Raw genomic sequence first — 46,929 nt, forward strand, 5'->3', positions numbered from 1 at the left:
CCTTCACGACGGTCGCCGAGCACACCATCGAACCCTCGGGGCTGTCGAAGAACAACTTGCCGAGCTCCGGCAGGTTCTGGTGGTACGGAGCCTTCACCTGGGCCGCCTTGACGGGCGCCGGCGTCGGGTCCGTGACGCCCTTGTCGCCGGAGATGTCGTTGGGGACGGCCTTCTCCGGCGGCTTCTCCGCCTTGCGCATGCGGTCCGGGTCCCACAGGCCCTGGATGATCGGGTTGATGTAGTCCTTGGCCTCACGCAGCCAGGTGGCACGGTCCCAGTTCCGCCACTCGCCGTTCTTCCACTTGTCCAGGTCGATCCCGTGCTTCTTGAGCTGCTCCTGGACATCGACGGGGATCTGGAACGTGTCGGTGCCACTCGGGGCCACGGACGCCGTCGGCTTGCTGTCGGCGCTGGAGTCGCCGGGTCCGCACGCGGTGGCGGTCAGCGCGAGCGCGGCCGTGAGGCCGAGCGCGGCGAGCACGGGAGAGGCCCCGCGGCGTGCGCTCCTCCCCGTGCGCTCGGCGCTGGACGGGCGTGTCGGTCGCATCTCGAATTCCCCCTGGAACTTCGTCGTCAAAGCGTCTTCGTCTTCCGAACTCATCGACCACGGCCCCGCGAACCGGCGCCGAAGTGCGGCCCCCACTATGCCGTTGACCGCCGGGACGGTACGCGGCAGGGCCACGCTCAGGCCCTCCCGCGGCCGCCCCCACCCGCCGGGTAAGGCGAACCTTCCTCATCGGCAAGGAACTTCACGTCAGGCCGTGATCCCGCGGTCGCGGCGTCGTTGGTACGTACGGGGGACATCAGGACAGCGTTCAGCGTCGGCGTACGCACCGCGCAACGGACGCGATACGGAACCGTCACAGCGGGAGGACCAGCAGTCGTGGCCGTGACCGAACCAGCCCCGACGGCGCTGCCGGGCGCTCATGAGGCAATCCTGCGCAGGCAGTCCCTGAGGGAGTCCGCCGCCCGCACCTATGCCCGCTCGCTGCCCATCGTGCCGGTGCGGGCGCGCGGCCTGACGATCGAGGGCGCCGACGGGCGGCGCTACCTCGACTGCCTCTCGGGCGCGGGAACTTTGGCGCTCGGGCACAACCATCCCGTCGTGCTCGAAGCGATCCGCAAGGTCCTCGACTCGGGAGCGCCGCTGCACATCCTCGACCTCGCCACACCGGTCAAGGACGCCTTCACCACGGAACTCTTCACGACCCTGCCGCGCCAACTCGCCGAGAACGCACGGATCCAGTTCTGTGGACCGGCCGGCACCGACGCCGTGGAAGCCGCCCTGAACCTGGTCCGCACCGCGACCGGACGCACCGGCATGCTCGCCTTCACCGGCGCCTACCACGGCATGACCGCGGGCGCCCTCGCCGTCTCCGGCGGCGCCCGCGAGGGCGGAGTGACCCGGCTGCCCTACCCGCACGACTACCGCTGCCCCTACGGCGTCGGCGGCGAACGCGGCGCCGAACTCGCCGCCCGCTGGACCGAAAACGTCCTCGACGACCCCAAAGCCGGCGTGCCCGCGCCCGCCGGCATGATCGTCGAACCCGTGCAGGGCGAAGGCGGCGTCATCCCGGCCCCCGACGCGTGGCTGCGCCGGATGCGCGAGATCACCGCGAGCCGCTCCATCCCGCTGATCGCCGACGAGGTGCAGACCGGCGTCGGCCGCACCGGCACCTTCTGGGCCGTCGAACACAGCCAGGTCGTGCCCGACGTGATGGTGCTCTCCAAGGCCATCGGCGGCTCCCTCCCCCTCGCCGTGATCGTCTACCGCGACAGCCTCGACGTCTGGAAACCGGGCGCGCACGCCGGTACCTTCCGGGGCAACCAGCTCGCCATGGCGGCCGGCGCCGCCACCCTCGCGTACGTCCGCGAGAACCGGCTCGCCGACCGCGCCGCCGTCCTCGGAGCCCGCATGCTCGGCCAGCTGCAGGGCCTCGCCGCCGACCACCCCTGCATCGGCGACGTACGCGGCCGCGGCCTGATGATCGGCATCGAACTCGTCGACCCCGAACGCGAGGACCTCACCTCCGGCAACCCGCCGCCGCCCGCGCCCGAACTCGCCGCCGCCGTACGGCAGGAGTGCCTGCGCCGCGGACTCATCGTCGAACTCGGCGGCCGCCACTCCAGCGTCGTACGGCTGCTTCCTCCGCTCACCCTCACCGACGAACAGGCCGTGGCCGTCCTCGACCGGCTCGCCGACGCCCTGACGGCCGTCGCGCGCCTCACCCGCCCCCGCCCCGGCACACGCGCCGACGCGGGGGCCGGCGCGGGCCCCGGTGCGCGCCACGGAGCCCAGACCGGACCGTCCCACTGACCCAGGACCACCCCACGACTCCCAAGGAAGACCTCCGTGAATCCCACCCCCGCCCCCGACGCGCACCAGCCAGACGGCCCCGCCACCGCCCACTGCGGCCCGCTGGTGGCCGAGTCGACGACGGTGCCGCGCCAGAAGGCCGGGATCCACGGCGAACGACTGACCGCCCACGCCGAAGCGGGCCCGTTCGACGCCCAGGACGCCGAAGCCAACCCGCTCGACGCCCCCGACGCCGATGCCGCGGCCGAAGCCGCCGCCGTCGAGAACCTGTTGCGCTGCTGGGTGCGGGAGAACGATCTGCCCGCGCCGGACGGCAGGGTCCTGCGCATCCCGCTCCCCGCGAGCGGCACCGCCCTGCTCGTGCCCGTGCCGTACTGGTCGGCCACCGGCTGGCACCGCTTCGGCCGGCCAGGCCTGCACGGCGCCTGCCCCGACGCGCCGCCCGCCGACGCCGTCACCGTCGCCGCCCTCCTCGGCCGCGAGGCAGGCCAGAGCCAAAGCGCCGACCTGGTGGGCCGCGTCGCCGACTCCGTACGCCGCACCGCGTGCTTCATCGCCGACCGGCGCACCCGCCCCGGCCCCCGCGAAACGGCCGACCTGTTCCTCACCGCCGAACAGTCCCTCCTCCTCGGCCACCCGCTGCACCCCACCCCCAAGAGCCGCGAAGGGCTCTCCGAGACCGAAGTGCGCCGCTATTCACCCGAGTTGTACGGCTCCTTCCCGCTGCACTGGATGGCCGTCGACCCCTCCGTGCTGGCCTGCGACTCGGCCTGGACGGAGAGCGGCCGCACCGTGACCGCCGCCGACCTGACGCACCGGCTCGCCGGGTCCGGCCTCCAACTCCCGCCCGGCACCGTGCCGTTGCCCCTGCACCCCTGGCAGGCCCGCGACGTCACCCAGCGCCCCGCCGTCGCCGCCCTCCTCGACGCCGGGCTCCTGCACGACCTGGGCCCGTACGGCGACGACTGGTACCCCACGTCGTCCGTCCGCACCGTGCACCGCCCCGGCGCCGACGCCATGCTGAAACTGTCGCTCGGCGTACGCATCACCAACTCCCGTCGTGAAAACCTCCGCAAGGAACTCCACCGGGGCGTGGAGGTCCACCGCCTGCTGCGGGCCGGCCTCGGCGAGGCCTGGCAGGCCGCCCACCCCTGCTTCGACATCGTCCGCGACCCCGCCTGGCTCGCCGTCGACACCCCCGACAGCGAACCGCTGCCGGGGCTCGACGTCGTGGTCCGCCACAACCCCTTCCTGCACAGCGACGACGCGGTCTGCATCGCCGCGCTCACCGCGCCACGCCCCATGCCGGGCCGCACGGGCATGCACTCGCGCCTCGCCGACATCGTGGGCCGGCTCGCCGCCCGCACCGGCCGGCCCGTCCCGGCCGTCAGCGCTGAGTGGTTCCTGCGCTACCTCGACCAGGTGGTACGCCCGCTGCTCTGGCTGGACGGCACGGCGGGCATCGCCCTCGAAGCCCACCAGCAGAACACGCTGGTCCTCCTCGACCCGGGCGGCTGGCCCGTCGGCGGCCGCTACCGCGACAACCAGGGCTACTACTTCCGCGAGTCGCACCGCGCCGACCTGGAGCGACGGCTGCCGGGCATCGGCGCCGCCAGCGACACCTTCGTGCCGGACGCCGTCACCGACGAGCGCTTCGCCTACTACCTCGGCATCAACAACGTCCTCGGACTCATCGGCGCCTTCGGGGCCCAGCACCTCGCCGACGAACGCGTCCTGCTGGCCGCGCTACGCCAGTTCCTCGCCAAGGCCACCACTCTCGGCTCGCCCCTGCCCCAGCAGTTGCTCGACAACGCGACGCTGCGCTGCAAGGCCAACCTCCTGACCCGGCTGCACGGCCTCGACGAACTCGTCGGCCCGGTCGACACCCAGTCCGTCTACGTCACCATCACCAACCCCCTTCACACCAACGGCACTTGATCCGTACGAACTGCTGAGAGGAGCGTCGCCGTGCCTCCCACCGATGCGAGCACCAACGCCGACGCCGCCCCGGCCCCGCGACCGGAGAGCGCCGACGCCGCCCCGGCCCCGCGACCGGAGAGCGCCGATGCCGGCCCGGTCCTGCGGCCGGAGGGTGCCGATGCCGGGCCGGTCCTGCGGCCGGAGGGTGCCGATGCCGGGCCGGTCCTGCGGCCGGAGGGTGCCGATGCCGGCCCGGTCCTGCGGCCGGAGGGTGCCGATGCCGGGCCGGCTCCCCGGCCAGGGGAGGGGGCCGACGCCGGCCTGGCCTCGCGGCAGGGCGGTGCCGACGCCGGTCCGGTCCCGCAGCCGGAGAGCGCCGATGCCGGGCCGGCCCCCCGGCCAGGAGAGGGGGCCGAGGACACCCTGGACCTGCAACTGCCCGACGAACTGGTCGCCCTGTTCGACCAGAGCCCGGCGGGGCCGGGCTTGCCGGGCGGCCTCGGTGGTGCGGGTGAGGCAGGCGGCCTCGGTGCTTCCGGCTGGTCCGGTGGTTCCGCTGGGCCCGGCGGGCTCGCCGGTGCGGGCGGGACCGGTGCGCCCGGCAGTGCGGGCCCACACCGGGCCGCCGGAACCGTTCGGTCCGCCGGTGCCGCCGGTGCCGCCGGTGCCGCCGGTGCCGCCCGGGAGATGCCGGGGAGCGCGCCCGGCAGGCCCGCGCCCGGCAAGCCCGTGCCGGGCGGTGCGCCCCCCGGGTCCGAGCCCGAGCCCGCCGGGAGCTCCGACCGTTCCGGTCCGGCCGCGCTCACCCAACAGGTGACAGTGCCCTCCATGCCCACCTCGGCCACCTACGCACCGGCCGGCCCGGGCGACGGCGCCCACCGGATCCCCGCCACCGGCCGGCTGCCGGGACGGGTGCCGCTACCAGGACTCGCGCCAGAGCCGGAGTCAGGGCCGAGGCCAGGGCCGGGGCCGGGCAGTGCTACCCGGTGGGCTCACGCTGTCGCCGAGGACCTGCTCGATTCCCCAGGCGACTGGGCGCCGGCCACGACCCCCCTCGGGTCGTTCCACCTCCTCCCCGTACGTATCGAACGCGACCTCCCTGTCCTCACCCAGTGGATGAACGACCCCGCTGTGGCCGCCTTCTGGGAGCTGGCGGGACCGGACTCCGTCACCGCCGCCCACCTGCGCCGCCAGCTCGACGGCGACGGCCGCAGCGTGCCCTGCCTGGGCGTCCTCGGCGCAACTCCCATGAGCTACTGGGAGATCTACCGAGCCGATCTCGACCCCCTGGCCCGCCACTATCCGGCCCGTCCCCACGACACCGGCATCCATCTGCTCGTCGGCGGCGTCGCCGACCGTGGCCGACGCGTCGGGACCACCCTGCTCAGGGCCGTCGCCGACCTCGTTCTCGACAACCGTCCGCTCTGCACCCGTGTGATCGCCGAACCCGATCTGCGCAACACCCCCTCCATCGCCGCGTTCCTCAGCGCCGGCTTCCGTTTCCACGCGGAGGTCGACCTGCCCGACAAGCGCGCCGCCCTCATGGTCCGCGACCGCGCGCTCAGGAACCTGCTGTGAACGCCCCGCCGCTCCGCATACACACCCAGCCCCGCATCGGTCCCACCCCGAGGAGTCTCCGTGCCGAACCCTCCTTCCCCCCATGACTCCCGTGGCCTCCTCGACCCCGAAACCCCGCCCGGACTGCTGGCCCCGCCCGAGCTGAACCCCGAGGCCTGGGACCGCGCGGGACGCCTCCTCCTCGCCAAGATGATCGGCGCCTTCGCGTACGAGGAAATCGTGCAGCCAACGGTAGAGCCCCCCACTGACAATGCCGGTCCGGCTGGGAAAACCGCAGGTCAGTACGGGTTCACGCTGGACGACGGCAGCACGCTGATCTTCGCCGCACGACGCGGCGCGTACGGCGGCTGGCAGGTGGACCCCGACTCCGTACGACGGATCGAGTGGCCGGCGGAGACCCCGCACGAGGATCCCGCCGAACCATCGGCGGACAGCCCCGGGAACCCCGCGGACAGTGCCAGGAAGCCGGCGGTCAGCCCTGGAAACCGGGAGGACACCGCCGGGAACCCGGCGGGCAGCCCCGGCGACCCGGCCGAGCAGCGCGCGGTCAGCCCCCGGGACTATTCGGCCGAGCTGTCGATAGGGAGCGCCGAGGAGCCCGACGGCCGGCACGCAGGGCACCCCGGGCGCCCCGCCGCCCCGCACCCCACATCCGCGGGGCAGCCCCGGCAGCCCAGCGGCCGGAGCGCCGCGGACCTCCCAGCCGCGCCCCCCGCCGCAGGCCACACCCTCGCGGACCCCCTGCGCTTCCTGGCGCTGGCCCGCCGGACCCTCGGCGTCGACGGCGCCACCTTCGGCCACCTCGTGCGGGAACTCTCCGCCACCCTCGCGGCCGACACCCGCCTGCACACCACCGCGCTGCCCGCCGCACAGCTCGCCGACCTCGGCTACGCGGAGCTGGAGGGCCACCAGAGCGGGCACCCCTGGCTCGTACTCAACAAGGGACGGCTCGGCTTCTCCGCCGACGACGCCGCCCGCTGGAGCCCGGAAGCCCGCATTCCGGCCAGGCTGCCCTGGATCGCGGTCCGCACGGATCTGGCCGGCTACCGCGGCACCGAAGCGCTGGCCACCCCGGACCGGCTCTACGCCCGTGAACTCGACGCCCCCGTCCGTGCCTCGTTCGCCGCCGCGCTCCGCGCCCGCGGCCTCGACCCTGACAACTACCTCTATCTGCCCGTCCACCCCTGGCAGTGGACGGAGATGATCCTTCCGCTCTTCGCCCCCGCGGTCGCCGACCACGCCATCGTGCCGCTCCCCAGCGACGGTGACGTACGGCTTCCCCAGCAGTCCATCCGCACCTTCCTCAACCTGTCGCGGCCCGAGCGCCACACCGTGAAGCTCCCGCTGTCCATCCTCAACACCCTGGTGTGGCGGGGCCTGCCGACCGAGCGCACCGTCGCCGCGCCCGCGGTCACCGCCTGGGTGCAGGGCCTGTGCGACCGGGACACCTTCCTGCGGGACGACTGCCGGGTGATCCTGCTCGGCGAGGTCGCCTCCGTCGCCGTCGAGCACCCGATCTACGACCGTACCGGCGAAGTGCCTTACCAGTACAAGGAGTTGCTCGGGGCGATCTGGCGTGAGCCGTTGCCGCCGCGGCTCGCGGCGGGGGAACGGGCCCGCACCCTGGCCGCGTTGCTCCACACGGATCCCCAGGGCCGCGCCTTCACGGCCGAGCTCGTCGCCCGCTCGGGCCTCGCGCCCCGGGTGTGGCTGCGCCGCCTGTTCGGCGCCCTGCTGCCGCCCCTTCTTCGCTTCCTCTACCGCTACGGAACCGTCTTCTCGCCGCACGGAGAGAACGCCATCGTCGTCTTCGACGAGCGGGACATCCCCGTACGCCTTGCGATCAAGGACTTCGTCGACGACATCAATGTGAGCGCCGAGCACCTCCCGGAACACGACTCGATGCCCGACGACGTACGGAACATCCTGCTCACCGAGGCGCCCGACTTCCTCACCCAGTTCATTCATTCGGGGCTCTTCGTGGGCGTCTTCCGGTTCCTCGCCCCCCTTTGCGAGGACCAACTGGGCGTCGCCGAGGCCGACTTCTGGGCGCTGGTACGCGACGAGATCCTGCGGTACCAGTCCCGCTTCCCCGACGACAAGGAACGCTACGAGACGTTCGACCTGCTCACGCCCCGGATCGACCGGCTCTGTCTGAACCGGAACCGGCTGCACACCGACGGCTACCGGGACCGCTCCGAGCGGCCGCACGCCACCGTGTACGGGACCGTGGCGAACCCTCTGGCTCCGGCGGAGTGACCCGACTGGCGGTGGTTGTCAGTGGCGAGCCTTAGGCTGGTCCGGCTATGACAAAGCCTTCACTTCCCGAGCTCCTGCACGCCGCCGTCACCGCCGTCGGCGGTGTGGAGCGGCCTGGCCAGGTCGCCATGGCCACGGCCGTCGCCGACGCCGTCGACGACGGCTCCCACCTGCTGGTCCAGGCCGGGACGGGCACCGGAAAGTCCCTCGGCTACCTGGTGCCGGCACTGGCGCACGGGGAGCGCGTCGTGATCGCCACCGCGACGCTGGCCCTCCAGCGCCAGCTCGTGGAGCGCGACCTGCCGCGCACCGTGGACGCGCTGCATCCGCTGCTCCGGCGCCGTCCGCAGTTCGCCATGTTGAAGGGCCGCTCGAACTATCTGTGCCTGCACCGCCTCCACGAGGGCGCGCCGCAGGACGAGGACGAGGGGCTCTTCGACCAGTTCGAGTCGGCCGCGCCCACCAGCAAGCTCGGCCAGGACCTCCTGCGGATGCGGGACTGGGCGGACGAGACGGAGACCGGCGACCGTGACGCGCTGACCCCGGGCGTCTCGGACAAGGCCTGGGGGCAGGTCTCGGTCTCCTCCCGGGAGTGCCTGGGCGCCACGAAGTGTGCGTACGGTGCGGAGTGCTTCGCCGAGATGGCGCGTGAGCGCGCCAAGCTCTCCGACGTGGTCGTCACCAATCACGCGCTGCTCGCCATCGACGCCATCGAGGGCGCGCCGGTGCTGCCGCAGCACGAGGTGCTGATCGTCGACGAGGCACACGAGCTGGTCTCCCGGGTGACCGGTGTCGCCACCGGCGAGCTCACCCCCGGGCAGGTCAACAGGGCGGTGCGGCGCAGCGCCAAGCTCGTCAATGAGAAGGTGGCCGACCAGCTCCAGACGGCGGCCGAAGGATTCGAGCGGGTCATGGAGCTGGCGCTGCCGGGCCGCCTGGAGGAGGTCCCCGAGGACCTCGGCTATGCGCTGATGGCGTTGCGCGACGCGGCCCGCGAGGTGATCTCGGCGCTCGGCTCCACCCGCGACAAGTCCGTCCAGGACGAGGACGCGGTGCGCAAGCAGGCCCTCGCCATGCTGGAGACGGTGCACGGCGTGGCCGAGCGCATCACCAACGGCTCCGAGTGGGACGTCGTCTGGTACGAGCGCCACGACCGCTTCGGAGCCTCGGTGCGGGTCGCTCCGCTTTCGGTGTCGGGGCTGCTCAGGGAGAAGCTCTTCGCCGACCGTTCGGTCGTCCTGACCTCGGCCACTTTGAAGCTGGGCGGCGACTTCAACGGGGTGGGCGCCTCGCTGGGGCTCTCCGCCGAAGGCACCGGCGGTGAGGACGTCCCGCAGTGGAAGGGCCTCGACGTCGGCTCCCCGTTCGACTACCCCAAGCAGGGCATCCTGTACGTCGCGAAGCACCTGACGACGCCTGGCCGTGAGGGGTCGCGCGGCGACATGATGGATGAGCTGGCCGAGCTGGTGGAGGCGGCCGGCGGCCGCACCCTCGGCCTGTTCTCCTCGATGCGGGGCGCCCAGGCGGCCGCCGAGGAGCTGCGGAGCCGCCTCGACAACCCGATCCTGCTGCAGGGTGAGGAGACGCTGGGCGAGTTGATCAAGGCGTTCGCGGCCGACCCCAAGACCTGTCTGTTCGGCACGCTGTCGTTGTGGCAGGGCGTCGATGTGCCGGGTGCCAGCTGTCAGTTGGTGGTCATGGACCGCATCCCGTTCCCGCGCCCCGACGACCCGCTGATGAGCGCCCGCCAGAAGGCGGTGGAGGAGGCCGGCGGCAACGGCTTCATGGCCGTCGCGGCCACGCATGCGGCGCTCCTGATGGCGCAGGGCGCGGGCCGTCTCGTACGGGCGACCGGCGACCGGGGTGTCGTCGCCGTGCTCGATCCGCGCCTGGCCAACGCCCGCTACGGCAGCTATCTGCGGGCCTCGCTGCCCGACTTCTGGTACACCACGGACCGTAACCAGGCACGGCGCTCCCTCGCGGCCATCGACGCGGCGGCCAAGGCGGACGGAAGGTAGAGCCTCAGGGGTCCGGCAGGATCCGGGGCCCTGCGGGACCGAGGAGAGCCCCAGCGGGGACATGGCGGGGCCCCGGGACCGGCGCAGGAGGTCCCGGGGCCCGGTTCAGAGCCGGCGGAGGGGTCAGACCCGCCGGAGCACCGCCACGACCTTGCCCAGGATGGTCGCGTCGTCGCCGGGAATCGGCTGGTAGGCGGCGTTGTGCGGGAGCAGCCAGATGTGGTTGTCCTCGCGCTTGAAGCGCTTGACCGTGGCCTCGCCGTCCAGCATCGCGGCGACGATGTCGCCGTTCTCGGCGACGGGCTGGCGGCGGACCGTGACCCAGTCGCCGTCACAGATGGCGGCTTCGATCATCGAGTCGCCGACGACCTTCAGGACGAACAGCTCGCCGTCGCCGACCAGCTGGCGGGGGAGGGGGAAGACGTCCTCCACCGACTCCTCGGCGAGGATCGGGCCACCGGCGGCGATCCGGCCGACCAGCGGCACATAGGAGGCGGCCGGCTTGCCCGCGGTGTCGGTGGGCTGGCTGCTCGGCTGGTCGGAGCCACGGACCTCGTAGGCGCGCGGACGGTGCGGGTCGCGGCGCAGGAAGCCCTTGCGCTCCAGCGCCATCAGCTGGTGGGCGACGGACGAGGTGCTGGAGAGACCGACGGCCTGACCGATCTCCCGCATCGACGGCGGGTAGCCACGCCGCTGCACGGAGTCCCGGATGACTTCGATGACGCGCCGCTGCCGGTCCGTGAGCCCGGAGCTGTCCGCCCTGATGCCTGGAGGCCGGCCGGGCAGGGAGCGTGCCGGCCGTTGGCCGTCCGCCCCCTGGTTCGTGACTGCGTCATTCATGGCATGCACCGGCTCAAGTCGGGTCTGGGAGCGGTCCTGGGCAGTGATGGTGGCACTGTCTGCGGTCGTGGTCACGTCGGCGGCCCCTCTCGAATGTGGTCTCCCTAGGCTGGACAACGGTAGTGGCTTTCGAAAGGTTGCGCCAAACACACGTTCGAGTGAAAAAACGCAGAACCCGCTACGTGGCCCTGAGGGTGGGTGTATGTGCGAGTCTCCGACCGGCGGCCCGTCGAACAGTCATTCGGTTCATTACGGTACCCTTCAGCGCCGTGGCGGGCGCTGGGCGCCATCCCTTCGGGGACCGTTCGGTGCCCGTGCCGCGCGTCGACCCCGCCTGGTGGAGCACCGGTGCACAGTCTGTCATCCGGCACCCCGCGATACCCCGCTGCGACGCGCTTCCCGTACCCTCGTGGGCGGCCGGAAATCGTCGGCCGGGCCACCGGGGTTCCACGACACGCGGGAACGCTGGATAAGCGGCAAAACCTGGGATCTACTAGATCTAGTGGTTGGATTGGTGCAGCCGCCCAGAAGTTGTGGTCCGTGGTCCTTCAAGACCCTGGCCATCGCCTATGCTTGGGGTCGCTTCGCGGGGCCGTTTCGTGGCCTGCCGAGGCTATTCAGTCGTGCTGTGAAGGAGGCTTGGGAACCATGCACTGCCCCTTCTGCAGGCACCCCGACAGCCGTGTCGTCGACAGTCGGACGACCGACGACGGCACGTCGATCCGCCGGCGCCGCCAGTGCCCCGACTGCTCCCGTCGCTTCACGACGGTGGAGACGGCCTCGCTGATGGTCATCAAGCGGTCGGGCGTGACCGAGCCCTTCAGCCGCACCAAGGTCATCTCCGGCGTCCGCAAGGCATGCCAGGGGCGGCCCGTCACGGAGGACGCCCTCGCCAAGCTCGGCCAGCGGGTCGAAGAGGCGGTGCGCGCCACCGGCAGCGCCGAGCTGACCACCCACGACGTGGGCCTGGCCATACTCGGCCCGTTGCAGGAGCTCGACCTCGTCGCGTACCTGCGCTTCGCGTCCGTATACCGGGCTTTCGACACGCTCGAAGACTTCGAGGCCGCCATCGTGGAACTCCGCGAGCAGCGGCCTCCAGGGGATCAACCAGACGAGTGCGTGGCCGGCGTGACCCCCGAGGTCCCCGTGCCCGCCACCGCCGCCGACTGACCGAGGGGCCCGGCCGGGCCCGCGGTCGCCGATCGGCGGCATCCAGGACCTGCCAGGGGTGCGCTTCTGCTGCGCCCGTGGCATCAGACAAACACCGTGCCCTGGGAACATTCAGGCACTTTTGGGCGTTTTTGCCCGCGTATGGGAGGCGGCAATGACAGAGACGGCGAGCGGCCCGGCACGAGGCTCCCGAGCCAAGGGATCCAAGGCCACCAAGGGGCTGCGTATCGAGCGCATCCACACCACCCCCGGCGTGCATCCGTACGACGAGGTGTCCTGGGAGCGCCGTGACGTCGTCATGACCAACTGGCGCGACGGCTCGGTCAACTTCGAGCAGCGTGGCGTCGAGTTCCCCGACTTCTGGTCGGTGAACGCGGTCAACATCGTCACCAGCAAGTACTTCCGCGGGGCCGTCGGCACCCCGCAGCGCGAGACCGGTCTGAAGCAGCTCATCGACCGGATCGTGAAGACCTACCGCAAGGCCGGCGAGGACTACGACTACTTCGCCTCGCCCGCCGACGCCGAGATCTTCGAGCACGAGCTGGCGTACGCCCTCCTGCACCAGATCTTCAGCTTCAACTCGCCGGTGTGGTTCAACGTCGGCACGCCCCAGCCGCAGCAGGTCTCGGCCTGCTTCATCCTGGCCGTCGACGACTCCATGGAGTCGATCCTCGACTGGTACAAGGAAGAGGGCATGATCTTCAAGGGCGGCTCCGGGGCCGGCCTGAACCTCTCCCGCATCCGCTCCTCCAAGGAGCTCCTCTCCTCCGGCGGCAACGCCTCGGGCCCCGTCTCCTTCATGCGCGGCGCCGACGCCTCGGCCGGAACCATCAAGTCGGGCGGCGCCACCCGCCGCGCGGCCAAGATGGTCATCCTCGACGTCGACCACCCCGACATCGAGAACTTCATCGAGACCAAGGTGAAGGAAGAGGAGAAGATCCGCGCGCTGCGTGACGCGGGCTTCGACATGGACCTGGGCGGCGACGACATCACGTCCGTCCAGTACCAGAACGCCAACAACTCGGTCCGTGTCAACGACGAGTTCATGAAGGCCGTCGAGGCCGACGGCAAGTTCGGGCTGCGCGCCCGCATGACCGGCGACGTCATCGAGGAGGTCGACGCCAAGTCCCTCTTCCGCAAGATGGCCGAGGCCGCCTGGGCCTGCGCCGACCCGGGCATCCAGTACGACGACACCATCAACCACTGGCACACCTGCCCCGAGTCCGGCCGCATCAACGGCTCGAACCCGTGCAGCGAGTACATGCACCTGGACAACACGTCCTGCAACCTCGCGTCCCTGAACCTGATGAAGTTCCTCAAGGACGACGGCCTGGGCCACCAGTCCTTCGAGGTCGAGCGCTTCGCCAAGGTCGTCGAGCTGGTCATCACCGCGATGGACATCTCGATCTGCTTCGCGGACTTCCCGACGCAGAAGATCGGCGAGAACACCCGCGCCTACCGCCAACTCGGCATCGGCTACGCCAACCTCGGCGCCCTCCTCATGGCGACGGGCCACGCGTACGACTCCGACGGCGGCCGCGCGCTCGCCGGGGCGATCACCTCCCTGATGACCGGCACCTCCTACAAGCGCTCCGCCGAGCTCGCCGCGGTCGTCGGCGCGTACGACGGTTACGCCCGCAACGCCGAGCCGCACCAGCGCGTCATGAAGCAGCACGCCGACGCCAACGCCGTCGCCGTCCACGTGGACGACCTCGACAACCCGATCTGGGCCGCCGCCACGGAGGCCTGGCAGGACGTGATCCGGCTCGGCGCGAAGAACGGTTTCCGCAACGCGCAGGCCTCGGTCATCGCGCCGACCGGCACCATCGGTCTCGCCATGTCGTGCGACACCACCGGCCTGGAGCCCGACCTCGCCCTGGTCAAGTTCAAGAAGCTGGTCGGCGGCGGCTCGATGCAGATCGTCAACGGCACGGTGCCGCAGGCGCTGCGCCGGCTCGGCTACCAGGAGGAGGCGATCGAGGCGATCGTCGCCCACATCGCCGAGAACGGGAACGTCATCGACGCCCCGGGTCTGAAGACCGAGCACTACGAGGTCTTCGACTGCGCCATGGGTGAGCGCTCCATCTCCGCGATGGGCCACGTCCGCATGATGGCGGCCATCCAGCCGTGGATCTCGGGCGCACTGTCCAAGACGGTCAACCTGCCCGAGACCGCCACGGTCGAGGACGTCGAAGAGGTCTACTTCGAGGCGTGGAAGATGGGCGTCAAGGCGCTCGCCATCTACCGCGACAACTGCAAGGTCGGCCAGCCCCTCTCCGCCAAGACCAAGACGGTCAAGGACGGGGAGAAGGAGGCGGTCACCGCCAAGGCCGAGGACACCATCCGTACCGCGGTCGAGAAGGTCGTCGAGTACCGCCCGGTCCGCAAGCGCCTGCCCAAGGGCCGTCCGGGGATCACCACCTCCTTCACGGTCGGTGGCGCCGAGGGTTACATGACGGCCAACTCCTACCCGGACGACGGCCTGGGCGAGGTCTTCCTGAAGATGTCCAAGCAGGGCTCCACCCTCGCGGGCATGATGGACGCCTTCTCCATCGCCGTCTCGGTGGGCCTGCAGTACGGCGTGCCGCTGGAGACGTACGTCTCGAAGTTCACCAACATGCGCTTCGAGCCGGCCGGCATGACGGACGACCCGGACGTGCGGATGGCGCAGTCGATCGTCGACTACATCTTCCGCCGCCTGGCGCTCGACTTCCTGCCGTTCGAGACGCGCTCCGCGCTCGGCATCCACTCCGCCGAGGAGCGCCAGCGCCACCTCGACACCGGTTCGTACGAGCCGACCATGGAGGAGGACGAACTGGACGTGGAGAGCCTGGCCCAGTCCGCCCCGCGCCAGAGCGAACCCCTGAAGGCCGTCGCCGCGCCGAAGCCGACCGCAGTGGAGGCCCCCAAGGTCGCCCACAACTCGGCCGAGCTCGTCGAGATGCAACTCGGCGTCAGTGCCGACGCACCGCTCTGCTTCTCCTGCGGTACGAAGATGCAGCGCGCCGGCTCCTGCTACATCTGCGAGGGCTGCGGCTCGACCAGCGGCTGCAGCTGAAACTAGGCGGAATTGCATCGAGTGCATCACTCGGCAACCGCAACCCTGACAAGTAATCCCTGATGAGAGGGGCGTCAGCCTCGTGCTGACGCCCCTCCCGCGTAGCGGCCGGCCTGGGGATACACCCGCCGCTCAAGCGCACGCAACAATGTTGCATCCAGCGCAACCGCCTACAGGTCCCCGGTGAAGGTGATACAGAGGAAGACCCATGGACTACGCAGTCCACGATCTCGGCCGTCAGCCCAAGGGCGCGACCGCAGTCATCAACCTGTCCGGAAGTGCAGCCAATGTGCGCCTGATGGACTCCAGTAATTACCAGAAGTACAAAAACGGGCGAAACCACCGGTGTAGCGGTGGGCTGGCAAGGCGCTCACCGGTACGCCTTGCGATTCCGAGTAGCGGCCACTGGTACGTGACCGTCGACCTCATGGGCCTCAAGGGGAAAGTCAGGTCCTCGGTCTCTGTCGAACCGCCGCCGCTGCCCGTGCTGCGCCCGAGTAGCGCTGGTTCTCTGACCGCGATCAGGCATGAGCCGCCGCCTTACTCGGCTGGCCGGGGTGAGCCAGTACGCGATGTTTTCATCTCCCATGCCAGCGAGGACAAAGAGGCTGTTGCCCGCCCGCTCGCGCAGTATCTGCAAGAGGCCGGCATCTCTGTGTGGCTCGACGTCCTCGAATTGAGGATCGGCGACAGCCTCCGCCGCAAGATCGACCAGGGCTTGGCTAACAGTCGATTCGGCATCGTGATTCTCTCCCGCCCCTTCTTCGAGAAGGGATGGCCGCAGTATGAGCTCGACGGCTTGGTGACAAGGTATGTGACAGGGCAACAGAACCTGCTGCCTATCTGGCACAACATCACCAAAGACGAGGTCATGGCGCAAAGCCCGTCCCTGGCCGACAAGTTGGCCAGGAGCACCGCCCAGTACACGGTGGAAGAGATCGCCAGCGAGATTGCGGATGTGGTTCGGGACGGTGATGCCCAGCGTAACGCTGGGTGACCTGAATTTCGCACTCAAAACTTCCAGCGGAAAGGCCGCTGGAATGGCGATCGTCTGACCCTTCGCACGAGTCAGACGATCGCCGCAGCCAGAACGTGACGTCCTGCACCGCATGCAGGCATGCATGACATCACGTTCCGAGCTGCAACGCAAAGTGGCACGAAAGGAAATGTGATCATGCCCAAGAATCCACGACAGACAGGTAAGAAGGCCGCTTCGGCCGCAGCCAAGGTCCTGGCCAACCCGAAGTCAACCAAGGCGGAGAAGTCTGCGGCGGCAAGCGCGCTGTCACAGACGCCGTCCAAGAAGAAGTAACGCCTGGTGGCGCCCAGGGCCCGCGCCTTGGGCGCCACGGCAGGAGTGATCCAGCCCTCGTAGCCGTCGACGCTGAGACCGTAACCAACTCAACGATGTTGCGTTAGACGCAACATGAGTGGTGGGGCGAACCTGCCAGGTGCTGCGCATCTGGTGCTTGCAGGCGAGGTGGTGCATCTTGATCCGCAGTCGGCGGCCTTTCAAGCAATGCTGGACGGCTGGGAGTTGCAGCAGCGGGCTCGGTTCCTGAATCACGAAGCCACCATTGCGCCGCGGCTTCGATTGGTCAGGAGATTCGCAGAGTTCACGAACGAGTACCCGTGGCAGTGGCAGCCAGCTGAAGCTGAAGCCTTCCTTGACCACCTCAGATCGCGAAAGCCTGACTTCGCCTTCTCGACGGCGCGTGGGTACCAGAATGCTCTGCGAATGTTCTGCGATTACATCACGGACGCACGGTATGGCTGGCCCGTTAAGTGCCTGGATTCATTCGGTCAAGTGCCGGCTCAGATTTTCCACGAGTGGAACGCCATTGTCCACACTAGCGATTACGAAGGTCGGCCTGGCCGGCGCCCTTTGACGTATGACGAAGTCCAGGCACTGTTCGATGCAGCTGACGGTCGGGCCGAGGAGATCCGCGCGCGCCGCAAGAAGGGTGCGCTTGCTGCGATGCGCGATTCCACTGCCTTGAAGGTTGTCTACGCATATGGTCTCAGGAGGCAGGAAGCGTGTCGTCTCGACCTATCTGACCTGCGTCGAAATCCGAAGGTCCTGGACTATGGACGCTGTGGAGCATTGTTCGTCCGGTACGGAAAGGCATCGAAAGGATCGCCGCCAAAGCGTCGAACTGTCCTAACGGTGCCGGAGTTCGACTGGGTGGTTGATGTGCTCAGTCATTACCTGGACGAAGTGCGGCCAGCTTTTCTGCCGGGCAAGCACCCGGCACTTTGGATCACGGAAAGACGTGGGCGATTATCGTTGCGCCGCCTTGACGAAGCGTTCGAGGCAGCCCGTGCGGCAGCAGGGATTTCAGAGGACCTCGATTTGCATAGCCTGCGACATTCTTATGTCACACATCTGCTTGAGTTCGACTATCCGGAACGCTTTGTTCAGGATCAAGTTGGGCACGAGTACGCTTCAACGACGGCTATTTACTCGGGAGTCTCTGATGACTATCGAAATCGCCTAGTCCGTAAGTCTTTGGAAGCGCGACATGCAGTCCTGTGGGAGTCAAGCAGTGATTAAGAAGATGGGATATCGCTGGCATTTGCGTCAGCTCATGGCGGCACGGGGGATGTTCCAGACCACAGACCTGGTCCCCCTCCTCGCGGAGAGGGGAGTGCACCTTTCACGTGAGCAAGTATTCCGTTTGGTGACGCAGCCACCCCAGAGGCTCTCTATGGACACGCTGGCAGCACTTTGCGACATTCTTGAGTGCGGGGTGGAGCAACTGATCGAAGTCACCGTGGTTGATCAACAGGTGCGGAAGGTTGCGAGCGGTGAGAGTGCTGCCGGGCCGGCGCCTGCTGTTAGGCGGACTACGATTCGGCGTCCGGATGGATCATGAAAAGAGCCGATGCTGCAAAGGCAGTCGCTGGCGTTGTCACGTCCTTACTTCCGGACGTCCGCTATGAGAATATCCTGCAGATTGTTGAAGAGGTAGCGCCAGGGAATACCGTGCTGAAGCTTCAGCGCTACATCAACTGCCATCCCAATTTCTTGTCGGCCGGTGATGGTACAGCTCCAATTCAGGTGTTCCGCATGCTGGGCAGATTGGAGGAGTTGAGGCCTGGGAATGTTGTTGTGCCTCGATGCGCCGACTGCGGTAAGCGACGGAACCTGACGCGAGTCCGCCGGGATGGCTACAGGATCTGCCAAGGGTGCTGCCTGCGCCCCGCTGCCGACCTGTGTAGCTCTTGCGGAAGAACACGGCCGATCATAACGAGACGCAATGGAAGAGTCCTTTGTGGAACCTGCTATGCCAAGGATCCGTCGCGTTTTGAGAACTGTGGTAAGTGCGGCCAGCTAAGCAGGGTTGCAGCACGGATGCATGATGGTTCGTCGACATGCGAACGTTGCTACCGTCGCCCCAAGCGCTTATGTATCCGCTGCGGCGAGCTCGAAGAGACTAAGGCTCAGACTGTGGACGGCCCAGTTTGTGATCGATGCTATAGCCGCCCGGAGCGCTTGTGTAGTCGGTGTGGGCGCATCATGCAGATTGCTGCCCGAAGCCAGGGTGATCAAGGCGACCTATGCGTCAGCTGCTATAGGGGTCAGGTGGCTCTTTGTTCCGTATGCGGGCTCGAAAAGCCATGCAAGGGCGTGAAAAAAGGCCGTCCGATTTGTGTCACCTGTTCGCCGAAGTCTCCCGTTCCTGAGGTGCCCTGCGTAGAGTGCAGCCGCGTTCGACCGGTCACGATTCGATGGCCCATTGGCCCCGTATGTATCACATGCTATAAACGCGTTCGTGGCAGGCCGGCGCCATGTCCGGTGTGTCAGAAGATTCGCCCTCTGATCGGCATTACCAGCGCGAGCCAGCGGTGCTGCGGTCCCTGCGCTGGGGTCGATCTGACGTACTCCTGCACCAGCTGCGGCGGATGCGGCGATCTTTATCGACGTGGAGAGTGTGCCAGGTGTGTACTTCGGCGTGAGCTTAATGGCTACTTCGACCCTAGTCGCAACACCCAACTCTCATCGTTGGTCTCCGAGCTTGAGACGGTGGAAAATCCGCGCACCGTCTTATTCTGGCTCCGCTACAAGCAGGGTGGTGCGCATCTATTGCGGGAACTACTTCGCTCTGGTCATCAGCTCAGCCATGAGCTCCTTGATGGCTTTCCGCGTCGGCAGGCGGCTACCCACGTAAGGCACATCCTGGTGCATGTTGGTGCTCTTCCCGCACGCGATGAGAATGTTACCCGGACGGAGCAATGGGTTGATGACTTCCTGAGAGAGGCTGAACACCATCGGGCCGTTATCCAGCCTTATGCTCTGTGGGTCGTTCTACGTCGAGCGCGCCGCCGGGCCGAGACCCGCGGGCTCACGCGGGCTGGGGCCAACTATGCGAGAGCCCTGATCTCGAATTCCTTAACCTTTTTGCGGTGGCTCGATGAAGAGGGGATAGACCTTGAGTCGGTTACTCAAGGTCAGGTTGAGCGTTGGATTTCTGAAGGTGCCACGTCACGATATCGCATTGCAGACTTCTTGAACTGGGCTAAGAGGTGCCACCTCTGTGGTGACCTAAGCGTTCCAGCCCGGGCTTCCGGCGCCCCAGTGAATTTCCATTCGGAAGATGACCAGGTCAGACTTCTGATGCGCTGTGTTAAGGACGACGATCTCCCGATCGATGTTCGGGCGGCAGGCGCATTAGTCCTGCTGTATGGAGTTCCTGTCAGTCGCATTTCTCAGTTGACTCTGAATCATCTAGAAGAGCGGGGCGATGGAATATATCTGACTTTTGGGGACCACCCCGTACTGATGCCACCCGCCATCGCGAGGCTTGTTATGGACCAGGCATCTCGCAGTCCGAGAGCGGTGGTAGGGCGATCGGACGGCACTCGTTGGCTCTTTCCGGGAAACCTGGCTGGCAAGGCGATTGGTGCCACTCCTCTGGCACGGAGGCTCACAACTCATGAAATTGGTGTTCGGGCGGCCAAGAATACGGCGGTTCTGTCGCTTGCATCTGATTTGCCAGCACCGGTACTCAGCCAGATCCTCGGGGTGCACATCAACACGGCAGTGCACTGGGTTAAGTACGTGAAGCGAGACTGGGCCAGCTACGTCGAGAGCCGCAGGCATACGGCACCTCGGGAATAAGTGGTCTCCACCAGTACCGTGAGCCCTCATTGGGCATGAATTAGCTGCTCCGGTGGGGTGTCGACGGTTATGTCGACACCCCACCGCGCGGTTTGTTGACCGATGCGCACAGCCATGTCCACGAGCCCGTGCCTGGCTGACGTGTTTGACGCAGCGCGCCGCGGCGTCGAGGGCTTGTCGCTGCGATCGCTGTCGTGGCATGCTCCGAGCCATGATCAAGAGAATCGAGTCCTCCGTCCGCCGATGAGCGAGACGATCGGGACAGGACTGCCCGGATCACCGACAACACTGTTCGCCCATGCCCTCCAGCTGCATCAGCTGGCCCCCGGAGAGCCGCTTCATCGAGGGGGAGAGCCGTACCCCGACGATGGCTTGCACCGTCGTCGGAAAGGCCCGGGCGCACCTGTTGACCGGCACTTGGCCGGCAAGGACGCGGCGCTCATCCTGGACGCTCACTTCGCGGGGGCCTCCGCCCACCCCCGCGAATTGGCCGACGCTTTCCATGACGTCTACGTCCCGACTTACCCCAACGAGCACATCGCTGCCGCTGCTGAGCGCGCGGACAGGGAACGCGTTCGCCGGGCGGGCCGCTGGCTGGTCCGGTACGGCACCGACCGATGCTCGGTAACTATTGGGCTGGCCCTGGTCGTTGCTGTGGGGACGGCTGAGGACACCGCGTTGATTCAAACGATCGGGCTGCTGTCCAACGACTTCGGGCCACTGGCGGCGCACGCTTTGGGGAATCGGCCCGGAGGGGTCGAAGCCCTGCTCTGGCTGGCCGAGCGAGTCACCGGATGGGGACGCGTCCATGTCGTCGAAACGATCTGCAGACGTGACGACCCAGCGGCCCGGCCATGGCTGCTCCGCCGGGCCTGCGACGGCGATTTCCTCAACGGGTACTTCGCCGGCAAGGTCGCCACAGTCGCCAGGCTCCATGAGGCGCTTGCAAACCTCGACACCGACAGCGACATGGTCGACCACGTCGGTCGACTGCTCCATATGATGAGCGACTGCGGAGGAATGGGGCTCACACTCGCTCACTACCCCCATTCCAGAGCGGTCCTGGGAGCCCATGCGCACCAGGTGGGTTCGCTGAGCCCGACCATCGAGCGCTACTTCACGATCGCGGCGCTCACTCAGCACCTGACCACAAAGCCTCCCGAGGCTGCGGGGTGCACGGCGACTGAGCAGGAGGCGCTCCGAGAGACGTACCGCGAAGTCCTCGACCAAGAGGAGTGGACCCGGACGGCACGCGCCGGCCTCGCGGCGGATGACCACCGGATGCGGTGGCTCGCCGACCACCGGGCGCCGGAGTTGCGGCTGCGTGCCTTCCCCGATCGAGAGCCGGATGTCGAGGAATAGCGCAGGCTGTCGTCGTCACCGGTTCACCCGGGGGGTGGGCCGTCCAGGCGCTGCCGTCCGCACCCGGAGCAGGCCGTCACGTCACTGTCCGCCGCCCCTACGGGAGGCGGACGGCCGGTCAGGAGGGTGCCGCGCCCATAGCGGCGATGAAGGCATCCGGGCCAAGGGTGAATCCGCGGATGTCCTCATGGAACTCCCAGGCGCCGGATTCGCCCCGGACGAACTCCGCGACGGTGGCCGCCGTGGCGTCCGCCACCGTGGACAGAGCGTGGTGGGAGAGCTCGGTGTATCCCTGGCGGATGCGCACGCCGGGGTTGGCCACATCGCCGAAGACCCTGCGTCCCGCCCCCTGCTGGATGACGACGCCGACCACCACGCGTGCGTGGTCCGCCGGCATGCGGGCGAACTCCAGGGTCATGACCTCGTCGTACCCGAGCCCTTGGCCGGTGCGGCTGTCGCGATCCAGGTGGATGGTGCCGTCCGGCGAGCGGCTGTCGAAGTACACGCGGTAGGCGGGCGGTCCGTACGGAGCGCCCGCCGGGTAGACACCCGCGACCACGTCCAGGTCGTGCGGGGGCGAGCCGATGGGGCTCGGATCCCAGCGCAGTGCCACCTCGACCGTGCCGAGTCCCTTACTGATGCCACTCATGGGTCAGACTCCTCCCCGTAACCGCCACCCCGCCTGGTCCCATGCTGTCACGTCCCATGTGGCGTGCGGGCAGAGCCAGTTGGCCCGGCCATGCCCGATCGGTGATCATTGAGCAGGGAGGGGCCGAAGGGGCTCTGGTGCTTGAGCAGGGGGATCACGATGTGGAACGGACAAGACGTCGACCTGGACGCGTACTTCGCCCGAATCGGCTACGGGGGTGACGCGTCGCCCACACTGGACACCTTGCGGGCGCTGCACCGGGCGCACGTCACCGCCATCCCCTTCGAGAATCTGAACGCCGCCCTTGGGCGAGCCGTGCCCTTGGATGTCAAGAGCCTGATGGACAAGCTCGTCGGGCAGGCCCGCGGAGGCTACTGCTACGAACAGAACTCGCTGTTCGCCGCCGTCCTGGAACGGCTCGGCTTCACGTTCGCCGCACGCGGAGCGCGAGTCCGCAGGCGGGACGTATCGTGGATCACGCCCGTGACCCACGCAGTTCTCGTCGCGAACGTAGAGGGTGAACCCTGGTTGTGCGACACGGGGTTCGGGCACCAGGGGCCGCTTGAGCCGGTGCCGCTGCGGGACGGCGCGGTCGTGGAACAAGGCGGATGGGCCTACGGGATCAAGACGGAGGACGACGGGATCCAGGTGCTGCGCACCCGGCGGCCCGGGGGGTGGGCCGATCTCTACGCCTTCACGCCGCAGCCCCTCTACCCCGCCGACTTCACCGTCATGAACCACTACAGCTCCTCGCACCCCCAATCCCGTTTCGTGGGCCAGGTGGTGGTGCAGCGGGCCGCGCCCGGCGTGCGCCTGGCGCTGGTTCGGGACGAGTTCACCACCTCTCGTACCGACGGCACCATGGACTGGCGCAGTGTGTCCCCCGACGAGCTGGGACGGCTGCTGTCAGAGGCCTTCGATATCGTGATGGAACCGGAGGATCTCGTACGACTGGGAGCCCTGGCGGGTGCGGCGAAGGGGGCGGCGCCTCGGGCTCGTGTTCGGCAGTGAACTGGCCTTCGGGTCGGGCGGCATATTGCTGCGGACGTACTCCGTCGGAGCATGACCGGGGCATGGTGGCGCGCCGTACGATGGCGCGGTGCTGGTCAAGTGGACTCGCTGCACCGTGGTGGACCGCCGCGGTTTCGAGCGGGGGCAGCGGAAGTGGGCGGGGTTACCGGGCGAGCCCGGTTTCCGTGGTCAGGGCGGCGGTTGGAGCCGGAGGCGGCCGGAGGTGGCCCATGTCTTCGGTTTCTGGGAGAGCCGCGCGTTCTACGACTCGTTCATGGCGCGGGCGCACGACCGGCTCGCCGCCGCGCAGGCGGGCACCTTCAAGGACGTCGAGACGAAGCTCTTCGTCCATCGTTTCGATGTGAAGACCGGCTTCGAACCGGGCTTCACGGACGCCGATGTGGTGCGCGTCGCGCACTGCTCGGTGCATGAGGGGCGGGTCGAGCACTTCGCGCTGATGCAGCAGAGGGTATGGAATCCCGCCATGGCGGGGTCCCCTGGCATGGTGCGCGGTGTGTTCGCCGAGGCGCCCGGCCACGAGTTCCTGGTGCTGTCGATGTGGCAGTCGGCCGCCGAGCGCGGAAAGTACCGCGCCGACCGGCTGGAACGGCTCTCGCTGCGCGCCGAGACCGAGACCGATATCGCCGCTCTGAGCGGGGACGTCGTCCAGCTCGACCAGGCCTGGACGGTCTGATCGAGCATTCTCCTGCAAGGCAACCGGCTTGCGGTGTCGGCTAGTTGGTATAGGCCCCCGCGCGGGCCGCGGCGAAAGCGGCCGAGGCTGACTGGTCCGCCAGGCGGTTGTCGACGGGTTCGCGTGTGATGAAAAGCCGCAGGAAGAGAGGGGCTGTGACGGCCCGCACCAGGGCGCCCGCGTCGGTGTCGGCCGGAACTTCGCCCCGCTCCACACCGCGTCGCACGACCGCTTCGCCGCGCTCGAACCGCTCCGTGTAGAAAGCGCGCAGTGCGTCCGCCGCGCGCGCCGACGTGAACGCCGCCGCGATGAGCGCCGTGGGGCCGGCGCTCTCGGCGCCGCCGCCGGTGAGCGCTTGGGCCGTCTCGCGGGCCAGCGCACGCAGATCGCCCTCCAGAGTCCCGGTGTCCGGGGGGCTCCACCCTTCCTCGCCTGCGAGATCGAGTGCGTCGGCGACGAGCCCTTCGAGTCCGCCCCAGCGTCGGTACAAGGTCGTCTTGTGCACGCCGGAGTGCTCGGCCACGTACTCGACGGTGAGGCCCTGATAGCCCTGCTCGGACAGCCCGGTGAGCACGGCCTCGCGCACCGCGGCGCGGGTGCGCGCGGTGCGACCGCCGGGACGTTTGCTGCCGGGGGCGGCCAAGGGTGGGGGAGTGTCCCCGGGGGCGAGGTTCGCATTCAATTGCTACTCCTGTTGCATTAGTTGGGGCGAGTGTGTCACACTGGACGTAACGCTACAGAAGTCGCGTTACGAATGTCGGTGTGTACTGCCGTGCCGCCGCTGGGAACGGGGGATCGCTCATGCCACTCACGCCCATCCAGGCTGTCCCGCAACATCGGAAGCAGATCTGCCGAGACGGGCCCTGGGTCGAGGTCGGCCGCGCGGACACAGGGGGCCTACGCCTGATGGAGGCCGTACAGTCGCTCGATCGGGGCGCAAACGATCTAGGGTTTGTACATGGCAAGACCACGGCGCATCGTCCTCGTCCGGCATGGCGAGTCGGAGGGCAATGCCGACGACACCGTGTACGAGCGCGAGCCCGACCATGCGCTGAGGCTCACCGAGAACGGACTGCGGCAGGCCGAGGCGACGGGGGAGCGGCTGCGTGCCCTGTTCGGGGAGGAGAAGGTCAGCGTCTACGTGTCGCCGTACCGGCGCACCCACGAGACGTTCCGGGCGTTCGGCCTCGCCCCCGAGCAGGTGCGCATCCGGGAGGAGCCACGGCTGCGCGAGCAGGACTGGGGGAACTGGCAGGACAGGGACGACGTCAAGCTGCAGAAGGCCTATCGGGACGCGTATGGCCACTTCTTCTACCGGTTCGCCCAGGGCGAGTCGGGAGCCGACGTCTACGACCGCGTCGGCGCCTTCCTGGAGAGCCTCTACCGGAGCTTCGAAGCACCGGACCACCCGCCCAACGTGCTGCTCGTGACGCACGGACTCACCATGCGGCTGTTCTGCATGCGCTGGTTCCACTGGAGCGTGGCGGACTTCGAGTCCCTGTCCAACCCGGGAAACGCGGAGACCAGAACACTGCTCCTGGGCGCCGACGGGCGCTACTCGCTGGACCGGCCGTTCCAGCGCTGGCGCGCCCCCGAGCCGTACGGCATCACCGGATAGAGTGGCTGTGCGATGACCGCTGACTCCTCCACCGAAGCACTCGACCCGCGCCTCGTCCGCGCGCTGGGCAGCCTGCGCGGGCTGTCCGTCGGCGACGCATTGGGCTCCCAGTTCTTCGTCCCCGTCAACTACCCGCACCTCAAGCGCCGGGAACTGCCCGAAGGCCTCTGGCAGTGGACCGACGACACCGAGATGGCCTGCTCGGTCCTGGCCGTACTCGTCTCGCACGGCCGCATAGACCAGGACGCGCTCGCGCAGTCCTTCGCGCGGCACCATGACTTCGACCGCGGCTACGGTCCTGCCGTCAACCGGATGCTGCGCCTCGTCCGAGAGGGCGGGGACTGGCGGGAGCTGGCCGCCGCGCTCTTCAAGGGCCAGGGCTCGTGGGGCAACGGGTCCGCCATGCGCATCGCGCCGCTCGGCGCCTGGTACGCGGGCGACCCAGAGCAGGCCACCCACCAGGCGGAGATCTCCTCCTACACGACACACCAGCACCGCGAGGCGGTCGTGGGGGCCATGGCCGTGGCAGCGGCCGCGGCGCTGGCCGCCGCGCCCGAGGGGCCGCCCGGTCCGGGCGACCTGCTGGACGCGGTGATCGCGCTCGTGCCACGCAGCGCCGTGGGGGCCGGGCTTCGGCGGGCACGGGACATGCTCGACTACGACGACGCGGCGACGGTGGCCGCGGTGCTCGGCTCCGGCCGGCGCACCAGCGCCCACGACACCGTGCCGTTCGCCCTCTGGTCGGCGGCGCGCGGGCTCGGCGACTACGAGCGGGCCTTCTGGACGACGGCCCAGGTGGGCGGCGACGTCGACACGACGTGCGCGATCGTGGGCGGCGTGATCGCTTCCGGCACGGCTGGTGCGCCTCCCGCCACATGGCTGGACCGCACCGAACCGCTGCCGGACTGGATCCCGGCCGGGCCGACCGGCTGAGGTCCTTGGGTACTGGGCACCGGGTACCGGGTACCCGGTGTGGGGTGTGGGGTGTGTGGGGTGCCGGGCGTCTGGTGCGGGGTGCGGGTGCTGGGCCTCGGGTGCTGTGTGGCGGGTGTCTGGTGGTGAGCGCCGGCTGGCAGGGTGCCGGGAGGCACGGTGCCGAAACGCGCATGCCATTCTCGCATCCGGTTACGCGCTGCGACCGGCCCTTTACAAAAGCAACAAGGCGCCGTCCCGACCAGTTTCTTGGGAAGTGGCTCAGGCTTCTGCGCCAGATCATCGAGCTTGCGAGTCGGCTCGCGTGTGCGACGCGTCGTGCAGCAGGGATCGAGCGGGGCGTTGTGTGCCCGGACGCCGCCGCCGAGTTGGCCTTCGGTGTCGCTTCCGGGCCGTTGGAACCGTTGGTGTTCGCTCGAAGATGTGCGGAAGCGAAGGGAGCGACGGAAGCGACGGGGGCATCGCGGCGTTGATCGGCCGGGCCGTAGGGCCGCGGCTGCGCGCCGTGCCCGGGGTGGGAGCCTCTCGCGAACGAGCCGTATGCGGACGCCGCGGCCGGGCGGCGGGTGACCTGAGTGTCGCGGGCGGCCACCGGCGGCGTAACCTTGCAGGCGCCATGCCGTACGAACCACCCACCCACAGCGTCGAGCGCTCGATTCGCGCCACCACCGGGGCCAAGATCGTCGCCGGTGTCGACGAAGTCGGACGCGGGGCGTGGGCCGGTCCCGTCACGGTGTGCGCCGCCATCACCGGGCTGCGCCGACCGCCCGCCGGACTCACCGACTCCAAGCTGATCAGCCCCAAGCGCCGCAACGCACTCGCGGCGATACTCGAGGGCTGGGTCACGGCATACGCGCTCGGTGACGCCTCGCCGCAGGAGATCGACGAGTTGGGCATGACCGCGGCCCTGCGGCTGGCCGCCGTCCGCGCCCTGGAGGCGCTGCCGGTCCGGCCGGACGCGGTGATCCTGGACGGGAAGCACAACTACCTCGGCCTGCCCTGGCAGGTCCGTACGGTGATCAAGGGCGATCAGTCCTGTGTCGCCGTGTCTGCCGCCTCCGTCATCGCCAAGGTGCGCAGGGACGCGATGATGGCCGAATTGACCGGCACGCAGGGGGAGTACACGGGATTCGGCTTCGCCGACAACGCCGGCTACCCCTCACCCGTGCACAAGGCGGCGCTGGAGGAACAGGGGCCCACCCCGTACCACCGGCTGTCGTGGGCGTACCTGGACGCGCTGCCCCAGTGGCGGCACCTGAAGAAGACGCGGCTCTCCCCGGAGGCGGCCGCACTCGAAAGCGGGGGACAGCTCGGCTTCGACTTCTGACCCCGGACGACACCGGAGCCCGGCCCCGTGCCCAAGGTTCCGGCTCTGTTCTGCGTACGGAGTCCCCTTGCTGCCGGAGTCCTCCGGTCCGGTTGACGGGGGCGTGAAAGTCCGGGCTCGCATCCCGAAATCCCTGGACTTTCCCGCCCGGTTGCGGGGAGACTCCGCCCCGATCGCACTGTTGTGCCACCCGCCGGTGACGCCCTCACCGGCATTTGATAGACATCCATACATGCCTCTCATCCCCGAGGAGCCTCAGATTCACGAGAGTGCCCAGGGTCCCCGCGTCACCCCGGCCGCCGGCCGCACCGCGCAGACCCCTCGCCCCGTACCCGGTCCGCGTCCCGCGGCCGTACCGCGTCCCGGACGTCCGGGCCCCGGTCCCGCCCGGCCCACGCCCCCCGCGCAGCGGTCGCACGGTTCCGTAGCGCAGACCCCGCCGCCCGAGCCCCCGCGCCCGGCCGGTCCGCAGATCCAGCTGATCCCCGCCCCCGCCGACGGCGCGCTCGACGCCGCGGACGAAGCGGTGGACCTGCTGCTCGACTCCGGCCGTGCGCCGGGCGACATCCTGGTTCTCACCACCGGTGAGCCGCACCCGTGGGCAGCGCACGAGCTGACCTTCGGCGAGGCCGCCTACTGGGCCCAGCACGACGCCCGTGACGACGTTTTCTACGCCGACGCGGCGACCGTCGCGCGGGCCTCGGCCCGACCGGTGGTCGTCGTCGCCGTCAACGCCGAGGAGGCCGACGGCGCCGCGCCGCGTACACTGCCGCTCGCCCTGGCCCGTGCCGAGGTGCTGCTCGTCGTGTGCGGCGAACCGCAGCGCGTCAACGAGGCGCTCGGCGCCGGAGTCTGAAACCCCCACACGCGTGATCCGGTCCCGCCACGAGCGGCCGGACGCGCGGGTAGGGGGTGGGCCCGGGGCCTGTGGCGAACGCCGTGAACTCCCCGGCCGCGACCGTGGCGTAACGGTTCAGCGCGCGGCCGTGCGGCGTGGCATGTCCAGGCCGCCGGTGCCGGACCTCAGCGACAGCGGGGCCGGCACGCGCCCGGGGTCGGCCTGCGGGTGCGACGCCGCGGCGGTGCTGGGGCGTCGGCCGCCGCGCCCCTCACCGAGTACCTGCCACCCCGCACGCGTGAGCGTGATGTACGCCCCGCAGCGCAGCCCGTGCAGGGTGCAGGCGTCCCGCAGACCCCACATCCAGGCCCCGTCCTCCTCCGTCCACCGCTCGTCCCCGTCCCGGCAGTAGAGCAACACCGCTGTGCGCACCGGGGAGCGGCGGCGCAGGTCGTGCGGGACCACCCGGCGAAGATGCGCCAAGAGTGCGTTGCGGAACTCCCAGCCGTCTGCCAAGGCCGCCCGCGAGATGAACGACGCGCTGGCCGCGAGCCGTTCCTCATGGTCGAGGACCGCAACGACGGCGGTCCCCGGCGTAGGCCGGTGACGCTCGTGCAGCCCGTCGACCACCTCACGCGGGTTGCGCAGCAGCGGAATGCCGGCCGCGGCCCACTCGGCGGGTTCCAGCATCCTGGTGCAGCGGTTCGCGGAGCCGGCCGACAGGAGGGTGGAGGCCGCGGCCGAAGTCGCGGACGGAGCGAATCCGAACGTCACGGTCCTCCCTTCAGGAGACGCGCCCCACGCGCGGGCGGAGCCGGGCGGACGCCTACCGGCACAGCCCGTCCGTACCACCCGTGTGCGGGCGGGGCGGGTCCCAATTCCTGCTGTCGTGCGGCCGGTTGGTGACGGCGGGTCACACTGCCGATCGGGTCCACGGGCACGCATGTGTATTCCTGCCCAGGCACGCCCCCGATCACCCCTGACGGCGCCCCGGCCGCGAGGGTTGGCGGGAACCAGGCACCGCGCCGATCCTGGACCCCCAGGAACCTGCCGCGATGCTCCCTCGGGGCACGGGCACGGGCAGGCTCAGCCTGGGCCGTCGGGCCTTCTCGGCCACGCGCAGGCTCAGCCCGGATCGCCGGGCACCCTCAGGCAGGCGCAGGTTCAGCCCGGATCGCCGGGCACCCTCGGGCAGGCGCAAGTTCAGCCCGGACCTTCGGGTTCGCTTGGGCCAGGCCGTGCTCGGCCCTGGCCCATTAGGGCCGCGCTCAGGCCTGGACCGCCAGGACCAGGGGGAAGACCCCTTGTGCTCCGGAGCGGCGCAGCAGCCTCGCCGCGACGGCCAGTGTCCAACCCGTGTCGGAGGCGTCGTCGACGAGCAGCACCGGCCCAGCGGCCTCGGTGAGCGCCGCCGCCAGGTCCTGCGGCACTCTGAACGCGTGATGCAGGGCACGCACCCGCTGGGCGCTGTTGGACTGGGCGACCCGCTCACCCTCCGGGCCCTCGGCGTAGGCGAGCGAGCCGAGCAGGGGCATCCGGCCGATCTCGGCGATCCGGGCGCCGAGGGACGAAACGAGGGCGGGCCGGGTGCGCGAGGGAAGCGTCACCACCCCGGCCGGGCGCGGAGGCGCGTCCGGGCCCCCCGAGGCCCAGCCTCCCCGGCCCTTGGCCCAGTCGGCGAGGACGCTCACCACCGCCTGCACCACATCGTCGGGAACCGGCCCGTCCGGTGCGCCGGGCGCGAGCATCGGGCGCAGCCGGTTGCCCCAGCCGATGTCCGAGAGTCGGCCCAACGCACGCCCGGAGTAAGCCAGTTCACCTGCGGGGATGCGGCCCTTCAGGTCGATGCCGATCGCCGCGAGGCCCGTGGGCCACATCTTGCGGGGCTCCACCTCGACGCCGGGCCGGGTCAGTTCGCCGCGGGCTTCGTCCAGGGCCGCGCCGGACACGTCCGCGGTGAAGCGGGCGCCCGCGCAGTTGTCGCAGCGCCCGCACGGCGCGGCCTGTTCGTCGTCGAGCTGGCGGCGCAGGAACTCCATCCGGCAGCCCGTCGTCGAGGCGTAGTCGCGCATCGCCTGCTGCTCGGCGGCGCGCTGCCGCGCCACCCACGCGTACCGCTCGGTGTCGTACACCCACGGTTCACCCGTGCTGGTCCAGCCGCCCTTGACGCGGTGCACCGCGCCGTCCACGTCGAGCACCTTGAGCATGGTTTCGAGCCGGGTGCGCCGCAGCTCCACCAGGGGTTCCAGGGCGGGCAGCGACATCGGCCGGCCGGCCTGCGCCAGGACGTCCAGGGTGCGCCGGACCTGCTCCTCGGGCGGGAAGGCCACCGACGCGAAGTACTTCCAGATCGCCTCGTCCTCGCGGCCGGGCAGCAGCAGGACCTCGGCGTGGGCCACGCCACGGCCCGCTCGGCCGACCTGCTGGTAGTAGGCGATGGGGGAGGAGGGCGAACCCAGGTGGACCACGAAGCCCAGGTCCGGTTTGTCGAAGCCCATGCCGAGCGCGGACGTGGCGACCAGGGCCTTGACCCGGTTGGCCAGCAGATCGTCCTCGGCCTGCTGCCGGTCCGCGTTCTCCGTCTTGCCGGTGTACGAGGCCACCGTGTGCCCACGCCGGCGCAGATAGGCGGTCATCTCTTCGGCCGCCGCGACGGTCAGCGTGTAGATGATCCCCGAGCCCGGCAGCTCGTCGAGGTGGTCGGCCAGCCAGCCGAGGCGGTGCGCCGCGTCGGGCAGCGACACCACGTTGAGGCTGAGGCTCTCGCGGTCGAGGGGGCCGCGCAGCACCAGCGCGTCCGAACCACCGCCGGTGCCGAGCTGCTCGGCCACGTCCGCCATTACCCGGGCGTTCGCGGTGGCTGTCGTCGCCAACACCGGTACACCCGGCGGCAGTTCGGCCAGCATTGTACGAAGGCGACGGTAGTCGGGCCGGAAGTCGTGGCCCCAGTCGGAGATGCAGTGCGCCTCGTCGACGACGAGCAGGCCCGTGGCCGCGGACAGCTTCGGCAGGACGTTGTCCCGGAAGTCCGGATTGTTGAGCCGCTCGGGCGAGACGAGCAGGACGTCGACGGCGCCCCCCGCGACCTCTTCCTGAATGGTGTCCCATTCCTCAGGGTTGGCCGAGTTGATGGTACGGGCCGTGATGCCGGCCCGGGCCGCCGCCTCGACCTGGTTGCGCATCAGCGCCAACAGGGGCGACACGATCACCGTGGGACCCGCGCCCTGGGTCCGCAGCAGCGCCGTGGCCACGAAGTACACGGCGGACTTGCCCCAGCCGGTGCGCTGCACGACGAGCGCCCGCCGCTTGTCGGCGACCAAGGCCTCGATCGCTCGCCACTGGTCCTCACGCAGCCGCGCGGTGCCGGTGGTGTCCCCGACCAGACGGGCCAGGACCGTGTCGGCCTCGGTGCGCAGTTCCGCGTTGCTCGTGTGCTCCATGCCCCCATACAACAGGACGGGTCGGACAATCGCGCAACGATGCCGTGCCCGAGCGGCCGTCCGCCCTGGTCAGCGCCCGGTCGGGCCGTCCGTCCTCGACCTGCAGCCCGGTCCGCTCGGCCGCCCTCGATGTGGCGCCGGGTCCGTTCGGCCGTTCTCGATGTGGCGTCCGCTCCGTTCGGCCGCCCTCGATGTGGCGCCGGGTCCGTTCGGCTGCCTGATCCGACCGGAGCCCGGTCTGTTCGACCATCCAGCTCCGATGCCGGTGCCCGGCCCGGCGCGACTGGGCGTTATGCAAACGACCGGCTTGCCCTGGCGATAATTGAACTTTTCGGCAACGGCGCAGCACCTGTGCAACTGAGGGAGCTGCATATCTCGGCCTCGCCGACCCATCGGCGCCCCCGATAGGGTGATCGGAATTTCCCGTTTTAGGCATCACCCGGCGACGGCGACGGCGGCACCAAGGCCCTGCCGGTCGCCGCGGCGGCCCTCGCGGCGGGGGCGATCCGCCCGTCCTGCGGCGTAGCCCGCCTGTCATACGGTGCGACCCGCACCGGGGCGATAGGACCATCCGCGGGATCGGTCCCGCGTGCCGCAATTTCGGCCGGGGTTAACGCCGGACCTGTGCCATGCAAGTGCCGTTTGTTCCCGCGGCGGGTCGCATTCGTAGTATCAGCACCCTTGGCCTGTGGATAAGGTTTTCCACAGGGGTGGTGGAGAATTCGGAATCGCGAAACCCTCGGGACATGCGAGACATGAGCGAGCACCACGAAGCCGGATCCCAGGACTCCAGGTTCCAGGAATCCGGATCCCAGGAATCCGGATCCCACGACTTCGGATCCCACGACTTCGGATCCCACGACTTCGGGTCCGACAACTTCGGGTCCGACGACGTCGGATCCAACGCATCCGAGCCCCAGAATTCTCGACCCACCAAATCCCGGCCCCCGGAACGCCGGCCCCATGACTCCCCCTCCCACGACTCCCCGTCCCACGACCCCGATGCACCCGCCCCGTCGGGCGAGCCGCGGATTACCTGCGCGGACCGGCCGAACTGGCCGACGCGCTGCCGTACTTGCTGGGTTTCCATCCCACCGATTCGGCCGTCCTGGTGGCGCTGCACGGCGAGAGCGGTAGATTCGGCGGCCGGGTCAGGGTCGGGCTGCCCGCCTCCCCGCAGGAATGGCCCGACATCGCCGACCAGCTCGCCGAATGCCTGGTCACGGGGAGCGAGCAGCGGGGGCCCCGGCCCGACGGAATCGTCGTCTTCCTCTGCCAGGACCCGTTGCGGGACGGCAGCGCCCACGAAGTGATGGAACGGCTGCGGCCGTTGGCCCAACGGCTTCGCATCGCCTGCGGGAGTCTCGACGTCCCGGTGCTCGAAGCATTGTGCATTTCCGACGGCCGCTACTGGTCGTACTGCTGTCCGGACACCCGCTGCTGTCCGCCGGAGGGCAATGTGCTGGCGCTGCCGGGCACATCGGTCATGGCGGCCGCCGCGACCTACGCGGGTATCCATGTGCGGGGCTCCTTGCGGGAGATGGAGGAGCGGTTCGCTCCCTGGAGGGCGGCGGCTGCAGAGGACCAGGAGCGAGCGCTGGATGCCGCGGCCGCGGAGATGTTCCCCCGCATCCTTACCGACGGCGACCGGCGTGGTGTGGCCGACGAGACGCTCGACCTCGCGGCCCGGCTCATGCGGCGGATCGCGGAGGCGCCCGTACCGCCCCGCGGAGCGGGCACCCGCATCGCGGACGGCCGGGGCGCCGCCGGCACCCTGCTCCTCGGCGGCAACGCGGCGGACGAACTGGACGACGGGCTCATCGCCCACGACGAGGCGGCGGCCGTGATCCTCGGCCTCCAGGACCGTACGACCCGCGACTGGGCCGCCGAATGGATGGAGGGCGCCGAAGCACAGCTCGCGCTGCGTCTGTGGCGTGCGCTGGCCCGTCGCTGCGTCGGTCCGTACCGCGGGCACGCGGCCGCGCTGCTCACCTTGGCGGGCTGGGTCTCCTGGTCGACCGGAGACGACCCGAACGCACGGGTGGCCTTCGGCCTCGCCCTGCGGGCCGACCCCGAGTACCGCTTCGCCTACCTGCTCCACCAGGCCTGCAACCAGGGATTGGACCCTGAAGAACTCCGCATCTGCCTGCGGGAGGAACGCGCAGCGAGGCGGGCGGGCTCCGGTGCAGCCGAGGAAGCGAAGGCTCGGACGGATGAGGGAGCGAGTGCTCGGGTGCGGGAGGGAGCGAACGCTGGGACGGATGAGGGAGCGAGTGCTCGGGTGCGGGAGGGAGCGAAGGCTCGGACGGATGAGGGAGCGAGTGCTCGGGTGCGGGAGGGAGCGAACGCTGGGACGGCTGAGGGAGCAAGCACGCAGGTGGCGGAGGGCGGGGCGCGCCGCAAGCCGACGCGGCCCTCGGGGAAGGGCACAGGTGGCACGCGCCCCTCCGCGAATGTGGGCCGCCCCGCCCCCACCGGCCCGCACCCGGCCGGCCCCCAGCACAAGACGCGTGCCCGGGTCCGCCGCCGGGGCGGGGAGAGGACGAAGGAGCAGGAGGAGTGACCGGCGGCGGTAGGCGGAGGGCGGTCCATCCGTGACCCGGTCGAGCTCCGCGGCGTTCACCTGGGTGGTGAGCGCGGCACCGGGCGCCGCGCTCCGCGGGCGGCAGCATCGGCGCCGGACCGCAACCCTCGTCGTCCGGAACGCGCAGAAGGGTACGCATGGTGTCCAACCCACCTCCCCGCGCCGGCGCCGGGGGTACGCCGGGTCCGGTACCACCAAGGCTTTCCGGGCCGCCACCGCCCGGTGAGCTCCCGGCCGTGCACGCGGCAGTGATCTGCGTTGCTCTGCCCGGCCTCGTAGTGTCGCCCGAGCACGGCCAGTTGACCGGGCGAGGCCTTGAAGGCTTCTACCAGCACGGCCGACGGCTGCTCTCGCGCTGCCAGTTGAGGGTGGCGGGCCGGGACCCGATCTCGGTGCAGGGCCGGTCGATATCGGCCGACCGTGCCCGGTTCCTCTCCGTGGTGCGCACCTCGGCGGGCGGCGGCCCCGACCCCGAGCTCTGCGTCGAACGGCTGCGCCACGCGGACGGCACCGAACGGATCACTCTGACCAGCTACGCGGGCCGGCCCGTGAGGGTACCGGTGGAGATCGCGCTTGGCACCGACCTCGCGGACCTGGGCAGGGTGGCTGCAGGGCGCGCGGGGCCCGAACTACCCGCCAGCGTCCACGACTCGGGGATGCGCTGGACCTCCGGAAATGCCCACTGCGCGGTAACCGCCCAGCCCCCGCCGGCCGACGCGCTCGCCTCCGCGGGGGTGCTGCGCTGGATGGTGGAACTGGTTCCGGGAGGCTCGTACACGATCCAGTTGTCCATCACGTCGGGCACGTCGGGTCGGCCCGTACGGGCGGCAGGGCAGGCCGTGAGCCCGCTGCCCTCGCTTCAGGTGGCACGGGCCGAGGGGGACGACCCGCGGGTGGCGGCGCTGTGGCAGCACAGCATCGACGACCTGCGGGCCCTGCTGATCCGTGACCCCGCGAGCCCCGCCGACCTGCACGCGGCGGGCGGCGTCCCCTGGCGGTGCGGCGTGGCACCCGCCGAGTCGATCTGGGCGGCGCGGATGGCGCTGCCCCTGTCCACCCGCCTCGCTGCGGCCACCCTGCGCACCCTGGCGAGGACGCAACTCGGGGGATCTGCACCGGAGTTGGGTCGCATCCCGGGTCCGCTGCGGGACGCGGGACCCTTTCTGCCTCCGGGCTGCACGGGAGTGGAGGCCACGCTGGCCTTTCCGGTCTTGCTCGCGGAGGCACGGCGCTGGGGCCTGGCCGAGTCGGAGGTGGCCGCGCTGCTGCCCGCGGCCGAGCGCTGTCTGCACTGGCTCGGCGCCGCCCTGGGCGACGACGGGTACCTCGCCGAGCCTGGCCCCGGGGCAGGCCTCGTGCGAGCCGAGACCCAGGCCCATGCCCACCGGGCCGCGCTGCTCGGCGCGGAGCTGTTGCGGGAGTGCGGCCGTCCCGGAGCGGATACCTGGCTTGCGCGGGCCAAGACGTTGAGGGACCGGTTCCGGGCGGAGTTCTGGGTCGACGACCTCGGCGGGGGACGTCCCGCGGCGGCCCGCACCGCTGACGGGCGTCCGGTGCCTCTGCTCGGCGCGGGCGCCGCCCACCTCCTCGACACGGGGCTGCTCGGCGGCGGCCGCCTCGCCCCCGGGCTGCTCGACAAGGCGCAGACCGAACAGTTGGCCCGGCTGCTGGGTGGACCGGCGATGGATTCGGGATGGGGCCTGCGCGGGCTCGCTGTGAAGGAGCCCGGGTACAACCCGTTCGGGCACCGGGCGGGCGCGGTGCGGGTGCATGAGAGCGCCGTCGCGGTGGCCGGGCTGGCGGGCGCCGGTCATGAGAAGGAGGCCGTCGCCCTACTGCGGGGCGTCCTGGCAGCCGCGGAGGCGTTCGGGCACCGGCTGCCCGAGATGTACGCGGGCGAGCAGCGCACCGCGGACAGCGTGCCCGTGCCGCACCCGGCGGCCTGCCGCCCCGCAGCGGTGGCGGCCGCAGCGGGGATCCATCTGCTCGCCACCCTGGTCGGGGTCCGCCCGGACACTCCGGCCGGATCGGTCGCTCTGCACCCCCTGCGGTCGGCCCCGCTCGGCGCGATCCGGCTCGCCGGTCTGAGCGTGGCCGGAGAGCCGTTCGCGGTACGGGTGAGCAGGCTCGGGGTCGGCATGGTCGAGCAGGCCGCCGAGCGGCTTCAGTTGGGAGGCTGAGTGAGGTGAGCACTCCGGCCGGTGCCATGGGATAAGACCGGGCGGAGGGCGTCGAAGGGAGTGTTTATCGTCAGGCAGACGACTATGATCACGGCATGTCGCCCTACGACCCGTCGGCCTTTCCGCCCTTCGCCGTGACCGTCGACCTGGTCGTGCTGACCGTGCGCCGCCACGCGCTCTGCGCGCTCGTGGTGCGCCGCGGGGAGCCACCCTTCCAGGGGCGCTGGGCGCTGCCCGGCGGCTTCGTCCGCGACGACGAGGATCTCTCCACCGCGGCGGCGCGCGAACTCGGCGAGGAGACCGGCCTCTGCGCCTCCGACCCCTCGGCTCCGGCGCTGCCCAACGGCGCCCACCTCGAACAGCTCGCCACCTACGGCGACCCGCGGCGCGACCCGCGGATGCGGGTGGTCAGCGTGGCGCACCTCGCGCTCGCCCCGGACCTGCCGGCGCCGCGCGCGGGAGGCGACGCGCACAGCGCGCGCTGGGCACCGGTCGGGGATCTGCTGGGCCAGGACGGCGGCTTCGGCCGCGAAGGCGACCAGTCGGCGCCGCTCGCCTTCGACCATGCGCGGATCCTCTCGGACGGCGTGGAGCGAGCCCGCTCGAAGATCGAGTACTCGTCGCTCGCCACGGCTTTCTGCCCGGCCGAGTTCACCGTCGGCGAGCTGCGCCGGGTGTACGAGGCGGTGTGGGGCGTCGCCCTCGACCCCCGCAACTTCCACCGCAAGGTGACCGGCACCCCGGGCTTCCTGGTGCCGTCCGGCGGCACCACGACCCGCCAGGGCGGCCGCCCCGCCCAACTCTTCCGCGCGGGCGGCGCAACGCTCCTCAACCCGCCGATGCTGCGTCCCGAGGTCTAGGAAGGCCGACCGCGCCCCCACACGTGCGCTGGGTCGGCCGGGCTCACACACATCGACCGCGCCCGCACGCGTCGACCGGGCTCAGACGCGTCGGGCTGCGCCCGACCAAGCCGAACCGGACCGTACGCGCACCCCGCTGCTGCAGAGGCCGCGTGTGCCGACCGGACCGTACGCACCCCCCCGGCACGGCTCGTACGCGCCGCACAGCCCGTACGCGCCGCGCAACCCGCACGCGCCGACCGGCCCCTACGCGCCGACGGGCCGCACACGCCGTGCCGAGGCGGGCCGGCCCCCGCACCCCCGCGCGCCGACCGGTCCGCACCCGCCGTACGTACCGACCCGAGCCGCGCGCGCACCTGCCCGCAACCGCTCGCCCCGAACGGCCGGACCGCACGAGACCACGACGCGGAAACAGCGCCTGGCGGCGGCGGCCGTAGAGGCCCGGGGGCGTCCGAAGTCGCGTCCAAAGGCCTGACATTCGGGATCGCGTCGCCCCAACCCTGCGCCAAAAGTCCGAAATGTCGCGTTATCTTGCTGGAGTACCCGCCCAGTCGGCCGAGCGGTCTCACCTACCGCGAGAGAAGCGATGCTCCAGGCAATCGGACTCACCAGCGCCCCCCGCCCCGACCTTCCGCCCGTCGTGGACGACCTCACCTTCGAGGCGAGGCCCGGGCAGCTCACCGCCCTCCTGGGCGCCCCGGGTTCGGGCCGGACCACCGCCCTGCGCCTGATGCTCGAACTCGAACCCGGCCGGGGCGTCACCTACTTCAGAGGCCGCCCCCTGCACGCGATCGCCCACCCCGCGCGAGAAGTGGGCACCCTTCTCGGCGATGTGCCGGGCCATCCCGCCCGCACCGTCCGGGGCCAGCTCAAGCTCATGTGCACCGTCGCCGGGGTCCCGGTGTCACGCGCCGAGGAGATGCTGGAGGTCGTCGGGCTCGCGGGCCTCGCCGACCAGCGTCTCGGCACCCTCTCGCTCGGCATGGACCGCCGCCTCGGCCTCGCCTCCGCGCTGCTCGGCGATCCGCACACCCTGCTTCTCGACGAACCCGCCGAAGGTCTGTCGCCCCGCGAGAACGCCTGGCTCCGCGGGCTGCTGCGCGGCCACGCCGACCATGGCGGGACCGTCCTGTGCACCTTCGCCGACCCCAAGGAAGCCGCCCGGGTGGCGGACCGCGTGGTCACCGTCGACGGGGGCCGCCTCGTCGCCGACCAGGACGCCACCGAGTTCGCCCGCACCCGGCTGCGGCCGCGCGTCGCCGTCGCCACCCCGCACGCCGCCCGCCTCGGCGCTCTGGTCAGCCGCGAGGCGCGTGCCGCGCAGCACTCCGTCGAAGTGGTCGCCGAGGACGGCAACCACCTGTCCGTGTACGGCAGCAGCACCGCGGAGGTCGGGGAGACGGCCTTCCGCAACGGCGTGCTGCTGCACCGCCTCGCCGACGAGGTCGGGGACACCGGCCCCGGCGTCCACGTCCCACCACAGGAACGGACCACCGGGCCCCGGAGTTCCCACCCCCTGCCCATCACCCGTGCACCCGCCCGCACCCCGCTGCGGCCCCTGCGCTACGAACTGCGCAGGCTCCTCGGCGTACGGACAACCTTCCTGCTGGCAGCGGGCCTTCTGGCCCTGTCGGCGATGCTGGCGGTGCTGCTCGCGCGGGCCGGACACGCCCCGCCGGCGCGGCTGCTCGCCGCCTGGCCGGGGCTGCTGCCGCTGCCGCCCGCCGCGCTGGGCGCCGGCCTGTTCGGTGCGCTCTCCTTCGGCGACGAGTACCGCTACCCGGCACTCGCGGCCGACCGCGGCACCATCCCGCGCCGGCTCGGGCTGCTCCTCGCCAAACTCTTCGTGACCGCGGCGGCGGCACTGGTGATCGGCGCTCTCGCCGTCGCCATCGACTACCAGGTCCTGCGCCTGGCGTACGGAGGGGGAGTGGTGGGACCGGCACGGGAATGGCCCGCCATGGCCGCGAGTTGGGCCGGACTCACCGTGGGCTGCGCCTGGGCCGGGCTGCTCGCCGCCGGCATCTTCCGGGCCACTTCCGCGGGCCTCGCCGCGGTGCTGGCCGTGCCCGTCGCCGTCGTACCGCTCCTGCGCAAAGCCGTCGAAGGGCACTCGGTCCGTTCGGTGGCCGGGCTGCCCGACCGGCTCCGCGACCTGGCCTGGGTGCGCTGGCCGCACGCCCTCGACCACCTGCTCGTCGCCGGGCTCCATCTGGTCGCCGAACCGGTCGGAGCCGCACTCACGCTGTCGCTCACCGTTCTGATCTGCGCATACCTGCTCACCGGCCTGCGCGCCAGGGCCCGTTGGTGAGGCGCCCCCCTGCGGCGGGTGAGGATCTGCCCACAACTCCCAGGAGATTGCCCGCTTCTTTCCGATAAAGCGTCAATTGCGGGGGTGGCGGTGATCACCCTTTCGTGTGCTTTTCACCAAAGACCTCAAGGGCCACGGGAGTCCCGCCGACAAAGGGTGCATGAGCACCCTTGCGCACACCATGATGACCGCCCGCACCGCCGAGGCCGGCCTCTCCGCCCCGGCCGAACTCGACCGCTACCCCTACGGCGAGGCGCGCTCGTCCGACCGGCTCGGAGCCCCTTCCTGGGACAGCGGGGACGGGGAGCTCGGCCGGATGGGCCGCAGGAGCGCGGGCAGCCGCGGCCGCGGCCTGCACGGTCAACTCGTCCAGCAGCTCGGCCAGATGATCGTCTCCGGCGACCTCGGCGCGGACCGCCCGCTGGTTCCCGAGGAGATCGGCCAGCGCTTCGAGGTCTCCCGCACGGTCGTCCGCGAGTCCCTGCGTGTGCTCGAGGCCAAGGGCCTGGTCAGCGCCCGGCCCAACGTCGGCACCCGGGTCCGTCCCGTCAGCGACTGGAACCTGCTCGACCCCGACATCATCGAGTGGCGCGCCTTCGGTCCCCAGCGGGACGACCAGCGCCGCGAGCTCGCCGAGCTGCGCTGGACCATCGAGCCGCTCGCCGCCCGCCTCGCCGCGGGCCACGGCCGCGAGGACATGCAGCAGCGTCTCGGCGACATGGTGGAGATCATGGGCCACGCCCTCGCGCAGGGTGACGCGCTCACCTTCTCGCGGGCCGACGCCGAGTTCCACTCCCTCCTCATCCAGCTCGCCGGCAACCGGATGCTGGAGCACCTCTCCGGCATCGTCTCGGCCGCCCTCCAGGTCTCGGGCGCCCCGGTCACGGGCTGTGACCGTCCCTCGGACGCCTCCTTGGCGCACCATGGACGGATCGCGGATGCCCTCGGCAACGGCGACCCCGTCGCCGCCGAGACGGCCGTACGTCAACTGCTCACGGTCCACCCGGAGGTGGAGCGGGTCGTCCCGGCCCCGCGCGAGCACTGACCGGAGCCCCGCCCCGCCCGCCGGGCCGCCGGATCCCGCAGAGGGGTCCGGCGGGCTCGAATATGGGGTATCTGTCCCTTGTGGGCCCTTGGTCGCGTTTGAGGTGTGACTCGGGCCACGAAGTTTGCGCGTAACACTCCTCGGAACCAGGCGATGACTTAAGAGGTAACAGCCGAGGAGGGAATACAGCGGCCAAGCGTGGCGCTGTGCAGCTCCGAGGTTCAGCCCGCGCCCCCGGCACATCCCCAGCCGGTGGTCGTCGGCTCCGGCCCGATCCTGGGCGGGGCCGGAAGCCGTTTTCCATCGTTTCGAGAGGTTGTTCGTGTCGGCCAGCACATCCCGTACGCTCCCGCCGGAGATCGCCGAGTCCGAGTCTGTGATGGCGCTCATCGAGCGGGGAAAGGCTGATGGACAGATCGCCGGCGATGACGTGCGTCGGGCCTTCGAAGCCGACCAGATTCCGCCGACCCAGTGGAAGAATGTTCTGCGCAGCCTCAACCAGATCCTCGAGGAAGAGGGTGTGACGCTGATGGTCAGTGCCGCGGAATCACCGAAGCGCACACGCAAGAGCGTCGCAGCGAAGAGCCCGGCGAAGCGCACCGCCACCAAGACGGTCGCGGCCAAGACGGCCGTGACCACCACCAGGACCGTCGCCGCCTCCGCGGCCCCGTCCGAGAGCGTGGACGTGCCGGCCGACGAGGCCGAGGACGCCCCCAAGAAGGCCGTCGCCAAGAAGGCGGCCGTCAAGAAGACCGCCGCCAAGAAGACGGTGGCCAAGAAGACCGCGGCGAAGAAGACCGCCGCCAAGAAGGGCGACGACGACGAGGCCGTCGAGGGCGACGAGCTCATCGAGGACGCCGCGCCAGGCAAGGGTGACGACGAGGAGCCCGAGGGCGAGAGCAAGGGCTTCGTCCTGTCCGACGAGGACGAGGACGACGCGCCCGCCCAGCAGGTCGCCGTCGCGGGAGCCACCGCCGACCCGGTCAAGGACTACCTCAAGCAGATCGGCAAGGTCCCGCTGCTCAACGCCGAGCAGGAGGTCGAGCTCGCCAAGCGCATCGAGGCGGGCCTGTTCGCCGAGGACAAGCTGGCCAACGCCGACAAGCTGGCGCCGAAGCTCAAGCGCGAGCTGGAGATCATCGCCGAGGACGGCCGCCGCGCCAAGAACCACCTCCTGGAGGCCAACCTCCGTCTGGTGGTCTCCCTGGCCAAGCGCTACACCGGCCGCGGCATGCTCTTCCTGGACCTGATCCAGGAGGGCAACCTCGGCCTGATCCGCGCGGTCGAGAAGTTCGACTACACCAAGGGCTACAAGTTCTCCACGTACGCCACCTGGTGGATCCGTCAGGCGATCACCCGCGCCATGGCCGACCAGGCCCGCACCATCCGTATCCCCGTGCACATGGTCGAGGTCATCAACAAGCTGGCGCGCGTCCAGCGCCAGATGCTCCAGGACCTGGGCCGTGAGCCCACCCCGGAGGAGCTGGCCAAGGAGCTCGACATGACCCCTGAAAAGGTCATCGAGGTCCAGAAGTACGGGCGTGAGCCGATCTCGCTGCACACCCCCCTGGGTGAGGACGGCGACAGCGAGTTCGGTGACCTTATCGAGGACTCCGAGGCGGTCGTCCCGGCCGACGCGGTCAGCTTCACGCTCCTCCAGGAGCAGCTGCACTCGGTCCTGGATACCCTGTCCGAGCGTGAGGCGGGCGTGGTCTCCATGCGCTTCGGCCTCACCGATGGCCAGCCCAAGACGCTGGACGAGATCGGCAAGGTCTACGGCGTGACCCGCGAGCGGATCCGCCAGATCGAGTCCAAGACCATGTCGAAGCTGCGCCACCCGTCGCGTTCGCAGGTCCTGCGCGACTACCTCGACTAGACCTCGGTCTTACGTCGGCGAGGGCCCGGCCCCCCTGTGGGGGGCCGGGCCCTCGCGCGTACCCGAGGGTGCGCCGTGCCGCTCCCCGAATACGCTGGGTGTGCCCGCGTCACCGAGAGTCAGGAGAGCGCATGCGCCGCTCCATCAGCCGAGCCGTCACGGGGACGGCCGCCCTTGCGGTCGCCGCCCTGGGGGTGCCGTCGTCCGCCGTCGCCGACGAGATCGTCATCGGCGGTCAGCAGGTCCGGATCACGGACAGCCCCTGGGCGGTGGCGCTGTCCAGCCGTGACCGGTTCGGGGGTACGCGCGCGGGCCAGTTCTGCGGGGGAGCGGTGGTCTCGCCCACCACGGTCCTCACGGCCGCCCACTGCCTGCGCAGCGACGTGCTGGGCATGGACGTGTCCCAGGTGCGCGACCTCAAGGTCATCGCGGGCCGCACCGAGCTGCGCAGCACCGCCGGCCAGGAGATCCCGGTGAAGGCCACCTGGGTGAATCCCGGCTACGATCCGGCGACCAACGCCGGCGACATGGCGATGCTCACCCTGTCCCAGCCGCTGCCGGCCTCCTACGTGATCCCCGCGGCCGCAGCGAACGACCCAGGCTACCAGGCCGGCGCCTCCGCCACCGTCTACGGCTGGGGCGACACCACGGGTGCCGGGAGCTACCCGACGGCCCTGCGGGCCGCGCACGTCTCGGTGCTCAGTGACGCCTCCTGTGAGGCCCCCTACCCGCCGAACTCGGACGGCACGTACCTGCGGGCCACCATGGTGTGCGCGGGCGATCCCAGGGGCGGCCACGACGCCTGTCAGGGCGACAGTGGGGGGCCGCTGGTGTCCGGGGGCAAGCTCATCGGCCTGGTGTCGTGGGGCAACGGCTGCGGGCAGCGCGGCTACCCCGGGGTCTACACCCGGGTGTCGGCCGTGTCGTGGCCCGGCGCCACCGCCTGACGCGGACATGAGAACGGGCGGCACTCCCCCTGCACGGGGAGTGCCGCCCGTCGCCGGTCCTGGACCGGCCCTGGCTCGTCGGGCGCGAGGACTCAGCGGTCCTCGTCGCCTGTGGACTCGGGCACCGCGGTGAGGCGGTCCGTCTCGTCCTGTATGTCAGCGGCGATCTTCTTCAGTTCCGGCTCGAACTTACGTCCGTGATGAGCGCAGAAGAGCAGCTCGCCGCCGCTGGTGAGGACTACGCGAAGGTAGGCCTGTGCGCCGCAGCGGTCGCAACGGTCGGCGGCCGTCAGGGGGCTCGCGGGGGTCAGAACAGTAGTCACGTCGCCTCTTCTCTAGCTCGACGAGCTGTCGTACCAGGGTCAACATCCAACCAGGCCGAAAACGTTCCCGCTCGTGGCTTTTCCTCGAAAGTTCTTGGTCAAGGTGGCTGTCTGCTGCCGGTTGGCGGCGAATGAGCCGTATTGCGGAGCTTTACGGGTTTCGCGTTGCTTGTCTTGTTTGGCCCTCCCGGCGGGGTTGCCGGTTGTTCATGAGGACGTGCCCGGAGCCTAAATGGTTCATGCCTGATTGGGAACGTGATATCCGCATCACCCCCACGGGGGATCGAACATGTTTGCGATGCTGGACTAGCATGACGTTTGGCGAGGGTGGCGTTACAACGGCTCTACCAGGCCTCGGTACCCTCTGACCGGCGACCGACGCCGGCCCCTTACCCACCGGGGCGCAATTGAAATTCAGCGAGGAGCGAACTGCGTGACCGCCGAGACGTCCGTTCCGTCCACTGCGCTGCTGAGCGGGGCAGACCGCGACGGCTCCAACTACACCGCTCGGCATCTGCTCGTCCTCGAAGGCCTCGAAGCGGTCCGTAAGCGACCCGGCATGTACATCGGGTCCACGGACAGCCGCGGCCTGATGCACTGCCTCTGGGAGATCATCGACAACTCCGTCGACGAGGCCCTGGGCGGCCACTGCGACCACATCGAGGTGATCCTGCACGACGACGCCTCCGTCGAGGTGCGGGACAACGGGCGAGGCATCCCCGTCGACGTCGAGCCGAAGACCGGGCTCTCCGGCGTCGAGGTCGTCATGACCAAGCTGCATGCCGGCGGCAAGTTCGGCGGCGGCTCCTACGCGGCCTCGGGCGGCCTGCACGGCGTGGGCGCCTCCGTGGTCAACGCGCTCTCCGCCCGTCTGGACGTCGAGGTGGACCGGGGCACCACGCACGCGATCAGTTTCCGTCGCGGCGTCCCCGGCATCTTCACCGAGCAGGGGCCCGACGCGCCCTTCGACCCGGGCAACGGACTGCTCAAGGGCAAGCGCGTGCCCAAGGGCCGCACCGGCACCCGCATCCGGTACTGGGCCGACCGCCAGATCTTCCTCAAGGACGCCAAGCTCTCCCTGGACACGCTCTACCAGCGCGCCCGCCAGACGGCGTTCCTGGTGCCAGGCCTGACCATCGTCGTACGGGACGAGCGCGGCCTGGACGGCGAGGGCAAGACCGAGGAGACGTTCCGCTTCGACGGCGGGATCAGCGAGTTCTGCGAGTACCTGGCCCAGGACAAGGGCGTCAACGACGTGCTGCGCCTCACCGGCTCGGGCACCTTCAAGGAGACCGTCCCGGTCCTCGACGACCGGGGCCACATGACGCCCACCGAGGTCACCCGGGAACTGGGCGTGGACATCGCGCTGCGCTGGGGCACCGGGTACGACACCAACCTCAGGTCGTTCGTGAACATCATCGCCACCCCCAAGGGCGGCACCCACGTCAGCGGCTTCGAGCGTTCTGTCACCAAGACCGTCAACGAGGTGCTCCGCTCCGCCAAGATGCTGCGGGTCGCCGAGGACGACGTGGTCAAGGACGACGCCCTGGAGGGCCTCACCGCGGTCATCACCGTGCGGCTCGCCGAGCCGCAGTTCGAGGGCCAGACCAAGGAAGTCCTCGGCACGTCCGCGGCCAACCGGATCGTCGCCAACGTCGTGGCCAAGGAACTCAAGGAGTTCCTCACCTCCACCAAGCGCGATGCCAAGGCGCAGGCCAGGGCCGTCCTCGACAAGATCGTCGCGGCCGCCCGCACCCGCATCGCGGCCCGCCAGCACAAGGAGGCCCAGCGCCGCAAGACGGCGCTGGAGTCCTCCTCGCTGCCGGCCAAGCTCGCCGACTGCCGCAGCGACGACGTGGAGCGCAGCGAGCTGTTCATCGTCGAGGGCGACTCGGCGCTCGGCACCGCCAAGCTCGCCCGGAACTCGGAGTTCCAGGCGCTCCTGCCGATCCGCGGAAAGATCCTCAACGTTCAGAAGGCGTCGGTCTCCGACATGCTGAAGAACGCGGAGTGCGGCGCGATCATCCAGGTCATAGGGGCGGGCTCCGGCCGGACCTTCGACATCGACGCCGCGCGCTACGGCAAGATCGTGCTGCTCGTCGACGCCGACGTCGACGGCGCGCACATCCGGATCCTGCTTCTGACGCTCTTCCAGCGCTACATGCGCCCGATGGTCGAGGCGGGCCGGGTCTTCGCCGCCGTGCCGCCGCTGCACCGGATCGAGCTGGTCCAGCCCAAGAAGGGCCAGGACAAGTACGTGTACACGTACTCGGACAACGAGCTGCGCACCACGCTGCTCGAGTTCCAGCGCAAGGGCGTCCGCTACAAGGACACCATCCAGCGCTATAAGGGCCTCGGAGAGATGGACGCCGACCAGCTGGCGGAGACGACGATGGACCCGCGCTTCCGTACCCTGCGCCGGATCAACATCGGCGACCTGGAAGCCTCCGAGCAGGTCTTCGATCTGCTGATGGGCAACGAGGTGGCGCCGCGCAAGGAGTTCATCACCAGCTCCGCCGCGACTCTGGACCGCTCGCGCATCGACGCGTGAGCAGAGCCGGAGCCCCGGCCGCACCCGCCTGAACGAACGCCGGCCCGCTCTGCTCGCGGGCCGGCGTTCGGCCGTGCCCGCCTGACGCCGGCCCGCAC

General features: G+C 70.1%; 33 protein-coding genes (1 of these 33 cut by a window edge). 26 read left to right on the forward strand and 7 right to left on the reverse strand.

Translation table 11 applies throughout. The features are described from left to right. A protein-coding gene (locus AB0D31_RS16760; RefSeq protein WP_362722977.1) for a hypothetical protein crosses the window boundary here: on the reverse strand, window positions 1-547 show its beginning. It extends 677 nt beyond the left edge of the window; 547 of the gene's 1,224 nt are visible here — the first part of the coding sequence; it begins with the start codon at window positions 545-547; its stop codon lies off the left edge, out of view. A gap of 336 nt (window positions 548-883) precedes the next feature. Here AB0D31_RS16760 and AB0D31_RS16765 point away from each other — a divergent pair, with 336 nt between their 5' ends. The 5 genes from AB0D31_RS16765 to AB0D31_RS16785 all read left to right on the forward strand — a co-directional run bounded on the left by AB0D31_RS16765 (window position 884) and on the right by AB0D31_RS16785 (window position 10,092). Then, window positions 884-2,317: a diaminobutyrate--2-oxoglutarate transaminase family protein gene (locus AB0D31_RS16765; protein ID WP_362722979.1), complete on the forward strand. Its 1,434-nt coding sequence runs from the start codon at window positions 884-886 to the stop codon at window positions 2,315-2,317. A 36-nt stretch (window positions 2,318-2,353) separates the two neighbouring features. Then, window positions 2,354-4,255 (forward strand): IucA/IucC family protein, encoded by a 1,902-nt coding sequence (locus AB0D31_RS16770; RefSeq protein WP_362722982.1) that lies wholly within the window; start codon window positions 2,354-2,356, stop codon window positions 4,253-4,255. Between the two features lie 669 nt (window positions 4,256-4,924). Further along, a complete protein-coding gene (locus AB0D31_RS16775; RefSeq protein WP_362723074.1) occupies window positions 4,925-5,815 on the forward strand; it encodes a GNAT family N-acetyltransferase in 891 nt (296 codons plus the stop codon). Between the two features lie 60 nt (window positions 5,816-5,875). After that, complete coding sequence (locus AB0D31_RS16780; protein ID WP_362722985.1) at window positions 5,876-8,074, forward strand: IucA/IucC family protein; 2,199 nt, start codon at window positions 5,876-5,878, stop codon at window positions 8,072-8,074. 47 nt (window positions 8,075-8,121) lie between these two features. Continuing rightward, the gene (locus AB0D31_RS16785) at window positions 8,122-10,092 is read left to right on the forward strand and encodes an ATP-dependent DNA helicase (protein WP_362722987.1); all 1,971 of its coding nucleotides are present in this window, start codon (window positions 8,122-8,124) and stop codon (window positions 10,090-10,092) included. 123 nt (window positions 10,093-10,215) lie between these two features. Here AB0D31_RS16785 and lexA read toward each other — a convergent pair whose 3' ends face one another. Then, entirely contained in the window at window positions 10,216-11,007 is a 792-nt protein-coding gene (gene lexA / locus AB0D31_RS16790; protein WP_362722990.1) for a transcriptional repressor LexA, read from the reverse strand. Between the two features lie 573 nt (window positions 11,008-11,580). On the opposite strand from lexA, the gene nrdR reads away from it, so the two are divergent. The 7 genes from nrdR to AB0D31_RS16825 all read left to right on the forward strand — a co-directional run bounded on the left by nrdR (window position 11,581) and on the right by AB0D31_RS16825 (window position 21,644). Further along, window positions 11,581-12,102, forward strand: coding sequence for a transcriptional regulator NrdR (gene nrdR / locus AB0D31_RS16795; RefSeq protein WP_362722992.1), 522 nt, complete (start codon window positions 11,581-11,583; stop codon window positions 12,100-12,102). Window positions 12,103-12,256: 154 nt separating this feature from the next. After that, the gene (locus AB0D31_RS16800) at window positions 12,257-15,160 is read left to right on the forward strand and encodes a vitamin B12-dependent ribonucleotide reductase (RefSeq protein ID WP_362722995.1); all 2,904 of its coding nucleotides are present in this window, start codon (window positions 12,257-12,259) and stop codon (window positions 15,158-15,160) included. A 208-nt stretch (window positions 15,161-15,368) separates the two neighbouring features. After that, on the forward strand, window positions 15,369-16,157 hold the full coding sequence (locus tag AB0D31_RS16805) for a DUF1883 domain-containing protein (RefSeq protein ID WP_362722997.1): 789 nt from the start codon (window positions 15,369-15,371) through the stop codon (window positions 16,155-16,157). 177 nt (window positions 16,158-16,334) lie between these two features. Next, window positions 16,335-16,472: a hypothetical protein gene (locus AB0D31_RS16810; protein ID WP_362723000.1), complete on the forward strand. Its 138-nt coding sequence runs from the start codon at window positions 16,335-16,337 to the stop codon at window positions 16,470-16,472. 114 nt (window positions 16,473-16,586) lie between these two features. Beyond that, a complete protein-coding gene (locus tag AB0D31_RS16815; protein WP_362723003.1) occupies window positions 16,587-17,714 on the forward strand; it encodes a tyrosine-type recombinase/integrase in 1,128 nt (375 codons plus the stop codon). Further along, window positions 17,707-18,036, forward strand: a complete 330-nt coding sequence (locus AB0D31_RS16820; RefSeq protein ID WP_362723006.1) for a helix-turn-helix transcriptional regulator — start codon at window positions 17,707-17,709, stop codon at window positions 18,034-18,036. The genes AB0D31_RS16815 and AB0D31_RS16820 overlap by 8 nt, the downstream gene beginning before the upstream one ends. Window positions 18,037-20,525: 2,489 nt before the next feature. Beyond that, the gene (locus AB0D31_RS16825) at window positions 20,526-21,644 is read left to right on the forward strand and encodes a hypothetical protein (protein WP_362723009.1); all 1,119 of its coding nucleotides are present in this window, start codon (window positions 20,526-20,528) and stop codon (window positions 21,642-21,644) included. 118 nt (window positions 21,645-21,762) lie between these two features. Here the strand turns inward: AB0D31_RS16825 and AB0D31_RS16830 are convergent, their stop codons facing one another. Further along, complete coding sequence (locus tag AB0D31_RS16830) at window positions 21,763-22,293, reverse strand: TerD family protein (RefSeq protein ID WP_362723012.1); 531 nt, start codon at window positions 22,291-22,293, stop codon at window positions 21,763-21,765. A 141-nt stretch (window positions 22,294-22,434) separates the two neighbouring features. Here AB0D31_RS16830 and AB0D31_RS16835 point away from each other — a divergent pair, with 141 nt between their 5' ends. After that, window positions 22,435-23,304: an arylamine N-acetyltransferase gene (locus AB0D31_RS16835; RefSeq protein WP_362723015.1), complete on the forward strand. Its 870-nt coding sequence runs from the start codon at window positions 22,435-22,437 to the stop codon at window positions 23,302-23,304. 88 nt (window positions 23,305-23,392) lie between these two features. Further along, a complete protein-coding gene (locus AB0D31_RS16840; protein ID WP_362723018.1) occupies window positions 23,393-23,998 on the forward strand; it encodes a YdbC family protein in 606 nt (201 codons plus the stop codon). Window positions 23,999-24,038: 40 nt separating this feature from the next. On the opposite strand, the gene AB0D31_RS16845 is transcribed toward AB0D31_RS16840, so the two are convergent. Then, window positions 24,039-24,680 (reverse strand): TetR/AcrR family transcriptional regulator, encoded by a 642-nt coding sequence (locus tag AB0D31_RS16845; RefSeq protein ID WP_362723021.1) that lies wholly within the window; start codon window positions 24,678-24,680, stop codon window positions 24,039-24,041. Between the two features lie 276 nt (window positions 24,681-24,956). Between AB0D31_RS16845 and AB0D31_RS16850 the strand changes: the two genes are divergently transcribed. From AB0D31_RS16850 to AB0D31_RS16865, 4 genes are all read left to right on the forward strand, one after another. Then, on the forward strand, window positions 24,957-25,616 hold the full coding sequence (locus tag AB0D31_RS16850; protein WP_362723024.1) for a histidine phosphatase family protein: 660 nt from the start codon (window positions 24,957-24,959) through the stop codon (window positions 25,614-25,616). A 12-nt stretch (window positions 25,617-25,628) separates the two neighbouring features. Further along, window positions 25,629-26,549 (forward strand): ADP-ribosylglycohydrolase family protein, encoded by a 921-nt coding sequence (locus AB0D31_RS16855; RefSeq protein ID WP_362723026.1) that lies wholly within the window; start codon window positions 25,629-25,631, stop codon window positions 26,547-26,549. A 616-nt stretch (window positions 26,550-27,165) separates the two neighbouring features. Further along, window positions 27,166-27,876: a ribonuclease HII gene (locus AB0D31_RS16860; protein WP_362723029.1), complete on the forward strand. Its 711-nt coding sequence runs from the start codon at window positions 27,166-27,168 to the stop codon at window positions 27,874-27,876. 232 nt (window positions 27,877-28,108) lie between these two features. Continuing rightward, the gene (locus AB0D31_RS16865) at window positions 28,109-28,732 is read left to right on the forward strand and encodes a hypothetical protein (RefSeq protein ID WP_362723032.1); all 624 of its coding nucleotides are present in this window, start codon (window positions 28,109-28,111) and stop codon (window positions 28,730-28,732) included. A 117-nt stretch (window positions 28,733-28,849) separates the two neighbouring features. Here AB0D31_RS16865 and AB0D31_RS16870 read toward each other — a convergent pair whose 3' ends face one another. Both AB0D31_RS16870 and AB0D31_RS16875 read right to left on the reverse strand, forming a co-directional pair. Then, the gene (locus AB0D31_RS16870) at window positions 28,850-29,488 is read right to left on the reverse strand and encodes a hypothetical protein (protein ID WP_362723035.1); all 639 of its coding nucleotides are present in this window, start codon (window positions 29,486-29,488) and stop codon (window positions 28,850-28,852) included. A 494-nt stretch (window positions 29,489-29,982) separates the two neighbouring features. Beyond that, on the reverse strand, window positions 29,983-32,154 hold the full coding sequence (locus AB0D31_RS16875; RefSeq protein ID WP_362723037.1) for a RecQ family ATP-dependent DNA helicase: 2,172 nt from the start codon (window positions 32,152-32,154) through the stop codon (window positions 29,983-29,985). A gap of 1,036 nt (window positions 32,155-33,190) precedes the next feature. Here AB0D31_RS16875 and AB0D31_RS16880 point away from each other — a divergent pair. The 7 genes from AB0D31_RS16880 to AB0D31_RS16910 all read left to right on the forward strand — a co-directional run bounded on the left by AB0D31_RS16880 (window position 33,191) and on the right by AB0D31_RS16910 (window position 43,957). Further along, on the forward strand, window positions 33,191-34,717 hold the full coding sequence (locus tag AB0D31_RS16880) for a DUF4192 domain-containing protein (protein WP_362723077.1): 1,527 nt from the start codon (window positions 33,191-33,193) through the stop codon (window positions 34,715-34,717). Between the two features lie 158 nt (window positions 34,718-34,875). Beyond that, on the forward strand, window positions 34,876-36,918 hold the full coding sequence (locus AB0D31_RS16885) for a glycogen debranching N-terminal domain-containing protein (protein WP_362723040.1): 2,043 nt from the start codon (window positions 34,876-34,878) through the stop codon (window positions 36,916-36,918). Window positions 36,919-37,013: 95 nt separating this feature from the next. Next, window positions 37,014-37,778, forward strand: a complete 765-nt coding sequence (locus AB0D31_RS16890; RefSeq protein WP_362723042.1) for an NUDIX domain-containing protein — start codon at window positions 37,014-37,016, stop codon at window positions 37,776-37,778. Between the two features lie 586 nt (window positions 37,779-38,364). Next, complete coding sequence (locus AB0D31_RS16895) at window positions 38,365-40,089, forward strand: ATP-binding cassette domain-containing protein (RefSeq protein WP_362723045.1); 1,725 nt, start codon at window positions 38,365-38,367, stop codon at window positions 40,087-40,089. A 160-nt stretch (window positions 40,090-40,249) separates the two neighbouring features. Next, window positions 40,250-41,134 carry a FadR/GntR family transcriptional regulator gene (locus tag AB0D31_RS16900; RefSeq protein ID WP_362723047.1) on the forward strand — a complete coding sequence of 295 codons (885 nt, stop codon included), beginning with the start codon at window positions 40,250-40,252 and terminating at the stop codon, window positions 41,132-41,134. A gap of 322 nt (window positions 41,135-41,456) precedes the next feature. Continuing rightward, entirely contained in the window at window positions 41,457-43,010 is a 1,554-nt protein-coding gene (locus tag AB0D31_RS16905) for an RNA polymerase sigma factor (protein ID WP_362723050.1), read from the forward strand. Between the two features lie 131 nt (window positions 43,011-43,141). Further along, window positions 43,142-43,957 carry a serine protease gene (locus AB0D31_RS16910; protein ID WP_362723053.1) on the forward strand — a complete coding sequence of 272 codons (816 nt, stop codon included), beginning with the start codon at window positions 43,142-43,144 and terminating at the stop codon, window positions 43,955-43,957. 92 nt (window positions 43,958-44,049) lie between these two features. Here the strand turns inward: AB0D31_RS16910 and AB0D31_RS16915 are convergent, their stop codons facing one another. Next, on the reverse strand, window positions 44,050-44,280 hold the full coding sequence (locus AB0D31_RS16915) for a hypothetical protein (RefSeq protein WP_100575885.1): 231 nt from the start codon (window positions 44,278-44,280) through the stop codon (window positions 44,050-44,052). Window positions 44,281-44,713: 433 nt separating this feature from the next. Between AB0D31_RS16915 and AB0D31_RS16920 the strand changes: the two genes are divergently transcribed. Beyond that, window positions 44,714-46,831, forward strand: coding sequence for a DNA topoisomerase IV subunit B (locus AB0D31_RS16920; RefSeq protein WP_362723056.1), 2,118 nt, complete (start codon window positions 44,714-44,716; stop codon window positions 46,829-46,831). Window positions 46,832-46,929 lie beyond the last annotated feature (98 nt).

It is taken from the genome of Streptomyces sp. NPDC048361 (genome assembly GCF_040651795.1).
Taxonomy (GTDB): domain Bacteria; phylum Actinomycetota; class Actinomycetes; order Streptomycetales; family Streptomycetaceae; genus Streptomyces.

What these genes read in the sequence shown, in the direction of transcription:
- AB0D31_RS16775 (WP_362723074.1), top strand. Translation starts at nt 4,925, where the DNA reads ATGCCGGGGAGCGCGCCCGGCAGGCCCGCGCCCGGCAAGCCCGTGCCG.
- AB0D31_RS16785 (WP_362722987.1), top strand. Translation starts at nt 8,122, where the DNA reads ATGACAAAGCCTTCACTTCCCGAGCTCCTGCACGCCGCCGTCACCGCC.
- nrdR (WP_362722992.1), top strand. Translation starts at nt 11,581, where the DNA reads ATGCACTGCCCCTTCTGCAGGCACCCCGACAGCCGTGTCGTCGACAGT.
- AB0D31_RS16800 (WP_362722995.1), top strand. Translation starts at nt 12,257, where the DNA reads ATGACAGAGACGGCGAGCGGCCCGGCACGAGGCTCCCGAGCCAAGGGA.
- AB0D31_RS16805 (WP_362722997.1), top strand. Translation starts at nt 15,369, where the DNA reads ATGGACTACGCAGTCCACGATCTCGGCCGTCAGCCCAAGGGCGCGACC.
- AB0D31_RS16810 (WP_362723000.1), top strand. Translation starts at nt 16,335, where the DNA reads ATGCCCAAGAATCCACGACAGACAGGTAAGAAGGCCGCTTCGGCCGCA.
- AB0D31_RS16815 (WP_362723003.1), top strand. Translation starts at nt 16,587, where the DNA reads ATGAGTGGTGGGGCGAACCTGCCAGGTGCTGCGCATCTGGTGCTTGCA.
- AB0D31_RS16825 (WP_362723009.1), top strand. Translation starts at nt 20,526, where the DNA reads ATGAGCGAGACGATCGGGACAGGACTGCCCGGATCACCGACAACACTG.
- AB0D31_RS16830 (WP_362723012.1), bottom strand. Translation starts at nt 22,293, where the DNA reads ATGAGTGGCATCAGTAAGGGACTCGGCACGGTCGAGGTGGCACTGCGC.
- AB0D31_RS16850 (WP_362723024.1), top strand. Translation starts at nt 24,957, where the DNA reads ATGGCAAGACCACGGCGCATCGTCCTCGTCCGGCATGGCGAGTCGGAG.
- AB0D31_RS16855 (WP_362723026.1), top strand. Translation starts at nt 25,629, where the DNA reads ATGACCGCTGACTCCTCCACCGAAGCACTCGACCCGCGCCTCGTCCGC.
- AB0D31_RS16860 (WP_362723029.1), top strand. Translation starts at nt 27,166, where the DNA reads ATGCCGTACGAACCACCCACCCACAGCGTCGAGCGCTCGATTCGCGCC.
- AB0D31_RS16865 (WP_362723032.1), top strand. Translation starts at nt 28,109, where the DNA reads ATGCCTCTCATCCCCGAGGAGCCTCAGATTCACGAGAGTGCCCAGGGT.
- AB0D31_RS16875 (WP_362723037.1), bottom strand. Translation starts at nt 32,154, where the DNA reads ATGGAGCACACGAGCAACGCGGAACTGCGCACCGAGGCCGACACGGTC.
- AB0D31_RS16885 (WP_362723040.1), top strand. Translation starts at nt 34,876, where the DNA reads ATGGTGTCCAACCCACCTCCCCGCGCCGGCGCCGGGGGTACGCCGGGT.
- AB0D31_RS16890 (WP_362723042.1), top strand. Translation starts at nt 37,014, where the DNA reads ATGTCGCCCTACGACCCGTCGGCCTTTCCGCCCTTCGCCGTGACCGTC.
- AB0D31_RS16895 (WP_362723045.1), top strand. Translation starts at nt 38,365, where the DNA reads ATGCTCCAGGCAATCGGACTCACCAGCGCCCCCCGCCCCGACCTTCCG.
- AB0D31_RS16900 (WP_362723047.1), top strand. Translation starts at nt 40,250, where the DNA reads ATGAGCACCCTTGCGCACACCATGATGACCGCCCGCACCGCCGAGGCC.
- AB0D31_RS16910 (WP_362723053.1), top strand. Translation starts at nt 43,142, where the DNA reads ATGCGCCGCTCCATCAGCCGAGCCGTCACGGGGACGGCCGCCCTTGCG.